This is a genomic window from Variovorax sp. AB1(2024) (assembly GCF_037482385.2).
GTDB lineage: Bacteria > Pseudomonadota > Gammaproteobacteria > Burkholderiales > Burkholderiaceae_C > Variovorax.
The window spans coordinates 2,149,167-2,204,357 of record NZ_JBBHKP020000001.1 but is presented as its reverse complement, the minus strand read 5'-3'; the positions used below and the strand labels follow the sequence as shown (position 1 = coordinate 2,204,357).

55 protein-coding genes and 1 tRNA gene (1 of these 56 cut by a window edge) are annotated in these 55,191 nt (G+C 67.6%); 13 read left to right on the top strand and 43 right to left on the bottom strand.

The features are described 5' to 3' along the window. Positions 1-45 precede the first annotated feature (45 nt). Positions 46-984: a LysR family transcriptional regulator gene (locus WIX39_RS10270; protein WP_081266404.1), complete on the top strand. Its 939-nt coding sequence runs from the start codon at positions 46-48 to the stop codon at positions 982-984. A gap of 113 nt (positions 985-1,097) precedes the next feature. Here WIX39_RS10270 and WIX39_RS10265 read toward each other — a convergent pair whose 3' ends face one another. The 10 genes from WIX39_RS10265 to WIX39_RS10220 form a co-directional block, all read right to left on the bottom strand. Then, positions 1,098-3,335 (bottom strand): ParB/Srx family N-terminal domain-containing protein, encoded by a 2,238-nt coding sequence (locus WIX39_RS10265; RefSeq protein ID WP_409195004.1) that lies wholly within the window; start codon positions 3,333-3,335, stop codon positions 1,098-1,100. Between the two features lie 135 nt (positions 3,336-3,470). Then, positions 3,471-4,952 carry an N-acyl-D-amino-acid deacylase family protein gene (locus WIX39_RS10260; protein WP_106935516.1) on the bottom strand — a complete coding sequence of 494 codons (1,482 nt, stop codon included), beginning with the start codon at positions 4,950-4,952 and terminating at the stop codon, positions 3,471-3,473. Continuing rightward, a complete protein-coding gene (locus WIX39_RS10255) occupies positions 4,945-5,844 on the bottom strand; it encodes a MurR/RpiR family transcriptional regulator (RefSeq protein WP_081266407.1) in 900 nt (299 codons plus the stop codon). The genes WIX39_RS10260 and WIX39_RS10255 overlap by 8 nt, the downstream gene beginning before the upstream one ends. 10 nt (positions 5,845-5,854) lie before the next feature. After that, positions 5,855-7,150 carry an amino acid deaminase gene (locus tag WIX39_RS10250; protein ID WP_409196337.1) on the bottom strand — a complete coding sequence of 432 codons (1,296 nt, stop codon included), beginning with the start codon at positions 7,148-7,150 and terminating at the stop codon, positions 5,855-5,857. Positions 7,151-7,155: 5 nt separating this feature from the next. After that, complete coding sequence (locus tag WIX39_RS10245; RefSeq protein WP_106935518.1) at positions 7,156-8,136, bottom strand: ABC transporter ATP-binding protein; 981 nt, start codon at positions 8,134-8,136, stop codon at positions 7,156-7,158. Positions 8,137-8,293: 157 nt separating this feature from the next. Beyond that, positions 8,294-9,334: an ABC transporter ATP-binding protein gene (locus WIX39_RS10240; RefSeq protein WP_106935519.1), complete on the bottom strand. Its 1,041-nt coding sequence runs from the start codon at positions 9,332-9,334 to the stop codon at positions 8,294-8,296. Further along, a complete protein-coding gene (locus WIX39_RS10235; protein WP_081266411.1) occupies positions 9,334-10,173 on the bottom strand; it encodes an ABC transporter permease in 840 nt (279 codons plus the stop codon). The genes WIX39_RS10240 and WIX39_RS10235 overlap by 1 nt, the downstream gene beginning before the upstream one ends. Positions 10,174-10,176: 3 nt before the next feature. Continuing rightward, entirely contained in the window at positions 10,177-11,118 is a 942-nt protein-coding gene (locus WIX39_RS10230; protein WP_081266485.1) for an ABC transporter permease, read from the bottom strand. An 11-nt stretch (positions 11,119-11,129) separates the two neighbouring features. Next, the gene (locus WIX39_RS10225) at positions 11,130-12,398 is read right to left on the bottom strand and encodes a lactonase family protein (RefSeq protein ID WP_106935520.1); all 1,269 of its coding nucleotides are present in this window, start codon (positions 12,396-12,398) and stop codon (positions 11,130-11,132) included. 16 nt (positions 12,399-12,414) lie between these two features. Beyond that, positions 12,415-13,989: an ABC transporter substrate-binding protein gene (locus WIX39_RS10220; RefSeq protein WP_106937538.1), complete on the bottom strand. Its 1,575-nt coding sequence runs from the start codon at positions 13,987-13,989 to the stop codon at positions 12,415-12,417. A gap of 191 nt (positions 13,990-14,180) precedes the next feature. On the opposite strand from WIX39_RS10220, the gene WIX39_RS10215 reads away from it, so the two are divergent. Continuing rightward, positions 14,181-14,570, top strand: coding sequence for a RidA family protein (locus tag WIX39_RS10215; RefSeq protein WP_081266413.1), 390 nt, complete (start codon positions 14,181-14,183; stop codon positions 14,568-14,570). Positions 14,571-14,578: 8 nt separating this feature from the next. Here the strand turns inward: WIX39_RS10215 and WIX39_RS10210 are convergent, their stop codons facing one another. Then, positions 14,579-15,205, bottom strand: a complete 627-nt coding sequence (locus WIX39_RS10210; protein ID WP_409195003.1) for an ATP-dependent Clp protease proteolytic subunit — start codon at positions 15,203-15,205, stop codon at positions 14,579-14,581. Positions 15,206-15,286: 81 nt separating this feature from the next. Between WIX39_RS10210 and WIX39_RS10205 the strand changes: the two genes are divergently transcribed. Together WIX39_RS10205 and WIX39_RS10200 are read left to right on the top strand one after the other, a co-directional pair. Beyond that, the gene (locus WIX39_RS10205) at positions 15,287-16,057 is read left to right on the top strand and encodes a sigma-70 family RNA polymerase sigma factor (RefSeq protein WP_106935521.1); all 771 of its coding nucleotides are present in this window, start codon (positions 15,287-15,289) and stop codon (positions 16,055-16,057) included. A 179-nt stretch (positions 16,058-16,236) separates the two neighbouring features. After that, complete coding sequence (locus WIX39_RS10200) at positions 16,237-16,494, top strand: hypothetical protein (protein ID WP_106935522.1); 258 nt, start codon at positions 16,237-16,239, stop codon at positions 16,492-16,494. A 26-nt stretch (positions 16,495-16,520) separates the two neighbouring features. Here the strand turns inward: WIX39_RS10200 and lolD are convergent, their stop codons facing one another. After that, entirely contained in the window at positions 16,521-17,282 is a 762-nt protein-coding gene (lolD, locus tag WIX39_RS10195; RefSeq protein WP_234382801.1) for a lipoprotein-releasing ABC transporter ATP-binding protein LolD, read from the bottom strand. After that, positions 17,275-18,531 (bottom strand): lipoprotein-releasing ABC transporter permease subunit, encoded by a 1,257-nt coding sequence (locus WIX39_RS10190; RefSeq protein WP_081266415.1) that lies wholly within the window; start codon positions 18,529-18,531, stop codon positions 17,275-17,277. Before WIX39_RS10190 ends, lolD begins: the two co-directional genes overlap by 8 nt. A 224-nt stretch (positions 18,532-18,755) precedes the next feature. On the opposite strand from WIX39_RS10190, the gene WIX39_RS10185 reads away from it, so the two are divergent. The 3 genes from WIX39_RS10185 to WIX39_RS10175 all read left to right on the top strand — a co-directional run bounded on the left by WIX39_RS10185 (position 18,756) and on the right by WIX39_RS10175 (position 22,801). Then, positions 18,756-19,643: a hypothetical protein gene (locus tag WIX39_RS10185; RefSeq protein ID WP_409195002.1), complete on the top strand. Its 888-nt coding sequence runs from the start codon at positions 18,756-18,758 to the stop codon at positions 19,641-19,643. After that, positions 19,640-21,457, top strand: coding sequence for a single-stranded-DNA-specific exonuclease RecJ (gene recJ, locus WIX39_RS10180; RefSeq protein WP_106935524.1), 1,818 nt, complete (start codon positions 19,640-19,642; stop codon positions 21,455-21,457). The genes WIX39_RS10185 and recJ overlap by 4 nt, the downstream gene beginning before the upstream one ends. A 174-nt stretch (positions 21,458-21,631) precedes the next feature. After that, positions 21,632-22,801 (top strand): GGDEF domain-containing protein, encoded by a 1,170-nt coding sequence (locus WIX39_RS10175; RefSeq protein WP_409195001.1) that lies wholly within the window; start codon positions 21,632-21,634, stop codon positions 22,799-22,801. Between the two features lie 38 nt (positions 22,802-22,839). Here WIX39_RS10175 and WIX39_RS10170 read toward each other — a convergent pair. The 7 genes from WIX39_RS10170 to WIX39_RS10140 all read right to left on the bottom strand — a co-directional run bounded on the left by WIX39_RS10170 (position 22,840) and on the right by WIX39_RS10140 (position 28,253). After that, positions 22,840-22,915, bottom strand: a tRNA-Thr gene (locus WIX39_RS10170). Positions 22,916-22,979: 64 nt separating this feature from the next. Further along, positions 22,980-23,561 (bottom strand): ClpXP protease specificity-enhancing factor, encoded by a 582-nt coding sequence (locus WIX39_RS10165; RefSeq protein WP_081266419.1) that lies wholly within the window; start codon positions 23,559-23,561, stop codon positions 22,980-22,982. A 157-nt stretch (positions 23,562-23,718) separates the two neighbouring features. Then, positions 23,719-24,330, bottom strand: coding sequence for a glutathione S-transferase N-terminal domain-containing protein (locus WIX39_RS10160; RefSeq protein WP_081266420.1), 612 nt, complete (start codon positions 24,328-24,330; stop codon positions 23,719-23,721). A 98-nt stretch (positions 24,331-24,428) separates the two neighbouring features. Next, entirely contained in the window at positions 24,429-25,205 is a 777-nt protein-coding gene (locus tag WIX39_RS10155; RefSeq protein WP_106935526.1) for a cytochrome c1, read from the bottom strand. Positions 25,206-25,238: 33 nt separating this feature from the next. Next, a complete protein-coding gene (locus WIX39_RS10150; protein WP_106935527.1) occupies positions 25,239-26,675 on the bottom strand; it encodes a cytochrome b in 1,437 nt (478 codons plus the stop codon). A 14-nt stretch (positions 26,676-26,689) separates the two neighbouring features. Beyond that, positions 26,690-27,307, bottom strand: coding sequence for a ubiquinol-cytochrome c reductase iron-sulfur subunit (petA, locus tag WIX39_RS10145; RefSeq protein ID WP_081266423.1), 618 nt, complete (start codon positions 27,305-27,307; stop codon positions 26,690-26,692). A 190-nt stretch (positions 27,308-27,497) separates the two neighbouring features. Then, complete coding sequence (locus WIX39_RS10140; protein ID WP_234382803.1) at positions 27,498-28,253, bottom strand: response regulator transcription factor; 756 nt, start codon at positions 28,251-28,253, stop codon at positions 27,498-27,500. Positions 28,254-28,922: 669 nt separating this feature from the next. On the opposite strand from WIX39_RS10140, the gene WIX39_RS10135 reads away from it, so the two are divergent. The 3 genes from WIX39_RS10135 to mscL all read left to right on the top strand — a co-directional run bounded on the left by WIX39_RS10135 (position 28,923) and on the right by mscL (position 34,167). Beyond that, complete coding sequence (locus WIX39_RS10135; protein ID WP_240204944.1) at positions 28,923-31,031, top strand: beta strand repeat-containing protein; 2,109 nt, start codon at positions 28,923-28,925, stop codon at positions 31,029-31,031. Between the two features lie 155 nt (positions 31,032-31,186). Further along, positions 31,187-33,676 carry a tetratricopeptide repeat protein gene (locus WIX39_RS10130; protein ID WP_409195000.1) on the top strand — a complete coding sequence of 830 codons (2,490 nt, stop codon included), beginning with the start codon at positions 31,187-31,189 and terminating at the stop codon, positions 33,674-33,676. A 59-nt stretch (positions 33,677-33,735) separates the two neighbouring features. Next, complete coding sequence (gene mscL / locus WIX39_RS10125) at positions 33,736-34,167, top strand: large conductance mechanosensitive channel protein MscL (protein WP_081266427.1); 432 nt, start codon at positions 33,736-33,738, stop codon at positions 34,165-34,167. Here mscL and pdxA read toward each other — a convergent pair. The 3 genes from pdxA to WIX39_RS10110 are packed head-to-tail and all read right to left on the bottom strand — an operon-like array spanning position 34,154 to position 37,331. Beyond that, positions 34,154-35,194 carry a 4-hydroxythreonine-4-phosphate dehydrogenase PdxA gene (pdxA, locus tag WIX39_RS10120; RefSeq protein ID WP_409196336.1) on the bottom strand — a complete coding sequence of 347 codons (1,041 nt, stop codon included), beginning with the start codon at positions 35,192-35,194 and terminating at the stop codon, positions 34,154-34,156. The genes mscL and pdxA overlap by 14 nt on opposite strands. A gap of 5 nt (positions 35,195-35,199) precedes the next feature. Continuing rightward, positions 35,200-35,973 (bottom strand): Nif3-like dinuclear metal center hexameric protein, encoded by a 774-nt coding sequence (locus WIX39_RS10115; RefSeq protein WP_081266428.1) that lies wholly within the window; start codon positions 35,971-35,973, stop codon positions 35,200-35,202. After that, the gene (locus WIX39_RS10110; protein WP_409194999.1) at positions 35,970-37,331 is read right to left on the bottom strand and encodes an MFS transporter; all 1,362 of its coding nucleotides are present in this window, start codon (positions 37,329-37,331) and stop codon (positions 35,970-35,972) included. Before WIX39_RS10110 ends, WIX39_RS10115 begins: the two co-directional genes overlap by 4 nt. A 296-nt stretch (positions 37,332-37,627) precedes the next feature. Here WIX39_RS10110 and WIX39_RS10105 point away from each other — a divergent pair, with 296 nt between their 5' ends. Further along, entirely contained in the window at positions 37,628-38,782 is a 1,155-nt protein-coding gene (locus WIX39_RS10105) for a S1C family serine protease (RefSeq protein WP_081266430.1), read from the top strand. Between the two features lie 139 nt (positions 38,783-38,921). Here the strand turns inward: WIX39_RS10105 and tatC are convergent, their stop codons facing one another. From tatC to WIX39_RS10060, 9 genes are all read right to left on the bottom strand, one after another. Next, the gene (gene tatC / locus WIX39_RS10100) at positions 38,922-39,734 is read right to left on the bottom strand and encodes a twin-arginine translocase subunit TatC (RefSeq protein WP_081266431.1); all 813 of its coding nucleotides are present in this window, start codon (positions 39,732-39,734) and stop codon (positions 38,922-38,924) included. Between the two features lie 66 nt (positions 39,735-39,800). Next, on the bottom strand, positions 39,801-40,271 hold the full coding sequence (tatB, locus tag WIX39_RS10095; RefSeq protein WP_081266432.1) for a Sec-independent protein translocase protein TatB: 471 nt from the start codon (positions 40,269-40,271) through the stop codon (positions 39,801-39,803). A 13-nt stretch (positions 40,272-40,284) separates the two neighbouring features. After that, complete coding sequence (gene tatA, locus WIX39_RS10090) at positions 40,285-40,530, bottom strand: Sec-independent protein translocase subunit TatA (RefSeq protein ID WP_106935533.1); 246 nt, start codon at positions 40,528-40,530, stop codon at positions 40,285-40,287. 65 nt (positions 40,531-40,595) lie between these two features. Further along, positions 40,596-40,955: a histidine triad nucleotide-binding protein gene (locus WIX39_RS10085; RefSeq protein ID WP_409194998.1), complete on the bottom strand. Its 360-nt coding sequence runs from the start codon at positions 40,953-40,955 to the stop codon at positions 40,596-40,598. Between the two features lie 2 nt (positions 40,956-40,957). Continuing rightward, positions 40,958-41,329, bottom strand: a complete 372-nt coding sequence (locus WIX39_RS10080) for a DUF4870 family protein (protein ID WP_081266435.1) — start codon at positions 41,327-41,329, stop codon at positions 40,958-40,960. Next, positions 41,326-41,730, bottom strand: coding sequence for a phosphoribosyl-ATP diphosphatase (locus WIX39_RS10075; RefSeq protein WP_409194997.1), 405 nt, complete (start codon positions 41,728-41,730; stop codon positions 41,326-41,328). Before WIX39_RS10075 ends, WIX39_RS10080 begins: the two co-directional genes overlap by 4 nt. Continuing rightward, entirely contained in the window at positions 41,727-42,116 is a 390-nt protein-coding gene (gene hisI, locus WIX39_RS10070) for a phosphoribosyl-AMP cyclohydrolase (RefSeq protein ID WP_081266437.1), read from the bottom strand. The genes WIX39_RS10075 and hisI overlap by 4 nt, the downstream gene beginning before the upstream one ends. Before the next feature lie 38 nt (positions 42,117-42,154). Further along, on the bottom strand, positions 42,155-42,934 hold the full coding sequence (hisF, locus tag WIX39_RS10065; RefSeq protein WP_081266438.1) for an imidazole glycerol phosphate synthase subunit HisF: 780 nt from the start codon (positions 42,932-42,934) through the stop codon (positions 42,155-42,157). 19 nt (positions 42,935-42,953) lie between these two features. After that, positions 42,954-43,787, bottom strand: coding sequence for a D-hexose-6-phosphate mutarotase (locus WIX39_RS10060; protein ID WP_409194996.1), 834 nt, complete (start codon positions 43,785-43,787; stop codon positions 42,954-42,956). A 133-nt stretch (positions 43,788-43,920) separates the two neighbouring features. Between WIX39_RS10060 and WIX39_RS10055 the strand changes: the two genes are divergently transcribed. Next, positions 43,921-45,228, top strand: coding sequence for a dicarboxylate/amino acid:cation symporter (locus WIX39_RS10055; RefSeq protein ID WP_081266440.1), 1,308 nt, complete (start codon positions 43,921-43,923; stop codon positions 45,226-45,228). A gap of 11 nt (positions 45,229-45,239) precedes the next feature. After that, positions 45,240-46,127, top strand: coding sequence for an amino acid ABC transporter substrate-binding protein (locus WIX39_RS10050; RefSeq protein WP_409194995.1), 888 nt, complete (start codon positions 45,240-45,242; stop codon positions 46,125-46,127). Positions 46,128-46,148: 21 nt separating this feature from the next. On the opposite strand, the gene WIX39_RS10045 is transcribed toward WIX39_RS10050, so the two are convergent. The 11 genes from WIX39_RS10045 to WIX39_RS09995 all read right to left on the bottom strand — a co-directional run. After that, the gene (locus WIX39_RS10045) at positions 46,149-47,321 is read right to left on the bottom strand and encodes an AAA family ATPase (RefSeq protein ID WP_409194994.1); all 1,173 of its coding nucleotides are present in this window, start codon (positions 47,319-47,321) and stop codon (positions 46,149-46,151) included. A gap of 19 nt (positions 47,322-47,340) precedes the next feature. Beyond that, the gene (hisA, locus tag WIX39_RS10040; RefSeq protein WP_106935539.1) at positions 47,341-48,081 is read right to left on the bottom strand and encodes a 1-(5-phosphoribosyl)-5-[(5-phosphoribosylamino)methylideneamino]imidazole-4-carboxamide isomerase; all 741 of its coding nucleotides are present in this window, start codon (positions 48,079-48,081) and stop codon (positions 47,341-47,343) included. A 153-nt stretch (positions 48,082-48,234) separates the two neighbouring features. After that, entirely contained in the window at positions 48,235-48,891 is a 657-nt protein-coding gene (gene hisH / locus WIX39_RS10035; RefSeq protein WP_081266444.1) for an imidazole glycerol phosphate synthase subunit HisH, read from the bottom strand. Positions 48,892-48,910: 19 nt separating this feature from the next. After that, positions 48,911-49,528, bottom strand: coding sequence for an imidazoleglycerol-phosphate dehydratase HisB (gene hisB, locus WIX39_RS10030; protein ID WP_081266445.1), 618 nt, complete (start codon positions 49,526-49,528; stop codon positions 48,911-48,913). Then, entirely contained in the window at positions 49,525-50,616 is a 1,092-nt protein-coding gene (gene hisC / locus WIX39_RS10025; RefSeq protein ID WP_106935540.1) for a histidinol-phosphate transaminase, read from the bottom strand. Before hisC ends, hisB begins: the two co-directional genes overlap by 4 nt. Then, complete coding sequence (locus WIX39_RS10020; protein ID WP_081266447.1) at positions 50,613-50,960, bottom strand: hypothetical protein; 348 nt, start codon at positions 50,958-50,960, stop codon at positions 50,613-50,615. Before WIX39_RS10020 ends, hisC begins: the two co-directional genes overlap by 4 nt. A gap of 4 nt (positions 50,961-50,964) precedes the next feature. After that, positions 50,965-51,780 carry a hypothetical protein gene (locus WIX39_RS10015; protein WP_409194993.1) on the bottom strand — a complete coding sequence of 272 codons (816 nt, stop codon included), beginning with the start codon at positions 51,778-51,780 and terminating at the stop codon, positions 50,965-50,967. Positions 51,781-51,813: 33 nt separating this feature from the next. Then, positions 51,814-53,184 carry a histidinol dehydrogenase gene (gene hisD / locus WIX39_RS10010; RefSeq protein ID WP_106935542.1) on the bottom strand — a complete coding sequence of 457 codons (1,371 nt, stop codon included), beginning with the start codon at positions 53,182-53,184 and terminating at the stop codon, positions 51,814-51,816. Positions 53,185-53,204: 20 nt separating this feature from the next. Next, a complete protein-coding gene (gene hisG, locus WIX39_RS10005) occupies positions 53,205-53,846 on the bottom strand; it encodes an ATP phosphoribosyltransferase (RefSeq protein WP_081266450.1) in 642 nt (213 codons plus the stop codon). Further along, complete coding sequence (gene murA, locus WIX39_RS10000; protein ID WP_106935543.1) at positions 53,843-55,132, bottom strand: UDP-N-acetylglucosamine 1-carboxyvinyltransferase; 1,290 nt, start codon at positions 55,130-55,132, stop codon at positions 53,843-53,845. Before murA ends, hisG begins: the two co-directional genes overlap by 4 nt. A 40-nt stretch (positions 55,133-55,172) precedes the next feature. After that, positions 55,173-55,191, bottom strand: the end of a protein-coding gene (locus tag WIX39_RS09995; RefSeq protein WP_093048598.1) for a BolA family protein. 224 nt of this gene lie beyond the right edge of the window; the window shows 19 of its 243 coding nt (coding positions 225-243); its start codon lies off the right edge, out of view; the stop codon is at positions 55,173-55,175.

Here is a 55,191-nt window from a genome sequence, read left to right as displayed (position 1 = left end):
GAATAAAAGTGTTTCATTCGCCCATTTTCGGGACCCGCCGCCGTGATGACTTTCAAGCAACTCGAAGCCCTCTACTGGATCGCCCGGCTCGGCGGCTTCGCGCAGGCGGCCAACCAGTTGCATGCCTCGCAATCGGCCATTTCCAAGCGGGTGCACGAGCTGGAGCTGCTGTTCGACACCGAGCTGTTCGACCGCAGCCAGCGCACCGCGCGCCTCACCGAAAAGGGCGAGGAGATGTACGTGCTCGCGCAGAAGCTGCTGGCGCAGCGCGACGCGGCCATCGAGCAGTTCGGCAAGCCCGGCGTGGTGGAGCGCCGCATCCGCATCGGCGTGACCGAGCTCACGGCCATGACCTGGCTGCCGCGGCTGGTCGGTCTGATCCGCCAGCACTACCCCAAGGTGATCCTGGAGCCCGACGTGGACGACAGCCTGAAGCTGCGCGACAAGCTGCAGGCCGACGAGCTGGACCTCGTCATCGTGCCCGAGACCTTCGCCGACTCGCGCATGCCGCACAAGGTCATCGGCAAGGTCAAGAGCATGTGGATGTGCAAGCCCGGCGTGGTGCCCGCCGCAGGCACCATGCGGCTGCACGAGCTGGCGCGCCACCGCATGCTGGTGCAGGGCAACAGCTCGGGCACCGGCCGCGCCTACGACGCCTGGATGAAGGAACAGGGCGTGCAGCCGGCCGACGTGATCGTGGTGAGCAACCTGGTGGCGCTGACCGGGCTCACCGTGTCGGGCCTGGGCGTGAGCTACCTGCCGCGCCAGTGCCTGGAGCCGCTGGTGGCGGCCGGCATGCTCGCGGTGATCGACGTGACGCCCGCGCTGCCGCTGGTGCACTACGTGGCGATGCACAAGGGCGAGCACCGCAGCGCCCTCACCTCGTCGATCGTGATGCTGGCGCAGGAGTGCTGCGACTTTTCAAGGATGTTCCAGGCGCAGCCGGCGGAGGAGGACGAGGTGCGCGCTGCGGCTGAGGGCTAGGTGGGGGCGGAGGCAGAGGCCAGCGCGGGCCCGCGCATGTCCTGCCGCGCCGCACAAGAAAAAAGGCCGGGTCAATGCCCGGCCTTGTGTCTCGCGCAGCGAGCTGCCGAGCCCTATTTCACCGCCAGCGAAGCGCGGTAGTCCAGGGCGTACGCGAGCTTGCCGGGCTTGGCGGCCGTCATCGGCGTGTTCAGGTCATTGAAGGTCACGGTGTCGAAGGTCGAGAGCTTGCCCATCTGCAGCGCCGTCAGGCCCGACGAACCGATGATGGTGGTGTCCGGCGTCGCGTTCATCAGGCCCGAGGCCGCCTGGATGGCCTGCAGGTAGCTCGTCGCATCGGTCAGCTTGTAGGCCGAGAGCTTGAGGCTCTGCGGCGCGGCCTGCAGCCATTCGGACCAGTAGAACTCCAGGAACTCGGTGCTGTTGGCCGGCTGCTTGTAGCCGAGGTCGCGAGTGAAGTACAGCAGCGCGCGGTACGGGTCGTCCTTCAGGCCGTTGCTCAGGCCCAGCAGCGGCGGCAGTTCGGCCGGCGTGATGGCGCTGCCGTCGGGCAGCTTGAGCCACACGAACTTGTTCTGGCGCATCGTGCGCCAGAAGCTGGCGTTGTTCAGGTCCATGTAGTGGCCCTTCTTCACCACCTTGACCTTGACTTCGGGGCCGCCGCCGTTCGGCGCTTCCCAGAAGCTGGTGAGGGTATGGTGGCCGTCCGTCAGGTACAGCACGCCGCGCGGGCCGACCACGGCGGACTTCAGCGCGGTGATGTCGAAGGCATTCTTGGTCGAGCAGGTGAAGCTGCCGGGGTCGGTCAGCAAGGAAGTACCCGCGATGACCGTCGAGCCCTTGGCACCGTCTGTCAGGCCCACGGCTTCGCAGTAGTCGTCGAATTCCTTCTTCCACTGCGTCGAGTCGTTGCCGGCCGAATCCTTGGTCTTGCGGTAGCGCCCCTGCTTGTAGTAGATCTGGTCGTAGCCGATGGCCGGCTGCGTGGGATGCGCGTCGCCGATGCGGATGTCCATGGCGCTGCCAACGGTGGCCGACGCATAGGTATTGCTCACCGCCGGCACCGGCAGTGCACGGCACACACCCGAGATATGCGTAGCCGCCACGCCCGTGCTCGCAGCCGAGCCGATGTAGTACGCCGTCTGCTTGCCCACGGGCAGCAGCACGCGTCCGATCTTCTGGCTGTCGACCCACTGGCCGGCGACGAGGCCGTTCATGCCGCTGACGGTGGAGGTCGCCGCGCCGCCGATTCCGGCGTTGACGCTGAGCTTGACGTCGTTGTCGATGGTGTCGGTCTGCAGCAGGTTGGCGCCGATCGACACGAAGTTGCGCTGCGTGCGACCGGTGAGTGCGCCGGTGGCGGGGTCGAGCTCGGGCTGGCTGCACAGCCACTCGCCGTCGAGTGCGGTGGCGGCCAGCGCGGTGGTCGCGCTCTGCAGCACCCAGGTGCCGGTGCGGAAGCTGCCGTCGGCGGCGGTGGTTGCGAATTCGTCGGCGAGCAGCGTGGCCGCGCCCGACTGCGCGTTGACCATGACGCGGCCGATGCGCTGGCCGCCCAGGGTCAGCGCCAATGCGCCGGGGTAGGTCTTCTGGTCGCCTTCGGCGGCGAGCAGGCCGGCCTGGCCGCCGCTGCAGCCGTCGGCATAGGCCTGGCCCATGCAGGCACGCACGCTGCCGTCGGCCTTGATGCTCAGCTGGCCGAAGTCGGATGCGGGAGCGCCCTGCACCATGCCCTTGGCGTTGTACGCGCTGGTGAGCTTGATGAAGTTGTAGACGCCGGCAAGCCGCGACACGTCGGCCACGCCCTGGTTCGACGCGGCGATCTCGCCCTGCAGCACCGCGCCGTTGCCCGCCTTGAGGTTGGGCACCTGCGCCAGCGAACCGCTGAGCAGGCTGCCGTCGAGCTGGAAGCGCAGGCTGAGCTTGGGCAGCGCCGCGACCAGAGCGTCGGGCACGCCGGTGCCTGCGACGGCCGCGAAGTTGCCGGCCAGCAGCGAGCCGTCAGGCTGCGTGGCGTAGCTTGCGCTCACCGAGCCCGCGAGGCCGAAGCGTGAATCGACGAAGCGCAGCGTGAGCTTGCCGGTGGCAGGCTGGTCGAGCGCGATGGACACGGTGTCGCCGAAGCTGGCCGTGCCCGAATACTGCGAGCCGCCCACCAGCGGCTGCAGGGCCACGGCGGCCGGCGCGGGCTGATTGTTGTTGTTGTTGCCGCCATTGCCGGCCGAAGGGCCGCTGGTCGGGAAGAAAGTACCTCCTCCACCACCACCACCGCCGCCACAGGCTGCGAGCGAAATGGCCGCGATGCCGGCCAGGCCCGCGACGCGGGCGCGGGTCCATTTATTTTTTGTCATGTGAGTCCACAGAAAGGGGCTGAACACCCGGGACAAGCCTTGGCCCCGGGGCTGCTGGAAGCGGCCCGATTCTGTGAACTTAAGGTGACAACTTTGTGAATAACCGTGAGCAACAGGCTCCAGCCGATGAACGGCCTAGGCCGCGCGCGTCAGCATCCGCCCCGCGCGCGCCAGCACCCGCGCCTCGGCCTCGCCCCCGCGATAGGCCAGCACGCCGTTCACGAACACCCGCTCCACGCCCAGGCTCACGCCATGCGGCTGGTCGTAGGTCGCGGTGTCGGCAATGGTCTCGGGGTCGAACACGACCACGTCGGCCATCGCACCCACGCGCAGCAGTCCACGGTCGGCGATGCGCAGGTTGCGCGCGGTCATGCCGGTCATCTTGTGCACCGCCTGCTCCAGCGTGAACAGCCGGCGCTGGCGCCAGTAGCGCGCGAACACGCGAGGGAACGCGCCCCACAGCCGCGGATGCGGATGCCGGTCGTGCGGCAGGCCGTCGCTGCCGATCATGGTGAGCGGATGCGCAATGACGCGCTCCACGTCTTCCTCCTGCATCTGGAAGTAGCAGGCGCCGCCGGGCTTCAGCCGCAGGCAGGCCTCCTGCTCGGTGGTGCCCCATTCGCGCGCGATGTCGGAGATGAGGCGGCCCGTCATCTCGGGATGCGGGTCGGACCAGGTGAGCAGCACATCGATCACGCCGTCGACCAGGTCCTCGCGCAGCACGGTGGAGCCGGCCACGTAGGGGTACACGTCCATCGCGATCTTCTGGCGCCGCGCGAACGACTCGATCAGCGGCAGCGTCTCCCTGGTGCGGCCCCAGTTGGCGGGGCCGGCGCACTTGTGGTGCGAGATGACCAGCGGCACGCCGGCCTCGAAGGCGCAGTCGCCGGCCTCGTGCAGGGCCTCGATGATCTGCTGCATCTCGCTGCGCAGGTGCGTGGCGTACACGCCGCCGTGGCGGGCCACCACGCGCGCCAGCGCCGTGACCTCTTCGGTCGGCGCGGCAAAGGCTTCTTCATAGAACAGGCCGGACGACATGCCGTGCGCGCCGTCGGCCATGCAGCTGTCGAGCAGCGCTTCCATGCGCGCCAGCTCTTCGGCGCTCGCGGGGCGGTCGAGCGCTTCCATGGCCGCGAAGCGCAAGGTGGTGTGGCCCACCAGCGCGGCCACGTTGAGCGCGGGTTGCGTCGCATCGACCGCGGCGCGGTACTCGGCCATGCTCGCGTGCCTGAACGAATCGGCGCCCAGCAGCGTGAGCGGCGGCAGCGATTGCGGCGTGCGGTACGGCGCGAGCGAAATGCCGCAGTTGCCGGTCACCACGGTGGTGATGCCCTGCGACACCTTGGGCAGGCACAGCGGGTCGCGCAGCACGATGGCGTCGTCGTGCGTGTGCGCGTCGATGAAGCCGGGCGCGATGACCTTGGCGCGGCAGTCGACAGTGTCGATGTCCGCCAGCGCCAGGCCTTGGGGCAGCCGCCCGCGCAGGCCCTCGCCGAGCGCGACGATGCGGTCGCCCTGCAGCAGCACGTCGCCGGGCCACGAAGGCCCGCCCGAGCCGTCGACCACCAGGCCGCCTTCGAGCAGCACGGCCTTCGATGATGCGTTGTTGTCAGCCATGCTTGACACCCCCGCCGTCCCAGCTTTGCAGCGGATGCGTGGTCGCATCGATGCCGTGCCGCTGGAACGCATCGCGCGCGCGCTGCAGGCGCTGCACCGCGGGCTCGCCGCGCCGCTGCGCCACCAGCACCGTCAGTATCTCGATGGCCGTGAGGTGCGTCAGGTAGGCGTCGATGCCCACGTGCATCACCGCGTCGTCGGGCACCGACAGGCCCAGAAGAAAGTCGGCCTTGGCCGCGAGCGCCGTGCCGGGCCGCGTGAGCGCGACCACCTTGGCGCCCTGCCCGCGCGCGATGTCCACCGCGTCGAGCAGCGACGGCATGCCGCCCACGTGCGATATGGCGATGACCACGCCGCCCGGGCGCTGCGCCGCGCCGGCCACCTGCTGCAGGTGGTAGTCGGCCCAGGCATTGGCCGACAGGCCCAGGCGGAACAGCCGCGCCTGCAGGTCGTTGGCCATGAACCACGATGTGGCGCCCGCGCCGTACAGGTCCACATGCGGCGCCGCCGCGATGGCCGCCACCGCGCCGTCGAGCACCTGCATGTCGAGCTGCCCGCGCACGCCCGAGACTGATGCCGCCGCGCTGCGCGCGATCTTGCCGACCACTTCATCGGCCGCGTCCTCGATGTTCACGCGGCGGTGCAGCGGCGAGCCGCCGAGCGCCAGCTCCTGAGCGAGCGCGAGCTTGAACTCGCGCAGCCCGGCAAAACCGAGGTCGCGGCAGGTGCGCATGATGGTCGGCACCGAGCTGCGCGAGCGCTCGGCCAGCTGTTCGAAGCTCTCTTCGAGCACGCGGTCGGGGTCTTCGAGGATCAGGTCGAGAATCGCGCGCCGCGTCGCCGGGGCGTCGCTGCGTATCTGCGCGATTTTCTGGAGCAGGGAGGGGGTCATCGCAGCGTGCTCAGAAGTGCATGGCGACGGCGTCGCTCACGCGGTAGTCGTTCTCGACCACCGGCATCCAGTGCCATTTGTCGAAGGTGGTGCAGGGGTGCGAAATGCCGAGGCCGACACGGTCACCCACCCTGGGCGCCTCGGCTTCTTCGCTCGCATCCCAGCGCAGGTAGGCGTGCTGGTCGTTCAGCGCGGTGATCTTCCAGCCGGCGGGCACGGCCTGCGGCTGCAGCACGCCGCGCGCGGCGCGTGCGATGGGCACCGGCAGCGCGAGGTCGAAGGAGATGTCGCGCTTGCCCACCGCCAGGATCGCCAGGCCGGGCTCGGGGCGCGATTGCACCGTGGCCCACACTTCCATCGCCGGCACCAGGCTTTCGCCGCAACCGCAGCCCAGGCGCTCGTCGACCGCGCTCACCATGCGCTTGTAGAAGCCATGGTCGTGCGTGACGTAGCAGCCCGAGCGCAGCAGGCCGCGCACCGGCGCGCCGAGCGCCGGCTTGAGCCGGCCCGCCACGAGGTCGAAGATGGCCGAGCCGCCGGCCGAGACCAGCACCTCGTCGGTCTCGAACAGCTTGCCGGTATCGCAATGGCGGGCAACGGCTTCCACGCGGTCCATCAGCGCCTTGGCATAGGCCGCGTCGGGCTCGCTCTGGCCGGTGGCGCCCTGCCCTTCGTAGCATTCGATGCCCACCAGCTTGACCGCATCGCTGGCACGCAGCCGCGTGGCCAGCGCCACGGCTTCCTCATGCGTGCGGCAGCCGGTGCGGGCGCCCTCCACGCCGATCTCGATCATCACCTCGAAAGGCACGCTGGCGGGATGGCGGTTCGACCAGTCCTCGATCAGCGCGAGCTGCGCCAGCGAATCGACCAGGAACACGATGCGCAGGTCGGCATGCTGGCTCAGCAGCATCTGGATGCCCGCCAGGTCTTCGTCGCTCACCACCTGGTTGGCGATGACCGTGCGGCGCGCGCCGGCCGCCACGCCCACGGCCAGTTGCGTGACCGTGGCGAAGGTCAGGCCCCAGGCGCCGGCGTCGAGCTGGCGCTGGAACAGCTGCGGCGACATGGTGGTCTTGCCGTGCGGCGCGAGGTCGATGCCCCACTCGCGCACGCGCGACTGCATCCAGGCCAGGTTGTGCTCCAGCGCCTCGCGCTTGAGCACGGCCAGCGGCAGCGGCAGGTCGCCGGCGAGCACGTTCCATCCGGCGGCGCCGACTTCGCTGCGGCGGCGCGGCGCCTGCGTGCGCGGATAGCCCTTGAAGTTGCTGCCCAGCAGCGGGTCGTTGAAATCGTTGGCGGCGGTCATGGAGGTCATGCGGCGATGTTGGATGGAAGTTCTCTGGTTCGGATGCAGGCGCTGTAGTGTCCTGCCGAAATTTCTTCGAGCGGCGGCACGGCCTGGGCGCAGGCTTCGATGGCATGCGGGCAGCGCGTGCGGAACACGCAGCCCGAGGGCGGCGAGATGGGGCTGGGAATGTCGCCCTTCAGCGCGATGCGCTCGGTCGCCACCTCGGGGTCGGGCTTGGGGCTGGCGGCCAGCAGCGCGCGGGTGTAGGGGTGCGCGGGGCGCGCGAACAGCTCGTCGGTGGTGGCGACTTCCATCACCTTGCCCAGGTAGAGCACCACCACGCGGTCGCACAGGTACTCGACCACGTCGAGGTCGTGCGAGATGAAGAGCATCGTCAGGCCGAGGCGCTCGCGCAGGTCCGCCAGCAGGTTGATGACCTGCGACTGGATGGAAACGTCGAGCGCCGACAGCGGCTCGTCGGCCACGATGAATTCAGGCTCCACCGCCAGCGCACGCGCCACGCCGATGCGCTGGCGCTGCCCGCCCGAGAACTCGTGCGGAAAACGGCTCGCATGCTCCGCGCGCAGGCCCACGGTTTCCAGCAGCTCGGCGATGCGCTTGTCGCGCGCGGCGGCGCCCTTGTGCAGGCCGTGCGTGGAGAGCGCCTCGCCGAGGATGGCGCTGATGCGCATCTTGGGGTTCAAGCTGGCGTACGGGTCCTGGAAGATGATCTGCAGCTTGCTGCGCAGCTTGCGCATGCGCTCGCCCGACAGCGCGCCGATGTCGTCGCCGCGGTACAGCACCTGGCCGCCGGTGCGCTCGAGCAGCCGCAGCACGGTGCGGCCGATGGTGCTCTTGCCCGAGCCCGATTCGCCGACCAGGCCCAGCGTTTCGCCGGGCTGGATGGCGAAGGACACGTCGTCGACCGCGCGCACCGGGCGGTCGCTGCTGCCGAAGTATTTCTTGAGTCCGCGGACTTCGATGAGGGGGGCGGCGGTGGTCATCGTGGGTATTCGGTATTGGCTCCCTCCCCTTCCGGGGGAGGGTTGGGGTGGGGGCACGCGGCCGTTTCATTGTTGCGACGGTCTCCACCGCCCAGAGCCCCCACCCCAGCCCTCCCCCGGAAGGGGAGGGAGCAAGACGGGGACAGCAGCGTGAGCGTCATGCAACCCTCGCCAAAGGTTGCGCCGGCTGCACCCGCACGCAGCGCGCCTCGCGCCCATGATGGGTCTCGATCAGCGGCGGCATTGCCGCGCTGCACGCGGGCAGCGCCAGGTCGCAGCGCGGCTCGAAGGCGCATCCCGGCGGCGGCGCCAGCGGGCTCGACACCTGGCCGCGGATCGCGAACAGCCGCTTGGGCTTGGGCTGCCCCGGCAACCGCGCCTTGCCCGGCAGGCAGGCCAGCAGGCCCTGCGTGTAGGGATGCTCGGGCTGCGCGAACAGCGGCCGTACCGGAGCGCTTTCGACCACGCGCCCCGCATACAGCACCACCACGTCGTCGGCATGGTGCGCGACCACGCCGAGGTTGTGCGTGATGAAAAGGATGCTCATGCCCGTCTCGGCCTGCAGCCGGCGCATGAGCTCCAGGATCTGCGCCTGGATGGTCACGTCGAGCGCGGTGGTGGGCTCGTCGGCGATCAGCAGCGTCGGGTCGCAGGCCATGGCCAGCGCGATCATCACGCGCTGCCGCATGCCGCCCGAGAGCTGGTGCGGATATTCGTGGATGCGCTGCGCCGCGGCCGGTATCTCGACCAGCTCCAGCATGCGCAGCGCATGGGCCAGCGCCGCCTTGCGGTCCAGCCCCTTGTGCAGGCGCACGCTCTCCGCAATCTGCTCGCCGATGGTGAACACCGGGTTCAGGCTGGTCATCGGCTCCTGGAAGATCATCGACAGCTGGTTGCCGCGCAGCGAGCGCATCTCGCGTTCGCCGATGCGCAGCAGGTCGAGCGTCTTGCCTTCGCGCGTCACGAAGGAAGCGCTGCCGCTGACCTGCGCGTTCGCCGTCTTGGGCAGCAGGCGCATCAGCGTGAGGCTGGTGACCGACTTGCCCGAGCCCGATTCGCCGACCAGCGCGGTCGTCTTGCCGGGCTGGATGGAAAAGCTCACGTCGGCCACCGAACGCACGAGGCCGTCTTCGGTCGGGAAGCTGGTGCTCAGGTTGCTGACCGCGAGGCGTGGGGTGTTGTTGGCGTTCGTCGTCATCACGAGGTTTTCTTCAGCTTGGGGTCGAGCAAATCTCGCACGCCGTCGCCCAGCAGTTGCAGCGACAGCGCCGTGAAGATGATCGCGAGCCCCGGGAACAGCACCACCCAGAAGGCCTGGTGCGCGTACTGCTGGCTGCCCGCGACCATGGTGCCCCAGGTCGGGATCTCGGGCGGCACGCCGACGCCGAGGAACGAGAGCCCCGCTTCCGCCAGGATGGCGTAGGCGAAGATGAAGGACACCTGCACCAGGATCGGCGACATCAGGTTCGGCAAGATGTGCCGCCACAGGATGCGCGAGGTGCGCACGCCCAGCGCGCGCACGGCTTCCACGAACAGCAGTTCGCGCACCACCAGCGTCGATGCGCGCACCACCCGCGCCACGCGCGGCGTGTACACCAGCACCAGCGCCAGCACCGTGTTGATGAGCGATGGCCCGAGGATGGCCACCAGCGCAATGGCCAGCAGGATGTCGGGGAAGGACATCATCGCGTCGACCACGCGCATCAGCGGCGTATCGAGCCGGCGGAAGAAGCCGGCCATCAGGCCCAGCACCGTGCCGGCGACGACCGCGCCCAGCGCCGTGAGCGCCGCGATGGCCAGCGAGTAGCGCGCGCCGTGCACGATACGCGAATACATGTCGCGCCCCAGTTCGTCGGTACCGAGCAGGTGCTCGGCGCTCGGCGCCTTCAGGCGTTCCAGCACGGCCGTGTCGTTGGGGTCGGCGGAGGCGAACAGTGGCGCGCCGATGGCCATGACGGCAATCACCAGCAGCACCAGCGCGGAAACCATCACGATGCGGCGATGCATCAGCTGGCGGAGCATTCGGGGCATACGCATCGCTCAGACCTTCACGCGCGGATCGACCACCGCATACAGCAGGTCGATAGAGAAATTGATGAGCACGTAGATCGCGGCAATCACGAGCAGCGCACCTTGAATGACCGGGTAGTCGCGCCGCAGCACCGCACTGACCACGAGGTTGCCCACGCCGGGCAGGCCGAACACGGTCTCGGTGATGACGGCGCCCCCGATCATCAGCGCGACGGTGAGGCCGATCACCGTGACGATGGGCACCAGCGCATTGCGCAGCGCGTGCTTGAGCACGACCACGCTTTCGCTCAAGCCCTTGGAGCGCGCGGTGCGCACGTAGTCCTCGCCTAGCACGTCGAGCATCGAGGCGCGGGTGAAGCGGATGATGAGCGCGGAGTTCAGCAGGCCCAGCACGGTGGCCGGCAGCACCAGCGCATGCAGCCGCTCGGCGAACGGCGCATCGGGCGCGCCGTAGCCCGACACCGGGAACCAGCCGAAGGACACCGCGAATATCTGTATGAGCACGATGCCGAGCCAGAAGCTCGGAATGCTCGCGCCCAGCATCGCGATGCCGGTAAACAGCTGGTCGACCACGCGCCCGCGGAACACGGCCGAGACGATGCCGCACGGCACGCCGATCAGCGCCGCGATGGCCACGGCCATCAGCGCGAGCAGCGTGGTGGGTTCGGAGCGCTCCCACAGCGCCTGCGTCACCGGGCGCTGCAGGAAGATGGAAGTGCCCAGGTTGCCCTGCAGCACCTCGCGCAGCCAGTAGCCGAACTGCACGGGCAGCGGCTTGTCGAGGCCGTACTCCTTCTGCACGCGCGCGATGTCGGCGGCGGTGGCCTGGTCGCCCAGCAGCACCGAGACCGGATCGCCCGATGCCGCGCGCGTGAGCACGAACACGAGCACCGCCACGATGGCCAGCACCACCAGCATGCCGGCCGCCCGGGAAGCGATGTAGCGCAACAGCGATTTCTTCATCACGCGGAAAACTCGATGGCCGCCGCGCTGCCCACTGCAACGTACTGGCCGGTGAACTGGATGTCGCCGCCCTTGACGCGGAAGACCGTCACGTTGTCGCCCTGCTTGTTGTGGCACACGTAGAGGAACCTGCCGCTCGGGTCGAGCGTGCAGCTGCGCGGGTAGTTGCCGCGCGACCATTCCTCGCGCACCAGCGTGGGGGCGCCGGTGCGGGCGTCGACCTTGAAGAGCGAGATCGAGTCGTGCAGGCGGTTGAGCGACACGAAGTGCTGGCCGTCCGGCAGCATGCGGATACCCGATGCGTAGCTGGTGCCCTTGAAGCCCTTGGGCAGCGCCGAGGTCTCGCTCACCAGTGTGAGCACGCCGCTGGCGTCGTCGTAGCGCATGAAGGCGATAGTCGAGGCCTCCTCGTTCACCAGGTAGAACCACTTGCCGTTCGGATGGAAGATGAAATGGCGCGCGCCCGAGCTTTCGGACACGGCCACCGTGCTGGGCTGGCTCAGCACACCGGTGCCACGGTCGAAGCGGTACGAGATGACGCGGTCGAGCCCCAGGTCCGCCACCAGCACGAAGTTGCCCTTCGGGTCGGCATGCACCATGTGGGCATGCGGGCCGTCATGGTCGCTGGTGGCAAAGCCTTCGTGCGAACGCGCGGCGGCCGGCACCAAGTCGGCGCCGGGCTTGCACGCGGTGGCGCCGCAGGCGTCGGCGTCCTTGTAGACGACAGCGGCGCGGTCGGTGTCGGGCGTGCCGTCGGCGCGCAGCGCGATCACGCTGACATCGCCGCTGGCGTAGTTGGCGGTGAACAGGAAGCGCCCGTCGGGGTGCACGCTGATGTAGGCCGGGTCCTTGCCGCCGCAGGGCATTTCAGACACGAACGACAGCGCGCCATTCGCGCCGATACCCGTACCGATACGAAAAGCAGACACCGAGCCGGCCTCGAACTCGTTGGCCGCATACAGCATGGGCAGCGTGGGATGGCGCGCGAGCGACGCGGGGTTGCGCAACTTGGCGCCCTCCCCCGTGCTGGCCACGGCCACTGGCGCGCCGGGAATGGGCTTGAGCGCGCCGGTCGCGCTGTCGAGCACGAACTGGTGCACGCCCAGTCCGCGCCCGCCGCGCCACGGCTTGCCGCCGTCGCTGTAGGTGCCGACGTAGGCGTAGACGGGGCCGGCGGTTGCGGCCTGGACGGTGGAGGCGGTGAGGCCAAGGGCTCCGAGGCCGGAGGCCAGTGCGCTGGCTTGCAGAAGTTGGCGACGCGACGTCATGGCTGTGCTCCCCGCCTTACTTGATCTTCGCGTTCCAGAAGAACGGCCAGGTCGCGGGCGTGTAGTTGTCCAGCGCCGGGCTCTTGGCCGAGAGGCCGTTGAACTTGCCGACGTTGATGTACGGAACCTCGTCGTACACCACCTGCTGCACCTTGCCCCACAGCGCGCCGCGCTTGGCAGGGTCGCTCTCCACGTTGAAGGCCTGCAGCGCCGACTTCTTGGCAGGCGAGTCCCACCAGCCGGGCGCGCCGTCGCCAAGCTGCGGCGGCGAGAGCATGGGCTCGGGGAACTGGCCCGAATGCGTGACGTAGACGTCCCACAGCTTGGCGTCGTTGCGCCGCTGCACCAGCGTGGCCCAGTCGACCACGTTGAGGTCGACCTTGAAGCCGGCGCGCTTGAGCTGCTCGGCCATCAGCAGCGCCATGTTGTAGTGGAAGTCGTACTGGCGGCTGGTGAGCACGCGGATCGGCTCGCCCTTGTAGCCGGCCTTGGCCGCGAGTTCCTTGGCCTTGGCGGCGTTGCGCTGGTTGTACTGGTCGGCACCGGCCGTCGAATAGAAAGGCGAGCCCTTGGGGAAGTGGTTGGCCTCGGCCACGAAGAAGCGCGTGTCGCCGAAGCCGGCCGCGAGCATTTCGCCTTCGCCCAGCGCGGTCTGGATCGCCTGGCGCACCGGCTGGCTGGCGGCCACGCCCTCCTTGGTGTTGAGCACGAGGTACGGGAAGCCGAACGAGGGCGTCATGATCGGCACGGTCTTGCCGCCCGACTTCTCCAGGCGCGGCAGCGCTTCCACCGGCAGCAGGTCGGCAAAGTCGTACTGGCCGGCCAGCGCGCCTTCGACGCGCGTGCTGGCGTTGGGCACGGGCACGAAGCGCAGTTCTTCGATGGCCGCTTCGCGCTTGCCGCCGTAGCCGCTCGCGGCCTCCTTGCGGGCCGAATACTTGTCGAAGCGCGTGAGCAGCACGAACTGGTCGGGGCGGCGCTCCTTGAACTTGTAGGGGCCGGTGCCCACGAAGTCCTTCAACGGCGAAGCGATCGAGTCCTTGGCCATGATTGCCGCCATGCCGCTGGGCAGCGCGAGCTGCGACAGCAGCGGCGCGTAGGGTTCCTTCAGCACCACCTCCACCGCCAGCGGGCCCTTGGCCTTGAGGCTGTCGATTTCCTTGCCCACGGCCTTGCCGCGCGGCGACTGCTCCATCCAGCGCTGCAGGCTGGCCACCACATCGTCGGCCGTGAGCTCGCGGCCGTTGTGCAGCATCACGCCCTTGCGCAAGGTGATGGCGTAGGTCTTGCCGTCGGCCGAGATCTTCGGCATGCCCTCGGCCAGCATCGGCACCACGTTCCACTTGGCGTCGAAGGTGTAGAGCGTCTCGTACACGTGCTGCATGATGGTTCCGACCAGGTCGGCGGTCGATGCCATCGGGTCGAGCGTCTGCGGCTCGGCCACCATCGCCAGCGTGGCGAAATTGCGCGGGCCCTGGGCATGGGCGCTCTGGTGGGGCAGCGCGGCGCACAGCATCGCGAGCAGGGAAGCGCCCAGCAGGCTGCGCTTCGACAGCATGGGCAGGCGCTGGACAAGACCGGCGTGGGGCATGGGGAACTCCTTCATGGGGCGGGCGAATTTGTGAAAGAAATTTTCTTTTCGGCCCGGACTTTGAAGCACTATCCATGCCAAATCATCCGTTTTAACCCTTGCCTGAGGGTTTTTCTGAAATAGATTTTCAGATTGGATGGATACTCGCGGCTTCCCATTCCCAGACAGTTCTTCAACCTCCAGGAGTCCCCATGCCTCTCGAATACCTCGGCGCCCCGCCCCTTGCCTCCGACCGCCAGGTGCGTCCGTTCTCCCCGGCCGTGCGCGCCGGCGACTTCGTCTACGTGTCGGGCCAGGTGCCCGTCGACAAGAACGGCGAGCTGGTGGTGGGCGGCATCGAGGCGCAGACGCGCCAGGTCATGGAAAACATCAAGACCGTGCTGGCGCTGGCCGGCGCCACGCTCGACGACGTGTGCAAGAGCACCGTGTGGCTGCAGGACGCGCGCGACTTTGGTGCTTTCAACCGCATCTACATGAGCTACTTCGGCGAGAACAAGCCGGCGCGCTCGACCACCGAGGCCCGGCTGATGATCGACGCGCGCGTCGAGATCGACGTCGTCGCGTACAAGCCCAAGGCCTGATCGGCCTCTCAGCCTTTCTGCAGTTCGGTCTTGCGCTGGATGATGCGCGAGACCAGGCCGTATTCGACGGCTTCTTCAGCCGACAGCCAGCGGTCGCGCTCGATGTCGGCCAGCACCACGTCGATGGGCTTGCCGGTCTCGCGCGCGATCTCGTGCGCGATGCGCTGGCGGGCCTTGATGATTTCCTGCGCTTGGATGGCGATGTCCGTCGCCTGCCCGCCCGCGCCGCCGCTGGGCTGGTGGATCAGGAAGCGCGTGTTGGGCAGGCACACCCGGCGCTCGCGCGGCGCCGCCAGGAACAGGTGCGTGGCCGCGCTGCCGACCCAGCCGGTGCCGATCATGTTCACCGGCGCGCTGATGAAGCGCACGATGTCGTGGATGGCGTCGCCCGACTCCAGGTGGCCGCCGGGCGAACTCACGAGGATGTCGATGGGCTTGTCGGCGCTGTCGGCGTCCAGCGCGATGAGCCGGCGCGTGACGTCGGCGGCCACCGAATCGCTGATGCTGCCGAAGATCAGCAATGTGCGCGACTTGAACGCCTTTTCCTCCAGGTAGGAGTTGCGCGGCTCGGCGGTGGCGGCGGGCTTGGTGTCGTCATCGTCGGATTGCGTCGAGAACATGGGCATGTCGGTCATGAAGAAAGCTCCTGTGGTTGGACTGTCTTGACGAACAGGCCCACAGTTTCGTGACATTGCGCGCCATGGCAAGCTGCGCCGATGCTCGATGAACGCTATCTCTCGCAATTCCCGGCATTGAGAAGCCGGCTGGTTCGCGCGGCGGCGCGCATGCTGGGCGGCGCGGCGGACGCCGAGGACGTGGTGCAGGACACCTACCTGCGCGCGCTCGAAATGGGCGACAGGCCCGGGCCCGATTCGACGCAGGCCTGGCTGACAACGGTGATGCAGAACTTGGCCATCGACCGGCTGCGGCGCGACGGCTGGATGCGGCGCTGGCTGCGGGATGCCGAAGCACTGTCCCCCGAGGCACCCTCGGCGGAAGCCGATGCCGCGCAGGCCCAATCCATCGACCAGGCGCTGCGCCTGATCGCCGCCAGGCTGTCGCTGGCCGATGGCGCCGCCGTGCTGCTGCGCGAAGTCTTCGAAGCCAGCTTCAAGGAAATTGCAGAGGCCAGCGGCAAGACCGAGGCGGCCTGCAGGCAGCAACTGCATCGCGCGCTGCTTCGGCTGCGCCATGAAAGAAACGAAGACGAAGCCGGCTCGGATGCGGCCTTCCATGTGTACCGGCAGGCGCTGGGCGACTGCGATGCCCGGATGCTGCTTGCGCTGCTGCGGCAGCCGCCGGCGCGGGCCGTCGCGATGTCGGCAGCAGTGGCGGTGTCCGCGCCCGTTGCCGACGATGCCGCGCCGCACACGGTGTGCCGGGTCATGCAGATCGGAGGGCGCCTCGGCCTGGTGCTGACGCTGAGGGGCAAGCTGCTGTGCGTGCTGCCGCTGGATGTGCGGCAGACGGAAGAGGCGCTGTACTAGGGTTGCCTACTTTGCACCTAGTGGCCGTGAAATAAGTCACAAAATGCAAGGATCGTCATTTGAAATGTAATCCATTGGTATTGGTTTTGCGTATCTTGGGTTTGCTTCGATTTCGAGGCGCATGCGCCCCACAAGGGCGCCAATCCCAGAAGGCACCGTCAAAGGACGGTCAAAGACCCATGACGCACGAAGAACAATTCTTGGCCGCTGCCGAGGCTGCAGGACGGCTAGGCGATATCGATGCACTGGACACGCAGATTTCCGGCATCTGCTCCATGCTCCATGCCCTCTACATGGCCCATCCGGCAAAGGAACAAGTCCGTCGCCAGTTCGATCGGCTGATGGCGAAACTGCTCGACTCGCCCTACGTGATCGACGAACCCGATCGCGCGCTGGTACTGCGGGCCACCGCTTCTGCCTTGTTGACGAATCGCTAGGCACGAAGAAAGGCCGCACAGCCTCTTCAGCCCGCCAGCCGCCCAGCCACCAGCTGCAGCACCCGGTCACACCGCTTCGCCAGCTCCTGGTCATGCGTGACCATCACGAATGCCGTGCCGTGCCGGTGCGCCAGGTCGAGCATCAGCGCGAACACCGTGTCCGCCGTGCTGCGGTCGAGGTTGCCGGTGGGCTCGTCGGCCAGCACGCAGGCGGGCTGCGTGACCAGCGCGCGCGCGATCGCCACGCGCTGGCGCTCGCCGCCCGACAGCTCGGCCGGCCGGTGGTGCAGGCGCTGGCCCAGGCCCACGCTCTCGAGAATCCTCGACGCCGAAGCCGCCGCCGTCGCGGGCTCCACGCGCCGGATTTTCAGCGGCATCGCCACGTTGTCGAGCGCGCTGAATTCGGGCAGCAGATGATGGAACTGGTAGACGAAGCCCAGGTGCTGGTTGCGCAGCCGCCCCTGTTCGGCCGCGTCGGCATGGGCGATGTCCTTGCCCAGCAGTTCGACCTTGCCCGAGGTGGGCGCGTCGAGCCCGCCCATCAGGTGCAGCAGCGTGCTCTTGCCGGAGCCCGAGGAGCCGACGATGGCCAGGGTTTCACCGGCGTGCACGTCGAGGTCGACGCCGTGCAGCACGGTCAGGTCCAGCCGGCCTTCGTGGAAACGCTTGGTGAGGCCTCGGGCTTTCAATACGACACCATTGGCGCCGGGCCGCCCCAAGCCGATGGCGGCCCCCTCGGGGGGCAGCGAGGACACGGCAGTGCCGAGCGTGGGGGTCATTTCACTCATAGCGCAGGGCCTCGGCCGGGTTCACGCGGCTGGCGCGCCAGCTCGGATACAGGGTGGCCACGAAGGACAGCACCAGGGAAATGATCGCAATGGGCACGATGTCGCTTTGCTGCGGATCGCTCGGCATCTTGCTGATGAGGTAGATGTCCTTCGGCAGGAAGCTCGCATGGAACAGCCGCTCCAGGAACGGCACGATCACGTCGATGTTGTAGGCGATGCCCAGCCCCAGCAGCAGACCGGCCACGGTGCCGATCACGCCCACCATCGCGCCCTGCACCACGAAGATGCCCATGATGCTGCGCGGCGAGCTGCCCAGCGTGCGCAGGATGGCGATGTCGGCGCGCTTGTCGGTCACGGTCATCACGAGCGTGGAGACCAGGTTGAAGGCTGCCACCGCCACGATCAGCGTGAGGATGATGAACATCATGCGTTTCTCGACCTGCACGGCCGCGAACCATGTCTTGTTCTGGCGCGTCCAGTCGCGGATGAGGAACTCGCCCGGCAGGCTCACGGCCAGCTGGTCGGCCACTTCGCGCGCTTCGTTCAGGTCCTTGAGCTTCAGGCGGATGCCGGTCGGCCCCTCGAGGCGGAATACCTTGGCGGCGTCCTGCTCGTGGACCATGGCGAGCGCGGAGTCGTATTCGTAGTGGCCGGAGTCGAAGGTACCGACCACGGTGAACTGCTTCAGCCGCGGCACCACGCCAGCCGGCGTGACCTGGCCGCCCGGCGCCACCAGCGTGACCTTGTCGCCCGGCTGCACGAACAGCGAGCGCGCCAGCTCGGCGCCCAGCACGATGCCGAATTCGCCCGGCACCAGCTTGTCGAAGGTGCCGCGCGCGGCGATGCTGTTGGTGTCGGTCACCTCGGGCTCGAGCCTGGGGTCGATGCCGCGCACCACGGTGCCCTTCATGTCCTCGCCGCGGGCAATGAGCGCCTGCGTGTTGATGAAGGGCGCAGCGCCGATCACCTCGGGATGCTTGCGCGCGGCAGCCATGATTTCTTCCAGCTGCGGCAGCGCCTGTCCGTCGCGCGAGAAGATCTCGATGTGCGACACCACGCCGAGCATGCGGTCGCGCACCTCCTTCTGGAAGCCGTTCATCACACTGAGCACAATGATCAGCGCCGCCACGCCCAGCGCGATGCCGAGCATCGATACACCGGAGATGAAGGAGATGAAGCCGTTGCGCCGCGTCGCCCGGCCTGCGCGCGTGTAGCGCCAGCCTAGCTGCAGTTCATAGGGGAATCGCATCAAATTTTCCGCCGAGCCGCCTCAAGGGAAATTGGCCCGCCCTCGGGGGGCAGCGAATACACGAAGTGATGAGCGAGGGGGTAGGTCATACGTCGGAATTGTGGCATTCCGGACAACCTCAGGGCTTCCCGGACAATAGGGAGATGGCCGAAACCTTCCCACGTCACCTGTTGATCCCCTTTGCCGGCCGCGGTTCCCCGGCATGCCGCGCGGCGCTGCCCACGTTGCGGCTCCCCAATCTCGAGACCCTGCTGCTGCGCCTGACCCTCGCGGACACCGACACGCAGGACGAAAGCACGCGCTCACCACCGCACGAACGCGCTCTCGCGCGGGAGTTGGGCATCACTGCGGACGACGGCTGCATTCCCTGGGCCGCGCTTGAGGCCCGGCGCCTGGGCATCGCCGCCGCCAGCGACACCGAGGGCTGGGGCGTGGTCACGCTGTGCAACTGGCAAGTCGGCATCGACGACGTGGTGCTGGGCGACCCGTCCGTCATCGAGATCGACGCCGGCGAATCGGCCACGCTGCTCGAAGCCGCCCGCCCCTTCTTCGAGGAAGACGGCATCGCGCTGCACCCCTCGCCCGTGCCCGGCCGCTGGCTGGCGCGTGCGCGCATCTTCGACGGACTGGCCACCGCCTCCATCGACCGTGCCGTGGGCTGGCCCATCTCGCAGTGGTCGCCGCTGGCCGAGGCTGCCCGGCCGCTGCGCCGCCTGCAGAACGAAATGCAGATGCTGCTCTACACCCAGCGCGTGAACGACGACCGCGCCGCGCGCGGCGTGCCGCCCATCAATTCGTTCTGGCTCAGCGGCACCGGCGCGCTGGCGGCGCAGCCCCTGCCGAGCGCCGCCTGCGAAACCACCGTGTGCGAAGCCCTGCGCGTCGCCGCCATCCGCGACGACGGCGTCGGCTGGGCCGCCGCCTGGCAGGCGCTGGACGCGGGCGACATCGCCTCGCTGCTGGCCGACTACACGCGCGGCGCCGATGTGTCGCTCACCCTGTGCGGCGACCGCGCGGCACAGCGCTACACCGTGCAGCAGCGCGGCCTGAGCCGCTGGGCCAGGAGCCTGTTCGACCGCAAGCGCGCGGCCGAAGTGCTGGAGTCGCTGTGAAGATCGTCGACCGCGAGATCCCTCCGCGCACCGTCTGGGCGCTGGAGCAGGCCGGCGTGCACCCGCTGCTGGCCCGCCTGTTCGCAGCGCGCGGCGTGCGCGCCAAGGACGAACTCGACGACGGCCTCGCCCGACTGCTGCCGCCGGACACCCTGCGCGGCACGCAACAAGCCGCCGTGCTGCTGGCCAACGCCATCGCGCAGGACAAGCGCCTGTGCATCGTGGCCGACTACGACTGCGACGGCGCCACCGCCTGCGCGGTCGGCGTGCGCGGCCTGCGCCTGCTGGGCGCCAAAAACGTGAGCTACCTCGTGCCCGACCGCGTGGTCGACGGCTACGGACTCACGCCGCCCATCGCCGAGCGCGTGGCCGCGAGCGGCGCCGACATGCTGATCACCGTCGACAACGGCATCGCCAGCGTCGAAGGCGTGGCCGCCGCCAAGGCGCGCGGCCTGCAGGTGCTGGTGACCGACCACCACCTGCCGGGCCCGGAGCTTCCCCTGGCCGACGTGCTGGTCAACCCGAACCAGCCCGGCTGCGAGTTCGAGAGCAAGAGCATCGCGGGCGTCGGCGTGATGTTCTACGTGCTGCTGGCGCTGCGCTCCGAGCTGCGCAGGCGCGGCGTGTTCGACACGCCTGCGCCCGCCGCCGGGCCGCCCCAAGGCGGGCCAGCCTCCCCCTCGGGGGGTGGCGAAGCACATGAAATGGCAAGCCGGGGGGCAGGCAAACCCCAGCCCAAGCTCGATGCGCTGCTGCCGCTGGTCGCGCTCGGCACCGTGGCCGACGTGGTGAAGCTCGACGCCAACAACCGCCGCCTCGTGGCGCAGGGCCTGCGCCGCATCCGCGCCGGCGCAATGCCCGCCGGCGTGGCCGCGCTGTTCAAGGCGGCGGGCCGCAATGCTTCTGCGGCCACCACCTTCGACTTCGGTTTCGCGCTGGGCCCGCGCATCAACGCGGCCGGCCGGCTGGCCGACATGACGCTGGGCATCGAATGCCTGCTGACCGACGACGCCGGCCGCGCCGAGGAACTCGCGCGCATGCTCGACGGCATCAACCGCGAGCGGCGCGACATCGAAGGCGGCATGCGCGACCAGGCACTGCTGCTGGCCGAGTCGCTGTTTTCCACCGGCGCCGACGGCGAGGGCATCGCGGCGCCGCCGCCGGCCATCAGCGTGTTCGACGCGGCCTTCCACGAAGGCGTGGTGGGCATCGTGGCCTCGCGCATCAAGGACCGCTTCCACCGCCCGACCTTCGTCTTCGCCGCGAGCGGCGCGCCGGGCAAGGAGCAGGAACTCAAGGGCTCGGGCCGCTCGATCCCGGGCTTCCACCTGCGCGACGCGCTCGACCTCGTGGCCAAGCGCCATCCGGGCGTGCTGCTGCGCTTCGGCGGCCACGCGATGGCGGCCGGCTGCACGGTGGCGCGCGAGCACTTCGAGACTTTCGAGAAAGGCTTCGCACAGGTCGCCCGTGAGTTGCTGGCCGACGCCGCGCTCACCCGGCAGATCGAGACCGACGGGCCAATCGCGCGCGAGTACATGCGCATCGACCTTGTCGACACGCTGCACCGCGAGGTCTGGGGCCAGGGCTTCGCGCCTCCCACCTTCAGCGAGGAGGTCGAGGTGGTGTCGCAGCGGCTGGTGGGCGAGAAGCACCTGTCGCTCAAGCTCAGGCACCAGGGCCAGCCGATCGACGCCATCTGGTTCAGCCACACCGAGCCGCTGCCGCCCAGGGTCAAGCTGGCGTTCCGGCTCGACGCGGACGAATGGCAGGGCGTGCGCCGGTTGCGCTTCCTGGTGGAAGGCGCGGAGTTCTAGCGGAAAAACGTCAGGCAAGCCGCGGCGCGGCAATTTGTGAGACGCGGTGCATGGTGTGGCGCGGTCTCGCGGATACGATCGGTTACCTTACTGTCCTAAGCTTTTTTTGCCCCGATCCGCCCGGATGCCGCTCCTGCCCCGCCCCAGCCCTGCCTTCATGAAAGACCGTCGTTCATGACCGACGGCGTGAGCTATGGCCTGCTGGGCGGCCTGATGGCATGCGGCCTCGTGCTGCTGCTGGTGTTCGGCACGCTGATCCACGGCTACTACGTGCTGGCCTGCGGCTTCGCGCTGCTCGGCTTCGCCGGAATGAACAGTCTGGCGCCGAACGATCCGCTCGCGCACTGGGCGGCGGCTGCGCTGGCACTCTGGGCGATCTTCCGGCTGCAATTCGCCCGGCAGCTGCTGCGGCTGCGGCACTTCGCGCCCCGGCTGGACCGGGTCGCGCAGGGTGTCGGCATCGCGCTGGTGCTGACCTTGCTGTATGCCGCGGTCGAGACACAGCTGGCGTGGACGCTGCGCGCCGTGCAGGGGCTGGTGGTCGCCGCCACGGTGGTCCTGGTGGCCGGTGCGCTTTTCTCGCTGCGCGGCCTGCGCTGGCCCGCGCTGCTCTTCTGCATCGGCGCCCTGATATTGCTGGCGGGCATCTCCGCTACCCGCCTGCCGAGCTGGAGCGAGACGCCCTGGCCCCCCGGGCGGCCGAACATGGCGCAAGCCGCGGCGATCGCGGAGCTCGTGATGCTCGCCCTGGCCGTCGGCGTGCGCCTGCGGCATGTGCTGCGTTCCGAAAAGGCGCTGGAGGCACGCACGCACGCGCTGATGGGCGCCATGGGCACCGACGCCCTCACCGGTGCCACCAGCCGCGCCGGCTTTGAAAGCCGTGGCGACGAATGGCTGCGCGACGGCCGGCCGTTCTCGCTGATGCTGGTCGGCCTGAACGGCTTCAGCCGCGTGACCGAGCGGCACGGCCGCGCGGGGAGCGACGCTGTGCTCACGGCCATCGCACAGCGGCTGCGCCAGCAGGTGCGCGCCGACGACATGGTGGCGCGCCTGGGCGACGACGAATTCGCATTGCTGCTGGCCGGCAGCCCGACGCGCCAGAAGCTCGCCGAAATGGCGATCCGCATCGAGACCGCCGGCGCGACGCCGGTCACTTACGAAGGCCGGCTGCTGGCGGGCGGCGAACTGAACATGGGCATCGCCTGCCACCCCGCCGACGGCGATACGTTCGCCACCCTGATGGCTTCGGCGGGCGAGGCGCTGCAACGCTGCAAGCGCCAACGCATGGGCCCGGCCTATGCGTTCGCGGGAGAGCATTCGGGCGGCGCCGCGCGCGGCGCATGAAAAAACCCCTGGCTCACGGATGAGCCAGGGGTCTCGAATGGTGCCGCTTGTCGGAATCGAACTGACGACCTTCCGCTTACAAGGCGGGTGCTCTACCAATTGAGCTAAAGCGGCTGGTGAATTTCTTCAGTGCGTGATTCTAGTGGCGTGGCCGGCATGGTCCGGCCGGCCGGCCGAATCACTTGATGCGTTTCAGCGACGGCCTGGATCCGCCACCGGCCGGCGGGCGCGGCGGCTCGTCGGCGGGATCGGTCGCGGGGCCGGCGTCGACCGTTTCGTCGGCATCGTCGCCCGTCACCAGGTGGACGATCTTGCCGGCGTCGCCCTCGGTGCCGCGCGAGGCATCGCGCAGCGGCATGCGCGCGGGGCCTTGCGGCGAAGGCGCCGGCGCATCGGCGTGGTGGCTGTTGCCGCCGTCCGACGCGGAAGCGGCCGGCACCGGCGCGGGAAACGCCATGCCCTGCCCGTTCTCACGCGCGTAGATGGCGATCACGCGCCCTACGGGCACGCTGATCTCACGCGCACTGCCCGCGAAACGGGCCTTGAACTCGATGAAGTCGTTGCCCAGCTTGAGCGAGCTGGTCGCGTCGAAGCTGATGTTGAGCACGATCTCGCCGTTCTTCACGTACTCGCGCGGAACCTGGACGGTGTCGTCGACCTGCACAGCGACGTAGGGGGTGAACCCGTTGTCGGTGCACCATTCATAAAGCGCCCGGATGAGGTACGGGCGGGTGGAAGACGACTCGAGCGCGTTGATCATGAAATTGGTACCGTGCAATCGCGAAATCGCGGCCCCGGATTGGCCACTGTCTCTTCGCGGAACACCGCGGAACCGGCTCTGCCGGGCCGCAGGTGTTGCCCCCGGGCGGGGGTTGGCGAAGCGACACGAAGTGCGCGAAGCCTGGGGGCGATCTTAATTACTTTCGCATGACCTTTTCAGACGGCGTCAGTGCTTCGATGTAGGCCGGACGCGAGAAGATGCGCTCGGCGTACTTCAAGAGCGGCGCGGCGTTCTTGCTCAGGTCGATGCCGTAGTAGTCGAGGCGCCACAGCAGCGGCGCGATGGCCACGTCGAGCATCGAGAAGTTGTCGCCCAGCATGTACTTGTTCTTGAGGAACACGGGGGCCAGCTGCGTCAGGCGGTCGCGGATGTGCGAGCGGGCCTTTTCGAGCGCCTTGTCGTTGCCCTTGGCGGTGCGGTTCTCGAGCGTCGACACGTGCACGAACAGTTCCTTCTCGAAATTGAGCAGGAACAGGCGCACGCGGGCGCGGTCGACCGGGTCGCCGGGCATCAGCTGCGGATGCGGGAAGCGCTCGTCGATGTACTCGTTGATGATGTTCGACTCGTACAGGATCAGGTCGCGCTCGACCAGGATCGGCACCTGGCCGTACGGGTTCATCACGCTGATGTCTTCGGGCTTGTTGTAGAGATCGACGTCGCGAATCTCGAAGTCCATGCCCTTTTCGAACAACACGAAGCGGCAGCGGTGGGAAAAGGGGCAGGTCGTTCCTGAATACAAGACCATCATGGCGAGAGACTCCTAAAAATCAAAAAGAGTGGGTCGCGTTGGCAACCCACTCTGTGGGACCGGGCGCCTTGGGTGGCGCTCGGTCGGCGTGGACGGAACTACTTGACGTCTTTCCAGTACGAGGCGTTCAGTCGCCACACAAAAACCACCGACATGGCCAGGAACAGCAGCACCCACACGCCGATGCGGATGCGGGTGTTCTGTGCCGGTTCGGCCATCCATTGCAGGTAACTCACCAGGTCGCCGACGGCATTGTCGTACTGCACGGGTGTCAGGGTGCCGGGAGTGACTTGCTCCCAGCCCTTGAACACTTCGGTTTCGTGGCCGTGCTGTTCGACCTTGGTGTAGACCGGGCGGCGTTCGCCTTGCAGCTCCCACAGGGGGTTCGGCATGGCGACGCTGGGGAACGCAAGATTGTTCCAGCCGGTGGCTTTGGTGTCGTCGCGGTAGTAGGTGCGCAGATACGTGTAGAGGTAATCGGCACCCGTGCCGCCGTGGCCGGCGCGCGAACGTGCGACGAGCGTGAGGTCGGGCGGCGTGGTGCCGAACCATTCCTTGGCCTGTCGCGGATCGATGTTCGCCTTCATGGTCTCGCCGACCTTGTCGGTCGTGAACAGAAGGTTGTCCTTGATCTGCTGCTCGGTGATGCCGATGTCCTGCAGGCGGTTGTAGCGCATGAACGCTGCCGAGTGGCAGTTCAGGCAGTAGTTGACGAACAGCTTGGCGCCGTTCTGCAGCGCGGCCATGTCGTTGGTCTTGGTGTTGGCCTTGTCCCAGGCGATGCCTTCGGACTCGGCCGACGCGGCAGCGGAGAAGGTCAGGCCCAGCGCCAGACCCAGGACCGCGAGCCAGCCGGAAATGCTTTTCTTCTTCATCGTGTTTCTCTCAGCTCTCTTGGGCAGCATGTCTCAATGGGCGGCGAAGACCACGCGCTCGGGCACGGTCTTGAACTCGCCCTTGCGGCTCCACCACGGCATCAGCAGGAAGAAGCCGAAGTAGACCAGCGTGCCGATCTGCGAGACGGTCTGCGCAATGTCGAGCGCGAACGACCCGATGACCAGGTTGCCCCAGACGCCCGGCGGCTGGATGCCCAGGTAGCCGAGGATCAGGAAGAAGAAGACGAAGGCGCCGTACACATACTTGTGCCAGCTCGGACGGTAGCGGATCGACCTGACTTCGCTGTGGTCCAGCCACGGCAGGAAGAACAGGATGATGACGGAGCCGCCCATCACGACCACGCCCCAGAACTTGGCGTCGAAGGACTTGAGCAGGAAGATGACCACGGCGGCCACCACGACGAGCGCCACCTTGAAGGCCGTGCCCGACTTGCCCTTGACGAAGTTCAGGATGGCGCCCGCGGCGATGATCAGCGAGAACACGTTGACCATATCGTCGGTGGTTGCGCGCAGCATCGAATAGAACGGCGTGAAGTACCACACCGGCGCGATGTGGTTCGGCGTCTTCAGCGAATCGGCCGGAATGAAGTTGTTGTACTCGAGGAAGTACCCGCCGGCTTCGGGCGCGAAGAAGATCACGGCCGAGAAGATCGTGAGGAACACCACCACGCCGAAGATGTCGTGCACCGTGTAGTACGGGTGCGACGGAATGCCGTCGAGCGGATGGCCGTCAGGGCCGCGCTTGGCCTTGATCTCGATGCCGTCGGGGTTGTTCGAACCCACTTCGTGCAGCGCGATCAAGTGGGCCACCACGAGGCCCAGCAGCACCAGCGGCACGGCGATCACGTGGAAGCTGAAGAAGCGGTTCAGCGTGGCGTCGCTCACCACGTAGTCGCCGCGGATCAGCAGGGCCAGGTCGGGGCCGATGAACGGGATGGCGGCGAACAGGTTCACGATCACCTGGGCGCCCCAGTAGGACATCTGGCCCCAGGGCAGCAGGTAGCCCATGAATGCTTCGGCCATCAGGCACAGGAAGATCGCGCAGCCGAACACCCAGATCAGCTCGCGCGGCTTGCGGTAGCTGCCGTACATGAGGCCGCGGAACATGTGCAGGTACACCACGATGAAGAACGCCGAGGCGCCCGTCGAGTGGATGTAGCGGATGAGCCAGCCCCACGGCACGTCGCGCATGATGTACTCGACCGATGCGAACGCCTGGGCCGCGTCGGGCTTGTAGTGCATCACGAGGAAGATGCCGGTGACGATCTGGATCACCAGCACCAGCATGGCCAGCGAGCCGAAGATGTACCAGAAGTTGAAGTTCTTCGGCGCGTAGTACTTGCCCCACTGGTCGTTCCAGAGCTTGCTGAGCGGGAACCGGTTGTCGACCCAGTTCAGCAGCTTCTCGCCGGTTGGTGCGTTGGGGGAAATCTCGTGGAATTCAGCCATGTTCTTCTTCCGCCTCAGGCCTTCTTGGAGTCTTCACCGATCAGGAGCTTGGTGTCCGACAGGTACATGTGCGGCGGCACCGGCAGGTTGTCGGGCGCGGGCTTGTTCTTGAAGACTCGGCCGGCCAGGTCGAAAGTGGAACCGTGGCAGGGGCAGAGGAAGCCGCCTTCCCAGTCGGCGGGCAGCGAGGGCTGCGGGCCGGCCTGGAAGCGGTCGCTCGGGGAGCAGCCCAGGTGCGTGCAGATGCCGACCACGACCAGCACTTCGGGCTTGATCGAACGGTGCTCGTTCTGTGCGTACTTGGGGGTGAATTCGTCGGGGTGGCGCTTGGAAAGGGGGTCGGCGAGCTGCCCGTCCAGCTTGGGGAGTTCCGCGACCTGCTCGGGGGTGCGCTTGAGGATCCAGACCGGCTTGCCTCGCCACTCGACGGTGATCTTCTCGCCGACCTTGAGGCCCGCGATGTCGACCTCTACCGCTGCGCCGGCGGCTTTTGCCTTCTCCGAAGGCTGGAAAGTGCTCACAAAGGGTATGGCGGTTGCCACGCCACCCACCACGCCGGCACAACTGGACGCGATCAGCCAGGTACGTTTGCCTGTGTCGATCCGGGGCGAGCCGGAGGTCATGTCACTCATGGGGATCCTCTTGTCTTCTTCGCTGGAGCAGGGCCAACCCTTGGCTTGAACAGGGTCAACCGGAGATTGTAGCGGGGCGCTGGGGGAGAATTCAACGGGCGTATTACCCCCTGCCCGCCTGCCGGCGAGCACAGAGGCCCGTTCGAGGTGGTGCGCCGAATGGCGACGAGTGCCGTCGCCGATGCTGTCGTCAGTTCAGCAGCCCGTGCTGCATCGCTTCATGAACCGCCTGGGTTCGGGACTTCACGGACAGCTTGCGATAGATGCTCTTGGCATGAAACTCGATGGTGTTGACCGACAGGTAGACCGCATCGGCGATCTGGCGATTGCTCCAGCCCTGTGCGATCAGCCGCAGCACCTTCAGTTCCCTCGGCGACAGCAAGGCGCGCGGCAGCTTCTCGGCCGCTGGCGCCTCTTCCCGCTGCTCCTGCACGCGGATCGGCTCGATCGTGCGCGCCTTGGCGGACGCGGCGATCGAACCCAGGATGCGCCTTGCAATGCGCGAGTCCATCGGCGCGCCGCCGCGTTCCACCGAACGCAGCAGGTATGCGAGTTCGATGTCGTCCACCTCGGTCAGCAGATAGCCGATGGCGCCCGCGGCAATGGCGGCGCCCACCAGTTCCTGATCGTCGGTGTCCGACATGCCTACGCTTTCGATGCCCGGGTAGTTCTGGCGCACATGGTGCAGCAGCGAGATGCCGTCCTTCGATGGCAGCCGCATGTCGACCAGCGCGAGGTCATAAGGAAGAGCAGCCAGCAGGTTGCAGGCTTCGGCGCGGCTCGACGCCACCACGATGCGGCGGCGCGGCGCGAGCTCGGCCAGGATGCGCCGCATGCGATCGGCGACGGCGAGATCGTCGGCCACGATCAACGCCGCATGGAAGACACCGCCATACATCTGCGCGACCGAAGACAGCGGCCGCACGGACTGGCTACGGACACTCATATTCATTTCCATGACCGCACTCCCCTGGCGACACGGAAAACCGTGTCCATGTATGCATTGGCAAAGCTCGAAAACAGATTGACCACGCGACATCCCTCTGGCTGATTGCTACCCACGGGTAGCTTCGAAATGTTGTCTTTCGTTTCAGATGTCGCAGGAACGATGCCTGCGCGGGACAGCACCGTGCGAACAGGCATGCCACTGCCTGTAGTACTTTGATTTCATTGGAAAAAATGGCGCGGACAGGTCGTCGAACGCGGTCCTGGGAGGGCCTCGAAAAGGCCGTTTTCACGCAGTTGTTACGTGGCGTTTTGAGCGCGCGTTACGTAGCACCGCGCAACACGAAACACGCTCGACTTCGCATGTCGGCGCATTGCCCACGGATTTATGTGATGCCCGCGAAGCCGCATGGGCACTGGCTTTGCGGGCATCGCCACTTTTTTTCGAACACGCATCGCAGCGCTCGCGGGACCGCAGAACTACGGATCCCGGTGATGTTCAGCAAGTACCTCGATTCCTAGCATCGGTTGCACCGGGTAACGCAATGAAACCCGCCCCTGCTTTCACGCGCCAAGCGCAGTGGAAGGCCGGAAGTTGCCATCGATACATCAAGGAAAAAAGGTCCAAATGACTACATCCAAGCGCTCTGCTGTTCGCTCCTCATCCATCATGCGCAAAGCAGGTGTCAGCCGCCTTCTTGCGTCCGTGCTGGTGGGGGCTGGTTATGTGATGACGTTGCCTGTGGCGCATGCTCAGGTCACGATCGGCAACGCATCCGTGGTTGTCGACCCGCCGGGCAACGGCCTCCTCAATATCACCAGCAACAACAGCGGCGTACTGAGCGCCGGAGCCGGCATCACCACGCCTACGCTGAGCGCTGGCAGCATTACTGCTGGCACCGTCTCCGCAGGCAGTGTCAGTGCGGGTAGCGTCACTGCAAGCACCGGTACCATCAGCACGCTGAGTTCCGCCAGCATCACCGCCGGTACCGTCAACGCCACCAGCGTCAGCGCTGTCGACCTGACCGCAAGCAACGGCACCATCAACACGCTGAGCTCCGCGAGCATCACCGCTGGAACCGCCAACGCCACCAGCGTCAGCGCTGTCGACCTGACCGCAAGCAACGGCACCATCAACACGTTGAGCTCCGCAAGCATCACCGCTGGTACCGTCAACGCCACCAGCGTCAGCGCTGTCGACCTGACAGCAAGCAACGGCACCATCAACACGCTGAGCTCTGCCAGCATCACCGCTGGTACCGTCAACGCCACCAGCGTCGGCACAGCCGATCTGACCGCGAGCAACGGCACCATCAATACGCTGAGTTCCGCAAGCATCACCGCTGGTACCGTCAACGCCGCCAGCGTTGGCACCGTCGACCTGACTGCCAGCAACGGCACCATCAACACGCTCAGCTCGGCCAGCATCACCGCCGGCACCGTCAACGCCACCAGCGTTGGTACCGTCGACCTGACTGCCAGCAACGGCACCATCAACACGCTCAGTTCCGCCAGCATCACCGCCGGCACCGTCAGCGCCACCAGCGTTGGCACCGTCGACCTGACTGCCAGCAACGGCACCATCAACACGCTCAGCTCGGCCAGCATCACCGCCGGCACCGTCAACGCCACCAGCGTTGGTACCGTCGACCTGACTGCCAGCAACGGCACCATCAACACGCTCAGTTCCGCCAGCATCACCGCCGGCACCGTCAGCGCCACCAGCGTTGGCACCGTTGACCTGACTGCCAGCAACGGCACGATCAACACCCTGAGTTCCACCAGCATCACTGCCGGTACCGTCAACGCAACCAGCGTGGGCACAGTGAACCTCACGGCCAGCAACGGCACCATCAACACGCTCAGCTCCACCAGCATCACTGCCGGTACCGTCAACGCAACCAGCGTCGGCACAGTGAACCTCACGGCCAGCAACGGCACCATCAACACGCTCAGCTCCGCCAGCATCACCGCCGGTACCGTCAACGCGACCAGCGTCGGCACCACCAACCTCACGGCCAGCAACGGCACCATCAACACGCTCAGCTCCGCCAGCATCACCGCCGGCACCGTGCACGCAACCAGCGTGGGCACGGTGAACCTCACGGCCAGCAACGGCACGATCAACACGTTGAACGCCACCAACGTCAGCACGACCAACCTGTCGGCTGCCAGCGCCACCGTCAACGCACTGACCGCCAACTCGATGAGCGCCACGACGGTGAACGCAAGCACGGTGAATGCGGGCACGGTCAACGCCACCAACGGCAACTTCCAGACGATCACCGCGGCCAACGGCAACATCACGGTGCTCAACACGCAGACCGGCAACATCACCACGATCAACGCGGTGACGGGCAACGTCACGACGTTGAACGCGGGCACGGTCAACGTGACGGGCAACGTGACGGCCGGCGGCACGGTCACGGCGGGCAACGGCGTGGTCGCGAACGGCCGCGTGCAGAACGTGGCGCCCGGCATCCTGCCCACGGACGCTGCGAACATGCAGCAGCTGAACCAGGTGCGGGCCGAGACGCAGGACGCGCGCAAGACCGGCAGCACCGGTGCCGCGATCGCCTTGGCGGCGGCCTCGGTGCCTGCGCTGGAGGCCGGCAAGCAGTTCGGCGTGGGGGTCGGCGTCGGCTCCTACGACGGTCGCTCGGCCATCGCGGCGGCGGTCAGCTTCCGCCTCGGCGAGTCGTCGCAGATCAAGGTGAACGTCGGCACCGGCCAGAGCGGCAAGATCGGCGGCGGCGTGGGCGCTTCCTGGTCCTGGTAAGCGCGCCTGGCGCGGCGGCGGCATGGCGTCCGCTTGCCCCGCGCCAGCCATGAAAAAAGAAAGCCGGCCCCTATACTGGGGAGCCGGCTTTTTCGCATCTGCATCGAGGTCGGCGCGTCCCGGCTGACCTCCTGACCCGTTCCTTCCACGGCCTCATGAACTCATCTGCACTCGCCCCTTCGCCCACCCTGTCCGCGGAAGATGCCGGCCGCCTCCTGGAGCAGGGCCTGACGCTGCATCGCACAGGCCGTTTCGCTGAAGCCCTGCAGGTCTATGACGACTTGCTCGCCCGCGTGCCGGGCCATGCCGACGCGCTGCACCTCACGGGCGAGGCGCTGTACCGCCAGGGCCGCCCCCGGCTGGCACTGAACTACGTGAACCGCGCCATCGCGCAGTCGCAACACCCGTTCTACTTCAACACGCGCGCAACCATCTTCATGCACCTGGGCCTGCTGGCCGAGGCGCAGCAGGACCTGAGCCGCGCGATCAAGGCGCTGCCCCACTACCCCGAGGCCTACGTGAACCTGTCGGCGGTCTATCGCCAGCAGAAGAAGTTCCGCCAGGCGCGAGACGCCGCGTCGCAGGCCACGCGGCTCGCACCGCTGGCGCCTGCCGCATGGAACAACGCCGGCGCGATCGACATGGAGCAGAACCGCTTCGACGAGGCGCTCGGGCAGTTCATGCAGGCGCTGAAGCTCGACCCGAAATACGCCACCGCGCACAAGAACATCGGCAAGATCCGCGCGCATCAAAAAGACTGGTCCGGCGCGCTGGATTCGCTCGCACAGGCCGCCGCCGACCCGCTGGACTTCGAGGCGTCGTACCTGCTGGCCAGGGCGCTGCTCGACGGCGGCCGCGCCGACGAAGCCATTGCGCCGATGCAGCACGCCATGCGCAACTGGTCCGCCGAAGACCGGCACAAGGTGCTGTCGGACCCCGAGGGCATCGCGGCGCTCTATGGCGTTTGCGGCACGCTGGAAGGCGCGTCGATGCGCTTCGACGAATCGGCCGAGCTCTACAAGCTGGCGCTCGAAAGCCTGCCCGAGAACGAACTGCTGCTGAACAACCTGGGCACGGTGAACTTCCGCCTCGGCGACTACGACAAGGCCATCGAAGTGCTCAGGAAGGCGCTGGAGGCGCACCCGCGCCAGGTGCTCGCACGTTGCAACCTCGGCGTGACATACGTGATGGCCGGCCAGTCGGAGGCGGCGATCGCCGAGTTCGAGCAATGCCTGCGTGACGACCCGGCCTTCATGCCCGCCATGGTATGGATGCTCGGAGAAAAGGCGCACATCGCACACTGGGACGGCGTGCCCGAACTGCGCGCGCGCATTGCCTCGCACCTGGACAACCCGGCCAACGACCAGGCGGTGTCGTCCTTCATCCTGATGTCGAACTACGACGACGCCCGCCGGCTGATGCACTGGACCCGGCGCTCCGCCACGGTGGCCCAGAAGGCCTCGGCCATCAAGCCCTTCGCCGACGCCGGCGCGCGCCGCACGTCGCCGCGCATCCGCGTGGGCTACTACTCCTTCGACTTCCGCAACCACCCGGTGGCGCACCTGACGGCCGAGCTCTACGGGCTGCACGACCGCAAGGATTTCGAGATCTTCGTGTACTCCTACGGCCCCGACGACGGCCACCCGGCGCGCGCGCGCATCGCGGCGTCGGCGGAGCATTTCGTCGACATGCACGGCCAGTCGATCCAGCAGATGGCCGAGCGCATCCGCGAGGACGAGATCGACATCCTGATCGACCTCTCGGGCGACACGCGCGGCGCCAAGCCGCAGGTCATGGCCTACCACACGGCCCCCGCCCAGCTCATGTGGCTCGGCTACATGGGCACCAGCGGCTCGACCAACTACGACTACCTGGTGTCGGACAACTTTCTTTCGCCGCAAGGCACGGAAGACTGCTACACCGAGAAGCTGCTGCGCCTGCCCGAGACCTTCCAGGTGATCGACACGAAGCGCCCCGTCAATCCGCACAAGGCCACGCGCGCGGCGCACGGCCTGCCGGAAGACGCATTCGTGCTGTGCAATTTCTCGCAGTCCTTCAAGATCCAGCCCGAGACATTCGACGCGTGGGTTCGCATCGTGGAGGGCATCCCGGGCTCGGTGCTCTGGCTCGCGCAGGGTCCCAACGGCTTCGAGCAGAACTTGCGCGCGCACTGGGAAAAGGCCGGCCTCGCGGCCGAGCGCCTCATCGTGTCGCCGCGCATGCCGGTCGACCAGCACCTGGCGCGCATCGGCCTGGCCGACCTGTTCATCGACACCTTCCCCTACAGCAGCGGCGCCACCGCGAACGACGTGCTGTGGTCGGGCGTGCCGCTGCTGGCGCTCACGGGCTCGACGATGGTGTCGCGCATGGCAGGCAGCCTGCTGGGCGCCATCGGCCTGCCGGAGCTGGTGGCGACGAACCATGCGGAATACGTGGACAAGGCGGTCCACTACGCCACGCACCCCGGCGAACTCGCGGCGCTGCGTGCGCGGCTGGCGGCGGCCAAGGAAGCGCGGCGCGGCTATTTCGACACGCCGCGCTTCGTGCGGCACCTCGAGGACGGCTTCAGGCAGATTGCCGCGCGCAACCGTGAAGGGTTGCCTGCCGCGCACGTCGACGTTGCGCCGCGCCCGCTGGAGAAGTGAGCAATCGCGGGCATACTCGGCTCTCCTTCAACAGCAGAGCTCCAGCAGCCTTTTGAATCATGAGCATCCTCAGTGAATTCAAGGAATTTGCCGTCAAGGGCAACGTGATCGACCTCGCGGTCGGCGTGATCATCGGCGGCGCGTTCGGCAAGATCGTCGATTCGCTCGTGGCCGACATCATCATGCCGCTGGTGGGCCTGGTGTTCGGGAAGCTCGACTTCTCCAACCTCTACGTGGTGCTGGGCACCGCGCCGGCCGGCGTGGCGAACACGCTGGCCGACCTGAAGAAAGCCGGCGTTCCCGTGCTGGCCTATGGCAACTTCATCACCATCGCGGTCAACTTCGTGATCCTGGCCTTCATCATTTTCATGATGGTCAAGCAGATCAACCGCCTGAAGCGCAGCGAAGAGCCGGCACCGGCCGCCGCGCCCGCAACCCCTGAAGACGTGATTCTGCTGCGCGAGATCCGCGACAGCCTCAAACGCCCCTGAGGGCTCGGGCCATGCGCAATGCCTCGATGAGGCTGGACGCATCGGCCTGCCCCGTGCCCGCGATGTCGAACGCGGTGCCGTGATCGGGGCTGGTGCGCACCAGCGGCAGCCCGAGCGTCACGTTCACGCCCTTCTCCACGCCCAGGTACTTGACCGGGATCAGGCCCTGGTCGTGGTACATCGCAATCACCACGTCGAATTCGCCGCTGGACGGCACGCCGCCCTTGGCGCGCGCGCGCATGAACACGGTGTCGGGCGCATAGGGCCCGTGGGCGTCGATGCCTTCGGCGCGCGCAGCCTCGATGGCCGGCACGATGACCTCGCGCTCCTCCGAACCGAACAGCCCGCCTTCGCCCGCATGCGGATTGAGGCCCGCCACGCCGATGCGCGGCACGCGGCCCAGCGCATGCGTCAGCGCCCGGTGCGTGATGCGCAGCGTTTCGAGCACGCCCTCGAAGCAAACAGCCTCGATGGCCTGTCGCAGCGACACGTGGATGCTGACGAGCACGGTGCGCAGCTCGTCGTTGGCCAGCATCATGCGCACCGGCACGTCGGCCACGGTGCGGCCCAGGTGCGCGGCGGCCTCGGCCTGCAGCAACTCGGTATGGCCGGGATACGGAAAGCCGGCGGCGGACAGCGCCTCCTTGTGCAGCGGCGCGGTCACGATGGCGGCGACCTCGCCGCGCAATGCCGCCCGCGCGGCCCACACCACGCATTCTCCCGCCACGCGCCCGGCCTCGGCACTGACCCGGCCGATCTGGACGCCCGAAGGCGGCGCGATCACCTGCAGCACCGGAATGCAGCGCGGCGGCACGGCGGCCGCCTCGGCGACCGAGCCGATCTCGAGCACCGGCCAAGCCGGCTCGCCCGGTGCGGCCAGCGCCTGCGAGGCCTGGCGCATCGTGCCAACGTCGCCCGCAATGAAAGTGCCGCGCGTGGCATCGGGTGCCTCGCGAAACGCCTTGGCGATGATCTCCGGGCCGATGCCCGCGGGGTCGCCCAGGGTGATGGCGATGGGGCCGTTCACTGCGCTCATGCCGGGTTGTCGATGTCGATGAACTCGTGCACCAGCCCGAGTTGCGCGGCCACGTGCCCGGCCACCGCCTGCGCGCCATAGCGCTCGGTGGCGTGGTGCCCGCAGGCCAGGAAGGCCACGCCCATCTCGCGCGCGTAGTGGGCCTGCGGCTCGGAGATCTCGCCGGTGATGAAGGCGTCGGCACCGGCCGCGATGGCGGCCTCGAAGTAGCCCTGGGCGCCGCCCGTGCACCAGGCGACGGTCTTGATGGGACGCTGCGCCGTATCGAGCAGCGTGACGGGCCGCTTCAGCACGCCCTCCACGTGGGCCGCGAGCGCCTTGGCATCGGCAAAGCCCTCTGCGTTTTCGCGCGTGCCCAGGAAACCCAACTCCTGTTCGCCGAAGCGCCCGGTGGCGCCGGGATGCGCGACGAGCCCCAATTGCAGGCCGAGCTGCGCGTTGTTGCCGAGCTCCGGGTGCGCATCGAGCGGCAGGTGGTAGGCGAACAGGTTGATGTCGTGGCCGAGCAGCAGGCTCAGCCGCTGCTTCATCCAGCCGGTGACGCAGCCGCTCTGGCCGCGCCAGAACAGGCCGTGGTGGACGAAGATGGCGTCGGCTTCGGCGCGGATGGCGGCTTCGATCAGCGCGCGGCTGGCAGTCACGCCCGAGACGATCTTGCGGACCACGGTGCGCCCCTCGACCTGCAGGCCGTTGGGTCCGTAATCCTTGAAGCGCCCGGGGGCGAGCAGCAGGTCGAATGCGTGAAGCAGTTCGTGGCGGGTGGTGCTCATCGCGACATTGTCGCGCGCCCCGCGCGCCCCGCGGGCGCCGCGCCGTCGCGCATGGCATGGCCGCGCACGGCAAGCGGCAGGAACGCAAGCAGGAAGCCCAGCGCCGCCAGCACCGCCACGTAGTGCGCCGGCGCCATGGCGTCGTGCTGCAGCCAGAGCGTGAGGATCACCGGCGTGAGCCCGCCGAACACCGCATAGGACATGTTGTAGGCGAACGAAAGGCCGGTGAACCGCACCGGCGCCGGAAATGCGCGCACGCCCGCGATCGGCACCGTGGCGATGGTGCCCACGAACAGGCCGACCAGCCCGTAGTGCCAGAACAGCGTGGCCGGCGTGCCGGGCAGGCCCGTGTAGAACAGATAGGCCGTGGCGAACAGGCCGCCCCAGCCGACGAGCATCACGGTGCGGGTGCCGACGCGGTCGCTGGCCCAGCCCGCGAGCATGCAGCCCAGCGTCAGGGTCAGCGTGGCGAGCGCATTGGCCTCGAGCGACAACGCGGCCGGGATGTGGTGCACCTTCTGCAGGTAGGTGGGCGTGTAGAGCACCACCACCACGATGGCGGCCGACAGCACCCAGGTCAGCAGCGCCACGTAGACGCAGGCCAGCCGGTGCTCGCGCAGCACCGTGCGCAGCGGCAGTTCGCGCGCCACGCTGCGGCGGCCGGCCAGTTCCTTGAACACCGGCGTCTCGTGCAGGAAGCGGCGCAGGTACACCGACACCAGCCCGAACACCCCGCCCAGGACGAACGGAATGCGCCAGGCGAAGTCGCTCACCTGGTCGGGCGAATAGTGGCGGTTGATGGCCACCGCGATCAGCGAGCCCAGCAGGATGCCGCCGGTGATGCCCGAGGTCAGCATGCCGATGCCGAAGCCGTAGCGCCTTGCCGGCACATGCTCGCCCACGAACACCCAGGCGCCCGGCATTTCGCCGCCGATGGCCGCGCCCTGCAGCACGCGCATCAGCAACAGCAGCAGGGGCGCCGCCACGCCGATGCTCGCGTAGGTCGGCAGCAGGCCGATCACCAGCGTGGGCGCCGCCATCAGGAAGATCGACAGCGTGAACATGCGCTTGCGGCCGAAGATGTCGCCGAAATGCGCTATGACGATGCCGCCCACCGGGCGCGCCAGATAGCCGGCCGCGAAGATGCCGAAGGTCTGCAGCTGCCGCAGCCAGTCGGGCATGTCCACCGGGAAGAACAGCGCCCCCAGCACGGTGGCGAAGAAGACGTAGATGACGAAGTCGTAGAACTCCAGCGTGCCGCCGAGGGCGGACAGGGCCAGGGTCTTGTAGTCGCTCGAGTCGAGCGTGCGGGCCGGCGCCGGCTGCGCGCCGTCCGGGAGGGTTGCTTCTGGGGTCATGGCTGACGGAGAAATCGTTGCTGCGCGCACCGGTCCGCTAGACCGGGTGGGAACGGGAGGCGGCGCGCCGACGAAACGCCTGGCCGCATCCGCCGGGTGGGCAGCGCGGGAGGCCTGGAAAACACGGTCCGGATCGGAACCGACGCGGAATGCTAGGGGTTATCCCGGATTCCCGCAGCCCGCCGGCCCCAATCTCGACCGCCCGGCGCGGTTTATGGGCCGTGCCGTTGAGGGACAATCGCAGGCAGTGCCGCGCCTGGAATGGCGCTCTTCGAACGTCTTTCCATCAAGTCTTCATGAAACGTACCTGGCTGCTTTTTGCCCAAGCCGTGACCGTCCTGCTCGCAGCGTACTTCGTCGTCGCGACGCTCAAGCCCGAATGGCTCAACAAGCGCTCGACCTCGCTGGGCGGCGTGGTGTCGGTCGTGCAGGCGCCCACGGGCAGCGCCGCCATCGCAGCGCCCGGCAGCCTGGCCGCGCCGGCCAAGAAGGCGTCGCCGGCGGTGGTGAGCATCAACACCAGCAAGGCGGCCCAGCGCCATCCGCGCAGCAACGATCCGTGGTTCCGCTTCTTCTTCGGCGACCAGGACGACCAGCCCCAGGTGGGCCTGGGCAGCGGCGTGATCGTCAGCACCGACGGCTACATCCTCACCAACAACCACGTGGTCGAAGGCGCCGACGAGATCGAGGTGACGCTCAACGACAGCCGCCACGCGCGCGGCAAGGTGATCGGCACCGACCCCGACACCGACCTGGCCGTGCTGAAGATCGAGCTCGACAAGCTGCCGGTGATCGTGCTGGGCGACTCCGACGCACTGCAGGTGGGCGACCAGGTGCTGGCCATCGGCAACCCCTTCGGCGTGGGCCAGACCGTGACCAGCGGCATCGTCTCGGCGCTGGGCCGCAACCAGCTCGGCATCAACAATTTCGAGAACTTCATCCAGACCGACGCGGCCATCAACCCCGGCAACTCGGGCGGCGCGCTGATCGACGTCAACGGCAACCTGCAGGGCATCAATACGGCGATCTACTCGCGCTCGGGCGGCAGCATGGGCATCGGCTTCGCGATTCCGGTGTCGATGGCCAAGATCGTGCTCGAGGGCATCGTCAAGGAAGGCCAGGTGCGCCGCGGCTGGATCGGCGTGGAGCCGAGCGACCTCTCGCCCGAGCTGGCCGAGACCTTCGGCGTGAAGGCCGACTCGGGCGTGATCATCACCGGCGTGCTGCAGAACGGCCCCGCGGCCAAGGCCGGCATCCGCCCGGGCGACGTGATCACGTCGGTGGGCGAAAAGAAGACGGACAACGTGCAGGCGCTGCTGACCGCGGTGGCCGGCCTGAAGCCGGGCAGCACCTCGCGCTTCGCGCTGCAGCGCGGCAGCGACAAGATGGAACTGGACGTGACGCCGGGCCTGCGGCCGAAGAGCCCGGTGCGGCAAGTGCCGAATGAGTAGATAGGCTCGCCCCCAGGCTGCGCGGCACTTCGTGTCCGCTTCGCCTTCCCCCTACCGGGGGCAACACCTGAGGCCCGGCTGAGCCGGTTCCTCGGTGTTCCGGGCTTTGGGATCGCCTGCGGCGATCCCATTCAGGGAATCAGCTGGATGATGCGGAGTCGGCGCTTTCTTCGTCTTCCTGCTTCTTGCCGCTGCTGGCGAAATACTTGGCGCCGATGATGCCGACTTCATACAGCAGGCACATGGGCACCGCCAGGGCCAGCTGCGACACCACGTCGGGGGGCGTAAGCACCGCGGCCACCACGAAGGCCACCACGATGAAGTAGCCGCGGAAGGACTTGAGCTTCTCGATGGTGACCATCTCGAAGCGCACCAGCAGCATCACGACGATCGGCACCTGGAAGGCGACGCCGAACGCGATGTAGAGCGAAAGAATGGCCTCCACGTAGGAGGAAATGTCGGGTGTCGCCTGCACCGCCGCGGGCGCGAAGCGCTGGATGAAGCTGAACATCTTGTCCAGCACGAAGAGCTGCACGAACGCGATGCCGGCGTAGGCCAGCAGGCTGCCGAAGAAGATCAGCGGCAGCGCGAACTTCTTTTCGTGGCTGTAGAGGCCCGGCGCCACGAACATCCACGCCTGGTACATGAGCCAGGGCAGCGCCAGCAGCACGGCCGCCATCATCAGCACCTTGAGCGGCACGAAGAACGGCGAGAACACGCCGATGGCGATGAGCTTCGCGTCGTGCGGCATGTGGGCCTTGATCGGCATGGCGATCAGGTCGATCAGCCCGCCGGGGCCCGGCCAGATGGCCAGCAGGATGCCGGCGACCACGAGCCCGTAGACACAGTAGAGCAGGCGGTCGCGAAGCTCGACCAGATGCGCCACGAACGGCTGCTCGGTGCCCGCCAGCTCGTCTTCTTTGTCTATGTTCTTGTTGTCGGAATCGGCCATTGGAAAAGAAGATAGCGTGACGTCGGCCGGCGTGCGGCGCGCTCAGAACGCGGTGTTGTGGATGCGCTAGTTGATCTTGTTGATCGTGTGCGGACGGAAGCGCGCAACGCGCGCCGCGCCCGACAGCGCCTTGGTGCGCACGCCGTTGCGCGCCTTGTACCACTGCGGCGTGGCGCCCTGCTTCAGGCGCCAGTTCTTGCGCGGGTGCTTGTACTCCGGCGGCGGTGGCGGCTCGGGTTCGGCCAGCGCCGAGAGGGTTTCGCCCGATCCGGAGAACTGCTTTTCGAAGTCGCTCGCACCGGTGTGGATGCTGTGCTCGACGTCGCGCGCCGCATCCTCCACGGTGGTCTTCATCTTGCGCAGTTCGTCCAACTCCATCGAGCGGTTGACTTCGGCCTTGACGTCGTTGACGTAGCGCTGCGCCTTGCCTAGCAAGGTGCCGACGGTGCGGGCCACGCGCGGCAGCTTCTCCGGGCCGATGACGATCAGCGCCACGACGCCGATCAGCGCCAGCTTCTCAATGCCGAGGTCGAGCACGTGCGGACCGTGCTCAGGACTTCTGGCGCGCTTCGACGTCGATCGTCGACTTGTCGCCGTTGGCCGGCTGGCCGGTCACTTGCTGGGCCGGGGCCGACGGGGCGGCGGCATCGGACGAACTGCCGTCCTTCATGCCGTCCTTGAAGCCCTTGACGGCGCCACCAAGGTCGGAACCCATGTTCCGCAGCTTCTTGGTGCCGAAGATCATGACCACGACGAGCAGCACGATCAGCCAGTGCCAGATGGAAAAAGAACCCATGGAAGACTCCTAAGAATGTGTCCGATTTTAGTCGGGCGTAATGTGACAGTTTGGCTTAATGCGGCTCAGCCGCGAAGCCATGGCCGGGGACCGCCCATGACATGGACATGGAGATGGTGAACTTCCTGCCCACCCTCGGCGCCCGTGTTGACCACGACCCGGAAGCCGCCTTCCGGATAGGGCTTGCAGCCCTGCTCCAGCGCCAGCCTGGGGGCCAGGGTCATGATCTTGCCCATGAGGGCAGCGTCGTCGGGCGTCAGCTGGGCCATGGAGGCGATGTGCTTCCTGGGCACCAGCATGAAGTGCACGGGCGCCCAGGGCGCGATGTCGTGGAAGCCGAACAGGTCTTCGTCTTCGTAGACCTTGCGCGAGGGAATCTTGCCCTCGATGATTTTGCAGAAGATGCAGTTGGGGTCGTGTGACATGTTCAGACAGCCATGGGCTTGCGTTCGCTCCAGTTCAGCCAGCCCTTGACCAGCCGATAGATCATCCACACGGCGGTGGCGAAGAGGATGGGGAAACCGACCAGGATCCAGATGGTGATGAACCCCAGGATGGACCAGCACAGCCCCCACCAGAAGGTGCGGATCTGCCAGGTGAAATGGCTCTGGTAGAGCGTGCCCGCGGCGTCCTCGCGCTTGATGTAGTTCAGCACGATGCCCACGATGCCCGTGAGGCCACCGGTGAACCACGACAGCGCATACAGCACGTAGACCGCCAGCGTGATCTGGCGCAGGCTCTCGAGCTGCTCGGGCGTCTTGCCCGAGGAGAAGTCGTCGATGGTCGTGATGTCGTTCATTCGGGGACCCCGCGTTTTTCTTCGATGCTGCGCTGCTGCACCTTGCGCAGGGCTTTTTCCTCGATGCCGCTGGTTCCCTCGCGGCGCTCCAGCTCCGCGACCACGTCGGCCGGCGAAAAACCGTAGTGCGCCAGCGCCACCATGGTGTGGAACCAAAGGTCGGCCACTTCGTTCACTATTTTCGAGCGATCGCCGCCATGGTCGGCGTCCTTGGCGGCCATCACGACCTCGGTGGCTTCCTCGCCGATCTTCTTGAGGAAGGCGTCGGGGCCCTTGTGCAGCAGGCGCGCGACATAGCTTTTCTCGGGGTCGCCGCCGCGGGCGGGAAGGCGCGTCTCGATGACGGCGGCCAGCCGGGCCAGGGCGTCGGAGGTGTTGTCGTTGCTCACGGTAGCCGTCATTTGTAGATCGACTCCGGGTCTTTCAATACGGGTTCGACCACGGTCCAGTTGCCGTTTTCGTACTTGCTGAAGAAGCAGCTGTGGCGGCCGGTGTGGCAGGCGATGCCGGGCTCGTGGCCGAGCTGGGTGACCTTGAGCAGCACCACGTCGTTGTCGCAGTCGAGGCGGATCTCGTGCACGGTCTGCACATGGCCCGATTCCTCGCCCTTGAACCACAGCTTGTTGCGCGAACGGCTGAAATACACCGCGCGGCCCAGTTCGGCGGTCTTTTCGAGCGCTTCGCGGTTCATCCACGCGAACATCAGGACGTCGTTGCTGCCCTGTTCCTGCGCGATGACTGGCACCAGGCCGTTCGCGTCCCACTTCACTTCATCGAGCCAATTCATGGAGATATTGTCGGGGATAGAAAAAGACCCTCAAAAGCTCAGCTGCGCACGGGGATTCCGCGCTCCGCCATGCGGGCCTTGGCCTGTCCGACCGTGAATTCGCCGTAGTGGAAGATGCTGGCGGCCAGCACCGCGTCGGCGCCGCCGTTCTGGATGCCGTCCGCCAGGTCGTCCAGGCTGCCCACGCCGCCGGAGGCGATGACCGGCACGCCGACCGCGTCGCTCACCGCACGGGTCAGCGCCAGGTCGAAGCCGCTCTTGGTGCCGTCGCGGTCCATGCTGGTCAGCAGGATCTCGCCGGCGCCCCGGCGGACCATCTCGGCGGCCCACTCGACGGCGTCGAGGCCGGTGTTCTTGCGCCCGCCGTGGCTGTAGACGTCCCAGCCGGCGCCGCGCGTGGCGGCTTCTTCCGGCGTGCGTCGCTTGGCATCGATGGCCACCACGATGCACTGCGAGCCGTATTTCTGCGAGGCGGCGTCGATCACGTTCGGGTCGGCGATGGCGGCCGAATTGAAGCTGGTCTTGTCGGCGCCCGCGTTGAGCAGCCGGCGCACGTCGGCCACGGTGCGAACGCCGCCGCCCACGGTCAGGGGAATGAAGACCTGCGAAGCCACGGCCTCGATGATCGGCAGGATCAGGTCGCGGCCGTCGCTGGTGGCGGTGATGTCCAGGAAGGTCAGCTCGTCGGCGCCCTGCGCGTTGTAGCGCGCCGCGATCTCGACCGGATCGCCGGCGTCGCGCAGTTCGAGGAAGTTGACGCCCTTGACGACACGGCCGCCGGTGACGTCGAGGCAGGGAATGATGCGTTTGGCAAGCATGGGGTGAACCGGAAAAGAATCAGGAAACGCAAAGCTGTTGCCAGCCCTGCCATTGGGCGCCGGGTGCCAGCAGCACCGGCTCGTCGATGCGGGCAGCCTCGACGCAGAGCATGTGGCGAAAGCCGTCTTCGGGCATGTCGGCGAGTTTCGCACCCAGCACGGCACCGGGATTCCAGACCACGGTTTCGGTGCAACTGGCGCTTTGAGAGATTTCGAGCGTGCCGGCGGGCTGCACCAGCCGCAGCGGCTTGAGCGGCGCGGCATACACGCTGTCGAATTCGGCGTCGAAATGCAACGCCGGCGCGGTTTCCACATGGCGGTCGTCGCGCAGCGAATCCCAGCGGTTGGCCCCCTGCAGCCCTTCGAGGCGCACCTGGGCGATGTCGTCGACCCGCAGGTAGGTGTGCAGCGCCGCGGCGAAGGTCCAGGGTGCATGGTCAGTGTTGAACAGCGTGAGCGCCAGGCGCAGCTTGCCGGCGGCCAGGGTGGCTTCGAGCCGTGCCTCGAAAGCGTGCGGCCAGAGCTTGCGGGTGGCTTCGCTGTCGCGCAATGTCAGCCTGAGAGTGTCAGGTGTGTCGGTGGCCTGGGTTTCCCAAGGCAGGTTGCGCATGAAACCATGCTTGGGCAGCATGCCGCGCTGGTTGAATTGCGGGCAACATATCGGCACGCCGCCGCGGATGGCCGCCTGCCCGTCGAATATGGCGCGCGGGCTCAGGTAAAGCCTTTCCACCCCGTCGGCCGTGATCCAGGAGAGCACTTGCGCGCCGTGCAGCGCCACGGTGAGGCTGCTGCCGTCGGCGCCACGGGCGCATACGGCGGGCTGGCCGCGAAACTCGATCGAGCTGATTTCCATGCAAGGAATTGTAGGCAGCACCAGCCGCAAGGCCGCCGCATGGAATTGGGCCCCTGGAGCCATTGCGTGCCATGGGGCTTCTTCGATACCCTGTGGCCGAAGAAATACTCATACACGACAAAAGGGGATACGCATGAAAAAGAAGCTGCCGATGGCTGCCTGGATCCTGATCGCCATGGTGCTCGGTATCCTCGTGGGCTACATGATCTTCACGAGCTTTCCGGACAAGAAGGCCGCGAAGGAAATTGCCGACTACGTCTCCATCGTCTCGGACGTGTTCCTGCGCCTCATCAAGATGCTGATCGGGCCGCTGGTGTTTTCCACGCTGGTGGTGGGCATCGCGCACATGGGCGACGCCAAGTCGGTCGGCCGCGTCTTCGGCAAGGCCATCGGATGGTTCCTGACCGCGTCGCTGGTCTCGCTGGTGATCGGCCTGGTCATGGCCAACCTGCTCAAGCCCGGCGAGAACCTGGGCCTGCCGCTGCCCGACATCGGCGCCTCGGCCAACCTCGCGACCTCCAAGTTCACGCTGAAGGACTTCGTGAGCCACACGGTGCCCAAGTCCTTCGTCGAGGCCATGGCCAACAACGAGATCCTGCAGATCGTGGTGTTCTCGATGTTCTTCGGCGTGGCGCTCGCCTCGCTGGGCGACAAGGCAAAGACGCTGGTGGCGGCCATCGAGGAGCTGTCGCACGCCATGCTCAAGATCACCGGCTACGTCATGAAGCTCGCGCCGCTCGCGGTGCTGGCGGCCATGGCCGCCACGGTGGCGGTGAACGGGCTGGGCATCCTGCTGAAGTTCGCGGTGTTCATGGGCGACTTCTACCTGGGCCTGTTCGTGCTGTGGGGCGTGCTGACGCTGGCGGGCTTCCTGTTCCTGGGCCCTCGGGTGTTCAAGCTGCTGGTGCTCATCAAGGAAGCCTTCCTGCTGTCCTTTGCCACCGCGAGCTCCGAGGCGGCCTATCCGAAGATCCTGCAGGCGCTCGACCGCTTCGGCGTCAAGCGCAAGATCTCCAGCTTCGTGATGCCGATGGGCTATTCGTTCAACCTCGACGGCTCGATGATGTACTGCACCTTCGCCGTGCTGTTCATCGCCCAGGCCTACGACATCCACATGCCGATCAGCACGCAGGTCACGATGCTGCTGATCCTGATGCTCACCTCCAAGGGCATGGCGGGCGTGCCGCGCGCCTCGCTGGTGGTGATTGCCGCCACCCTGAACCATTTCGACATTCCGGAGGCAGGCCTGCTGCTGATCCTGGGCGTGGACACCTTCCTCGACATGGGCCGCTCGGCCACCAACGCGGTGGGCAATTCCATCGCCACGGCCGTGGTCGCCAAGTGGGAAGGCGAACTGCTCTCCGAGAGCGACGCCGAGATCAACGCCAAGGCGCTCGACGAGGAGGCCAGCGCCACCCTCGCCCACCCGGCGCACGCATGAGCCGTTACGCCATGAAACGCATCGGCATGCTGTTCGCGGCCGTGGCGCTGGCCGCGGCGGCTGTTGCCGCCCAGGCGCAGGAACTCACCGGCACGCTGGCCAAGGTGCGCGCCAGCGGCACCATCGCCATCGGCTACCGCGAGTCGTCGGTGCCGTTCTCGTTCCTCAACACGCGCAAGGAACCCATCGGCTATTCGATCGAGCTGTGCCGCTCGCTGGTGAGCGCCATCGAGGACGCGGTGGACAAGAGCCTGGCCATCAAGTGGGTGCCCGTCACCTCTGATTCGCGCATCGACGCGGTCGTGAACGGCCAGGTCGACCTGGAGTGCGGCTCGACCACCAACAACCTCGAACGCCAGAAGCGGGTGAGCTTCTCGCCGACGATGTTCGTCTCCGGCACCAAGGTGCTGGTGCGCAAGGGCTCGCCGATCAAGTCGTTCCGCGACCTCGCCGGCAAGAAGGTGGCGGTGACGGCCGGCACCACCAACGAGAAGACGCTGCGCGACCTGTCGGCCAAGTTCAAGCTCGGCATCGACCTGCTGGTGGCGCGCGACCATGCGGAATCGTTCGGGCTCGTGAAGAGCGGGCAGGCCGATGCCTTCGCGACCGACGACGTGCTGCTCTACGGCCTGATCGCGCAGGACGCCGCCAGGGCCAGCTACGAGGTGGTCGGCGACTTCCTCTCCTACGACCCCTACGGGATCATGTACCGCAAGGACGATCCGCAGCTGAACAAGGTCGTCGTCGACGCCTTCCAGGTGCTGGCGGAAGACGGCGAGATCGAGCGGCAGTACAAGCGCTGGTTCCTGCGCAAGCTGCCGACCGGGGAAAGCATCGACCTGCCGATGAGCGCGCAGCTGCAGACGATCATCCAGACGATGTCGGTGAAGGCCGAGTAAGCCTTCGCCCGGCGGCCGCCGTCAGCGGGCCGGCCACTCCCAGCGCGGGATCTCGCTCATGTCGAGGTTGGCGATGCGCGTCTCGCCGAACCGTTTCTCCAGCACCACCGGCTGCACGCCGTCGCTCTCCTCCAGCGCGGCAATCAGCCGCGCGGCGTGCGACACCACGATCACCTGCGAGCCGCGCGCGGCCTGCGCGATGAGCCGGCCGAGGGCTGGAAGCAAGTCGGGGTGCAGGCTGGTCTCGGGCTCGTTGAGCACCAGCAGCGCGGGCGGACGCGGCGTGAGCAGCGCCGCGATCCACAGCAGGTAGCGCAGCGTGCCGTCGGACAGTTCGGCGGCCGTCAGGGGCCTGAGCAGGCCGTGCTGATGCATCAGCGTCTCGAAGCGGTCGCCGGAGGCGCGCACCTCCACGCGGGCACCCGGAAAAGCGTCTTCCACCGCGCGGTCGAGCGCTTCGCCGTCGCCGATCTCGCGGATGGTCTGCAGCGCCGCGGCCAGGTCGGCGCCGTCGTTGGCCAGCACCGGCGTGCGGGTGCCCAGCTGCGGCTGGCGCGCGGGTGCCTCGGCGTCGGAGCGGAAGTGGTCGTAGAAGCGCCAGGAGCGCATCTGCTCGCGCAGCGTGAGCATCTCGGGCGCGTCGCGCGGGTCGGCGTGCTCGGTCATCATGCTGGCGAAGGCCGGGATCGGCCGGCCGACGGCCTGCCAGCCCTTGCCTTCGCGCAGGCGCAGCGCCGCGCCCTTGCGGTCGACCAGTTGCGTCGACAGCCGCAGCAGCGGGCCGCTCCAGATGGCCTCGTGCTTGATTTCAGGGTCGTGCGAGAAGGCCGTCGACGGCACCGGCGGCGGCAGGCCGATGTCGATGGCGTAGCCGAAGTCTTCGGCCGTGGTGCCGGCAAAGCCGAGCTTGAGCGCGACCGGCTCGCTGCTCGTGGTGCCCTGCACCGGCAGTTCCCCGCGCAGCATGGCGGCCGAGAAGCGCTCCGGCCCCGCCCACAGCGTGGAAGACAGCCCGCCTTCGCGCACCAGCGAGCGGATCACCCCGCCGTTGGCGATGTCGGCCAAGAGCCGCATCGCCCGGTACACGCTCGACTTGCCGCTGCCGTTGGCCCCGGTCACGACCGTGAGCCGGCCCAGCGGCACCGTCAGTTGCCGCAGCGAGCGGTAATTGGCGATGGCGAGCGCGGAAAGCACGCGCTGCGCGGCGAAAGCGTCAGGCGGCCAGTTCGTCCGCGCGGGCCTGCGCGGCGGCGAAGTCGAGATCGCCCGAATAGATGGCGCGGCCGCAGATCACGCCCTCGACGCCATCGGACTCGACCGCGCAGAGCTTGTCGATGTCGGCCATGTTCGACAGGCCGCCAGAGGCGATCACCGGAATGGTCAGCGCCTGCGCCAGCTTGACGGTGGCCTCGATGTTGATGCCCGAGAGCATGCCGTCGCGGCCGATGTCGGTGTAGATGATCGACTCGACGCCGTAGTCCTCGAACTTCTTGCCCAGGTCGGCCACCTCGTGGCCCGTGAGCTTGCTCCAGCCGTCGGTGGCGACCTTGCCGTCCTTGGCGTCCAGGCCCACGATGATGTGGCCGCCGAAGGCGCTGCAGGCATCTTTCAGGAAGCCCGGGTTCTTGACCGCGGCGGTGCCGATGATCACGTAGCGCAGGCCGTCGTCGATGTAGCGCTCGATGGTGTCGAGGTCGCGGATGCCGCCGCCGAGCTGCACCGGGATGTCGTCGCCCACTTCTTTCAGGATCGCCTTGATCGCCGCGTGGTTCTGCGGCTTGCCCGCGAAGGCGCCGTTCAGATCGACCAGGTGCAGCCGCCGCGCGCCGGCCTCGACCCATTTGCGGGCCATGGCAGCGGGGTCTTCGCTGAAGATGGTGGACTGGTCCATGTCGCCCTGTTTGAGGCGAACGCAGTGGCCGTCTTTGAGATCAATGGCGGGAATGAGGAGCATGGTGCCGGTCAGCAGGAGCGAGGGTTCAAGAAAAGAGAGCGGAATTTTTCAAGGACACCACGGACCGGCTTGGCCGGGCCGTTGGTGTCGCCCCCGGCAGGGGGTTGGCGAAGCGGACACGAAGTGCCGCACAGCCTGGGGGCGAGCAACATGTCATGGATTCCAGTGGAGGAAGTTTCGGTAGAGCTGAAGCCCGTGGTCCGCACTCTTCTCCGGGTGGAACTGGGTTGCAAAAATGTTATCGCGTGCAATGGCTGCGGTAAAGCTCGCGCCGTAGTCGGCCTCGCCGACGCTGTGCACGGCGTCGGCCGGACGGGCGTAGAAGCTGTGCACGAAGTAGAAGTAGCTCAGGTCGGGAATACCCGCCCACACCGCATGCGGGCGGGCCTGGCGAACTTGGTTCCAGCCCATCTGCGGCACCTTGAAGCGGCTGCCGTCGGCCTGCAGCCGCCCGGCCAGGTCGAACTTGACGACCTCGCCCGGTATGAGGCCGAGGCCGTCGGTCGGGCCCTCGTCGCTGCGCGACAGCATCATCTGCATGCCCACGCACACGCCGAACAGCGGCTTGCTGGCCGCCGCCTCGAGCACCGATTCCTGCAGGCCGGAGTCGCGCAGCTCGCGCATGCAGTCGGGCATGGCGCCCTGCCCCGGCAGCACCACGCGGGTGGCCTTGCGTACCACGTCGGGGTCGGAGGTGACGAACACCTCCACGCCCACCTGGTCGGCCGCATGGCGCACGGCCTGCGACACGGAGTGCAGGTTGCCCATGCCGTAGTCGACGACGGCGACGGTATTTGCTACAGATTTCATAGCTGATGGCCGAACGCGTTCAGAGCGAGCCCTTGGTCGAGGGAATGACGCCGGCGGAACGCGGGTCGAGCTCCAGCGCGCCGCGCATGGCGCGCGCGAAGGCCTTGAACACGGTCTCGCACTGGTGATGCGCATTGACGCCCTTGAGGTTGTCGATGTGCAGCGTGACGAAGGCGTGGTTCACGAAGCCCTGGAAGAACTCGTAGGTGAGCTGGCTGTCGAAGGTGCCGATCATGCCGCTGGTGAAGGGCACGTGCATCACCAAGCCGGGGCGGCCCGAGAAGTCGATGACGACGCGGCTCAGGGCTTCGTCGAGCGGCACGTAGGCGTGGCCGTAGCGGCGGATGCCCTTCTTGTCGCCGATGGCCTTGGCCACGGCCTGGCCCAGCGTGATGCCGACGTCTTCCACCGTGTGGTGGCCGTCGATGTGCAGGTCGCCCTGGCAGTCGATGTCGAGGTCGATCAGCCCGTGGCGGGCGATCTGGTCGAGCATGTGGTCGAAGAAGCCGATGCCGGTGGAGAGCTTGGCGCGGCCGGTGCCGTCGAGGTTGACGCTGACGGTGATCTTCGTTTCGGCGGTGTTGCGGGTGACGGACGCGATGCGGTCGCCGCTGTCCTGGCTGGTGGGGGTGGTCATAGTGAGGCTTCGAGCGCCGCGAGCATCCGCGCGTTCTCGTCGGCCGTTCCGACGGTGAGGCGCAGGCAGTTTGCGAGCAGTTCGTGCATTTTAGAAACGTTCTTCACCAGAACCCCGCGAGCCTTCATGCCTTCGAAGGTCTTGGCCGCGTCGGGCACGCGCAGCAGGATCATGTTGGCGTCGCTGGGCCAGGTCCTGACGCCCGGCAGGCGGCCGAGCCCCGTCATGAGGCGCTCGCGCTCCTCTCGGATCTGGCGGGCCTGGGCCTCGAACACCTCGGCGTGCTCCAGCGCGAACAGCGCGCACTCGCAGTTGAGCACGCTGATGTTGTAGGGCGGGCGCACCTTGTCGATCTCGGCGACCAGCGCCGCCGGCCCCATGAGGTAGCCCAGCCGGATGCCGGCCAGGCCGAACTTGCTGAGGGTGCGCATCAGCAGCACGTGGCCGTGCTTCGCCAGGCGGTCGATGTAGCTGCGGGCGGCGAAGGGCTGGTAGGCCTCGTCGATCACCACCAGGCCGCCCTGCGCGCCCTGGGCCTCGACGACTCTCTCCAGGACGGCGTCGTTCCAGAGATTGGCGGTCGGGTTGTTCGGGTAGGCCAGGTAGACGATGGCGGGCTTTTCTCGCGCGATGGCGGCCAGCATGGCGGCCTCGTCGAGCTCGAAGTCGGCCGTGAGCGGCACGCCGGCGAACTTCAGGCCCTGCAGCTGCGCGCTCATGGCATACATGACGAAGCCGGGCAGCGGCGCCAGCACCGTCGCGCCGGGCAGGTCGCAGGCAATGGCCAGCAGCGAGATCAGCTCGTCCGAGCCGTTGCCCAGCATCAGCGCGAAGCCTTCGGGCATCTGCGCGTGGGCCGCCAGCGCGCGCCGCAGATCGGCGCCGCGGTCGCCGGGATAGCGGTTGAGCGCCAGCGCGCCGAGCCGCGCGCCCAGCTCGGCCTGCAGCGCGGGCGGCAGGCCGAAGGGGTTTTCCATTGCGTCGAGCTTGACGAGGCCGCGCGCGTCCTGAACCGCGTAGGCATGCATGGACCGCACGTCGCTGCGGATGCGGTCGAGCGGCGGGCGGGCGGATTCGGGAGCGGTCATTTGGTGCAGCGGTAGCTGTTCTTCAGGGCGCCGGCCATGACCAGTTGCACTGGCATGTCGGCTTCGTAACTGTCGGCGTTGCGGGTGAGCTCGGTCTGGTAGAGCGAGCGGGCCATGGAAGGCTCGAGGCGGCGCCCCTCGACGCAGAACACGGGCTTGAGCCCATTGCGCTGCGACGATTCGACGCCTTCGCGCAGGCCCTCCAGCACACCCACGAGGTAGTAGCCGGCGTAGGCCTTGCCGTCTTTCTCGGTGGCCTCGAGCGTGCGCAGTTCGCGGATGCTCATGGCCTGGGCGCAGGCGGCCGTGGCCAGCGCGATCAGCAGGAAGGCGGCACGTTTCATGGCGTCACTGGCGATAGCGCGGCGGCGGCGCGTAGCTGCCGTCGGCCGGGAAGGCGCTGGGCTGCTGCTGCGGCGATGCGTCGCGGCGCTGGCGGCGCGGCACGTCGCGCTGTTCCAGCTCGAACAGCGCGGCGCCGATCACGCCGATGTTGCGCACGTCGCCGGCTTCCGTGTTGGCGGCATAGGCGCGCCCCGGCGTGACGAAGCGGAAGGCGGCGACCTCGCTCTCGCTCTTGCGGAAGCCCTCGATGGTCAGCGCCTGCATCGGGCCCAGCACGTAGCCGCCGTTGCGCAGGCTGCCGGGCCTGCCGTTGAGCACGTCCAAGCCGTCGACCGTGGCGATCACCTCGTAGCTGCGCTCGCTGAGGTTGCGAAAGCGCAGCGTGTAGCGCGATCCCTCGACACCCGCCAGGCGGAACATGTCGTCGCCGCCGCTGCCCCGGCGCGCGCGCTGCAGCGGCAGCGGGCTGCCGGTCTCGTCGAGCACCGACCATTCGACGTCGCCGTCGGCCAGCAGCAGGTTCAGGCGGCGCTCGGGGTTGCTGCCCACCGCCCGGCGCACGGCACCTGCTTCGTTGTAGCCCAGCGAGGCCGTGTCGTCCGGCTGCGCGGACAGGCGCTTGGCGACGACCGTGCGGGTCTTCGATTCCAGGCCCTCGCCCCACTGCGTGCCGAGCCGCGGCGCGGTCGCCGCGGCGGGAGCGGCGCTGTTGGTGGTGACCGCCTGCGGCATCTGGCTGCAGGCGGCAAGCAATGCCGCGCCGGCGACGAGGCCGGTAGCGAACTTGAAAAGACGCGAACGATGGAGACGATCAATCATCTTGCTGGCTCCTCCCTGGGGGGTCATGGAGCCTCAGATCTTACGCAGGCGCATGCGCGCGGCCTCTGCGTGCGCCTGCAGGCCCTCGCCCTCGGCCAGCGTGACGGCGACGGGGCCGAGCACCTGGGCGCCGGCTTCGCTGACCTCGATCAGGCTGGAGCGCTTCTGGAAGTCGTACACGCCCAGCGGGCTGGAGAAGCGCGCCGTGCCGCTGGTGGGCAGCACGTGGTTGGGACCGGCGCAGTAGTCGCCCAGGCTTTCGCTGGTGAAGGCACCGAGGAAGATCGCGCCGGCGTGGCGCAGCAGCGGCTCCCACCGGTTGGGCTCGCTGCTGCTCACTTCGAGGTGCTCGGGGGCGATGCGGTTGCTGATCTCGCAGGCCTCTTCCATGCTCTTCGTGTGGATCAGTGCGCCGCGGCCGTTGAGCGAAGCGGCGATGATTTCCGCGCGCGGCATGGCGGGCAGCAGGCGGTCGATCTCGGCCTGCACGCGGTCGATGTAGGCCGCGTCGGGGCACAGCAGGATGCTCTGGGCGAGTTCGTCGTGCTCGGCCTGGCTGAACAGGTCCATGGCCACCCAGTCGGGCGGCGTGCTGCCGTCGGCCAGCACCAGGATCTCGCTCGGGCCGGCGATCATGTCGATGCCCACGGTGCCGAACACGCGGCGCTTGGCGGCGGCCACGTAGGCGTTGCCGGGGCCGGTGATCTTGTCGACGGCGGGAACGGTGGCGGTGCCGTAGGCCAGCGCGGCCACGGCCTGGGCGCCGCCGATGGTGAAAGCGCGCGTCACGCCTGCCACGTAGGCGGCGGCGAGCACCAGCACGTTGCGCTCGCCTTTCGTCGACGATTCGCCGCCGGAGCCGCCGGTCGCAACGCTGCCCTTCACAGGCGTCGGCACGACCATGATGATTTCGCCGACGCCGGCCACATGCGCCGGGATCGCGTTCATCAGCAGGCTGGACGGATAGGCCGCCTTGCCGCCGGGCACGTAGATGCCGACGCGGTCCAGCGGCGTGACCTTCTGGCCCAGCAGCGTGCCGTCCACGTCGCGATAGCTCCAGCTTTCGCCGCTGGCCTTCTTCTGCGCCTCGTGATAGCTGCGCACACGGTCGGCCGCGGCTTGCAGCGCAGCGCGCTGGTCTTCAGGCAGCGAATCGAAGGCTTCCTTGAAATCGGCTTGCGTCAGCTCGAGCTCCGACACGGCAGCCGCGCCGAGCCCGTCGAAGCGGCGGGTGTACTCCAGCACCGCCTCGTCGCCCCGCTTCTGCACGTCGGCCAGGATGTCGGCCACGACCTTCTCGATGGCCGCGTCGTCGTCCGCGGACCAATGCAGCCGCGCCTTGAATTCAGCGTCGAAGCTGGCTGAAGTCGTGGACAGTCGGGCGGGGGCTGCTTTCAGAGTCATGGGCGTGGGTTTCGTGGGTTTCAGGAGGACGGAATGGCCGACGCGAACGCGTCGATGATGTGGCGGATCGGCTCGCGCTTGAGCTTGAGCGCCGCCTGGTTCACCACCAGGCGCGCGCTGATGTCCATGATGCGTTCTACCTCGACGAGGTGGTTGGCCTTGAGCGTGTTGCCGGTGGAGACCAGGTCGACGATGGCGTCGGCCAGCCCGGTCAGCGGCGCCAGCTCCATGCTGCCGTAGAGCTTGATCAGATCGACGTGCACGCCCTTGCTGGCGAAGAAGTCGCGTGCCAGGCCCACGTACTTGGTGGCCACGCGCAGGCGGGAGCCCTGCTTCACGGCGGAGGCGTAGTCGTAGTCGGCGCGCACGGCCACGCTCAGGCGGCAGGCGGCGATGCGCAGGTCGAGCGGCTGGTACATGCCCTGGTTGCCGTTCTCCAGCAGCACGTCGAGCCCGGTCACGCCGAGGTCGGCGCCGCCGTACTGCACGTAGGTGGGCACGTCGGAGGCGCGCACCAGCACCACGCGCACGTCGGGCCGGGTGGTTTCGAGAATCAGCTTGCGCGACTTCTCGGGGTCTTCGGTGACCTCGATGCCGGCCGCGGCCAGCAGGGGCATCGTCTCTTCGAAGATGCGGCCCTTGGAAAGCGCCAATGTGATCATGCGGCGGCTCCCGTCACGCGTTCGATGTCGGCGCCGAGGCCGCGCAGCTTGGATTCCATGCGGTCGTAGCCCCGGTCCAGGTGATAGATGCGGTCGACCAGCGTCTCGCCCTCGGCCACGAGGCCGGCAATGACGAGGCTGGCGGAAGCGCGCAGGTCTGTGGCCATCACGGTGGCGCCCGACAATTGCGGCACGCCGGTGACCATCGCGACCTTGCCTTCGACGTGGATGTGGGCGCCCAGGCGCACCATCTCGTTCACGTGCATGAAGCGGTTCTCGAAGATGGTCTCGGTGACCATCGAGGCGCCGCGCGCGATCACGTTCAGGGCCATGAACTGGGCCTGCATGTCGGTGGGGAAGCCCGGGTATTCGGTGGTGCTGAAGCTCTGCGCCTTCAGGTGTTCGTAGGCAGGGCCCCTGGAGCCGATGCGCACGCCGTCTTTTTCGCAGGCCACGGTGCAGCCGGCGTCGCGCAGCTTGTCGATCACGGCGTCGAGGTGGTCGCCGCGCGCATGGCGCAGGAAAGCCTCGCCGCCGGTGGCCGCCACGGCGCACAGGAAGGTGCCGGCCTCGATGCGGTCGGCCACCACGGCATGCTCGCAGCCGTGCAGCTTCTCGACGCCCTGGATGCGGATGTGGCTGGTGCCGTGGCCTTCGATCTTCGCGCCCATGCGGATCAGCATTTCGGCCAGGTCGACGATCTCGGGCTCCTGGGCAGCGTTCTCGAGCAGCGTATCGCCCTCGGCCAGCGCGGCCGCCATGAGGAAGTTCTCGGTGCCGGTGACGGTGACCATGTCGGTCAGGATGCGCGCGCCCTTCAGGCGGGTGCGGCCCTCCGGCAGGCGGGCGACCATGTAGCCGTGCTCGACCACGATCTCGGCGCCCATGGCCTGCAGGCCCTTGATGTGCTGGTCGACCGGCCGCGACCCGATGGCGCAGCCGCCCGGCAGCGACACCCTGGCATGGCCGAAGCGCGCCAGCAGCGGGCCCAGGGCCAGCACGGAGGCGCGCATGGTCTTCACGAGCTCGTAGGGCGCCTCGGGCTTGGTCAGGTCGGCGGCGTCCAGGCGCACGGTGCCGTTGTCGTCTCGCTCGGCGGTCACGCCCATGTTGCGGACCAGCTTGAGCATGGTCGACACGTCCTGCAGGCGCGGCACGTTGTGCAGCACCACGGGCTGGTCGGTCAGCAGCGCAGCGCACAGCTCGGGCAGCGCGGCGTTCTTGGCGCCGGAAATGAGTACTTCGCCGCGGAGCTCTCGCCCGCCGCGAATCAGAAGTTTGTCCATCGAAATTCCAGCGAAATCAGGGGCCGCCAGGGCCGGAAAGTTATTTTTCCACTGCCGCC

Bases quoted from the DNA above. Each gene is read 5' to 3' on its own strand.
- tatC (WP_081266431.1), bottom strand. From the start codon at position 39,734: ATGGCCGATTCCGACAACAAGAACATAGACAAAGAAGACGAGCTGGCG.
- hisG (WP_081266450.1), bottom strand. From the start codon at position 53,846: ATGATCACATTGGCGCTTTCCAAGGGCCGCATCTTCGAAGAGACGATG.
- WIX39_RS10060 (WP_409194996.1), bottom strand. From the start codon at position 43,787: ATGGAAATCAGCTCGATCGAGTTTCGCGGCCAGCCCGCCGTATGCGCC.
- WIX39_RS10165 (WP_081266419.1), bottom strand. From the start codon at position 23,561: ATGATCAACGCGCTCGAGTCGTCTTCCACCCGCCCGTACCTCATCCGG.
- WIX39_RS10220 (WP_106937538.1), bottom strand. From the start codon at position 13,989: ATGCCCCACGCCGGTCTTGTCCAGCGCCTGCCCATGCTGTCGAAGCGC.
- hisH (WP_081266444.1), bottom strand. From the start codon at position 48,891: ATGAAATCTGTAGCAAATACCGTCGCCGTCGTCGACTACGGCATGGGC.
- hisD (WP_106935542.1), bottom strand. From the start codon at position 53,184: ATGACTCTGAAAGCAGCCCCCGCCCGACTGTCCACGACTTCAGCCAGC.
- WIX39_RS10270 (WP_081266404.1), top strand. From the start codon at position 46: ATGACTTTCAAGCAACTCGAAGCCCTCTACTGGATCGCCCGGCTCGGC.
- hisF (WP_081266438.1), bottom strand. From the start codon at position 42,934: ATGCTTGCCAAACGCATCATTCCCTGCCTCGACGTCACCGGCGGCCGT.
- WIX39_RS10150 (WP_106935527.1), bottom strand. From the start codon at position 26,675: ATGGCTGAATTCCACGAGATTTCCCCCAACGCACCAACCGGCGAGAAG.
- WIX39_RS10105 (WP_081266430.1), top strand. From the start codon at position 37,628: ATGAAACGTACCTGGCTGCTTTTTGCCCAAGCCGTGACCGTCCTGCTC.
- tatA (WP_106935533.1), bottom strand. From the start codon at position 40,530: ATGGGTTCTTTTTCCATCTGGCACTGGCTGATCGTGCTGCTCGTCGTG.
- WIX39_RS10235 (WP_081266411.1), bottom strand. From the start codon at position 10,173: ATGCGTATGCCCCGAATGCTCCGCCAGCTGATGCATCGCCGCATCGTG.
- WIX39_RS10135 (WP_240204944.1), top strand. From the start codon at position 28,923: ATGCGCAAAGCAGGTGTCAGCCGCCTTCTTGCGTCCGTGCTGGTGGGG.
- WIX39_RS10110 (WP_409194999.1), bottom strand. From the start codon at position 37,331: ATGACCCCAGAAGCAACCCTCCCGGACGGCGCGCAGCCGGCGCCGGCC.
- hisA (WP_106935539.1), bottom strand. From the start codon at position 48,081: ATGCTCCTCATTCCCGCCATTGATCTCAAAGACGGCCACTGCGTTCGC.
- WIX39_RS10175 (WP_409195001.1), top strand. From the start codon at position 21,632: ATGACCGACGGCGTGAGCTATGGCCTGCTGGGCGGCCTGATGGCATGC.
- WIX39_RS10020 (WP_081266447.1), bottom strand. From the start codon at position 50,960: ATGAAACGTGCCGCCTTCCTGCTGATCGCGCTGGCCACGGCCGCCTGC.
- WIX39_RS10250 (WP_409196337.1), bottom strand. From the start codon at position 7,150: ATGACCGCCGCCAACGATTTCAACGACCCGCTGCTGGGCAGCAACTTC.
- WIX39_RS10075 (WP_409194997.1), bottom strand. From the start codon at position 41,730: ATGACGGCTACCGTGAGCAACGACAACACCTCCGACGCCCTGGCCCGG.
- WIX39_RS10265 (WP_409195004.1), bottom strand. From the start codon at position 3,335: ATGACAAAAAATAAATGGACCCGCGCCCGCGTCGCGGGCCTGGCCGGC.
- WIX39_RS10115 (WP_081266428.1), bottom strand. From the start codon at position 35,973: ATGAGCACCACCCGCCACGAACTGCTTCACGCATTCGACCTGCTGCTC.
- hisC (WP_106935540.1), bottom strand. From the start codon at position 50,616: ATGACCGCTCCCGAATCCGCCCGCCCGCCGCTCGACCGCATCCGCAGC.
- WIX39_RS10225 (WP_106935520.1), bottom strand. From the start codon at position 12,398: ATGACGTCGCGTCGCCAACTTCTGCAAGCCAGCGCACTGGCCTCCGGC.
- WIX39_RS10255 (WP_081266407.1), bottom strand. From the start codon at position 5,844: ATGACCCCCTCCCTGCTCCAGAAAATCGCGCAGATACGCAGCGACGCC.
- WIX39_RS10260 (WP_106935516.1), bottom strand. From the start codon at position 4,952: ATGGCTGACAACAACGCATCATCGAAGGCCGTGCTGCTCGAAGGCGGC.
- WIX39_RS10130 (WP_409195000.1), top strand. From the start codon at position 31,187: ATGAACTCATCTGCACTCGCCCCTTCGCCCACCCTGTCCGCGGAAGAT.
- WIX39_RS10155 (WP_106935526.1), bottom strand. From the start codon at position 25,205: ATGAAGAAGAAAAGCATTTCCGGCTGGCTCGCGGTCCTGGGTCTGGCG.
- WIX39_RS10205 (WP_106935521.1), top strand. From the start codon at position 15,287: ATGCTCGATGAACGCTATCTCTCGCAATTCCCGGCATTGAGAAGCCGG.
- WIX39_RS10080 (WP_081266435.1), bottom strand. From the start codon at position 41,329: ATGAACGACATCACGACCATCGACGACTTCTCCTCGGGCAAGACGCCC.
- hisB (WP_081266445.1), bottom strand. From the start codon at position 49,528: ATGACCACCCCCACCAGCCAGGACAGCGGCGACCGCATCGCGTCCGTC.
- mscL (WP_081266427.1), top strand. From the start codon at position 33,736: ATGAGCATCCTCAGTGAATTCAAGGAATTTGCCGTCAAGGGCAACGTG.
- WIX39_RS10190 (WP_081266415.1), bottom strand. From the start codon at position 18,531: ATGCGATTCCCCTATGAACTGCAGCTAGGCTGGCGCTACACGCGCGCA.
- WIX39_RS10210 (WP_409195003.1), bottom strand. From the start codon at position 15,205: ATGACCGACATGCCCATGTTCTCGACGCAATCCGACGATGACGACACC.
- lolD (WP_234382801.1), bottom strand. From the start codon at position 17,282: ATGAGTGAAATGACCCCCACGCTCGGCACTGCCGTGTCCTCGCTGCCC.
- murA (WP_106935543.1), bottom strand. From the start codon at position 55,132: ATGGACAAACTTCTGATTCGCGGCGGGCGAGAGCTCCGCGGCGAAGTA.
- WIX39_RS10015 (WP_409194993.1), bottom strand. From the start codon at position 51,780: ATGATTGATCGTCTCCATCGTTCGCGTCTTTTCAAGTTCGCTACCGGC.
- WIX39_RS10050 (WP_409194995.1), top strand. From the start codon at position 45,240: ATGAAACGCATCGGCATGCTGTTCGCGGCCGTGGCGCTGGCCGCGGCG.
- petA (WP_081266423.1), bottom strand. From the start codon at position 27,307: ATGAGTGACATGACCTCCGGCTCGCCCCGGATCGACACAGGCAAACGT.
- WIX39_RS10160 (WP_081266420.1), bottom strand. From the start codon at position 24,330: ATGATGGTCTTGTATTCAGGAACGACCTGCCCCTTTTCCCACCGCTGC.
- WIX39_RS10085 (WP_409194998.1), bottom strand. From the start codon at position 40,955: ATGTCACACGACCCCAACTGCATCTTCTGCAAAATCATCGAGGGCAAG.
- WIX39_RS10055 (WP_081266440.1), top strand. From the start codon at position 43,921: ATGAAAAAGAAGCTGCCGATGGCTGCCTGGATCCTGATCGCCATGGTG.
- WIX39_RS10245 (WP_106935518.1), bottom strand. From the start codon at position 8,136: ATGACCACCGCCGCCCCCCTCATCGAAGTCCGCGGACTCAAGAAATAC.
- WIX39_RS10215 (WP_081266413.1), top strand. From the start codon at position 14,181: ATGCCTCTCGAATACCTCGGCGCCCCGCCCCTTGCCTCCGACCGCCAG.
- WIX39_RS10200 (WP_106935522.1), top strand. From the start codon at position 16,237: ATGACGCACGAAGAACAATTCTTGGCCGCTGCCGAGGCTGCAGGACGG.
- hisI (WP_081266437.1), bottom strand. From the start codon at position 42,116: ATGAATTGGCTCGATGAAGTGAAGTGGGACGCGAACGGCCTGGTGCCA.
- WIX39_RS10240 (WP_106935519.1), bottom strand. From the start codon at position 9,334: ATGACGACGAACGCCAACAACACCCCACGCCTCGCGGTCAGCAACCTG.
- WIX39_RS10140 (WP_234382803.1), bottom strand. From the start codon at position 28,253: ATGAGTGTCCGTAGCCAGTCCGTGCGGCCGCTGTCTTCGGTCGCGCAG.